General features: G+C 60.3%; 48 protein-coding genes and 4 pseudogenes (2 of these 52 cut by a window edge). 33 read left to right on the top strand and 19 right to left on the bottom strand.

The genetic code is table 11. From position 1 onward, the window contains the following. A protein-coding gene (locus tag ACLH0J_RS13925; protein WP_411392424.1) for an amino acid ABC transporter permease/ATP-binding protein crosses the window boundary here: on the bottom strand, positions 1 to 917 show its 5' portion. Its footprint begins 601 nt before the window's first position; only the first 917 of its 1518 coding nucleotides appear in the window; the start codon lies at positions 915 to 917; its stop codon lies beyond the left edge, outside the window. 240 nt (positions 918 to 1157) lie between these two features. Further along, positions 1158 to 2132 carry a LysR family transcriptional regulator gene (locus ACLH0J_RS13920; protein WP_262050105.1) on the bottom strand — a complete coding sequence of 325 codons (975 nt, stop codon included), beginning with the start codon at positions 2130 to 2132 and terminating at the stop codon, positions 1158 to 1160. A 182-nt stretch (positions 2133 to 2314) separates the two neighbouring features. Here ACLH0J_RS13920 and ACLH0J_RS13915 point away from each other — a divergent pair, with 182 nt between their 5' ends. From ACLH0J_RS13915 to ACLH0J_RS13850, 14 genes and pseudogenes are all read left to right on the top strand, one after another. Next, entirely contained in the window at positions 2315 to 2737 is a 423-nt protein-coding gene (locus ACLH0J_RS13915) for a RidA family protein (protein ID WP_010567220.1), read from the top strand. A gap of 39 nt (positions 2738 to 2776) precedes the next feature. Beyond that, positions 2777 to 3229 carry a type II 3-dehydroquinate dehydratase gene (locus ACLH0J_RS13910; RefSeq protein ID WP_411392423.1) on the top strand — a complete coding sequence of 151 codons (453 nt, stop codon included), beginning with the start codon at positions 2777 to 2779 and terminating at the stop codon, positions 3227 to 3229. 86 nt (positions 3230 to 3315) lie between these two features. Next, a complete protein-coding gene (locus tag ACLH0J_RS13905; RefSeq protein WP_411392422.1) occupies positions 3316 to 4623 on the top strand; it encodes a flavin-containing monooxygenase in 1308 nt (435 codons plus the stop codon). Between the two features lie 203 nt (positions 4624 to 4826). Further along, entirely contained in the window at positions 4827 to 5207 is a 381-nt protein-coding gene (locus ACLH0J_RS13900) for a DUF2946 domain-containing protein (protein ID WP_411392421.1), read from the top strand. A gap of 72 nt (positions 5208 to 5279) precedes the next feature. Next, positions 5280 to 7433, top strand: a complete 2154-nt coding sequence (locus tag ACLH0J_RS13895; RefSeq protein ID WP_411392420.1) for a TonB-dependent receptor — start codon at positions 5280 to 5282, stop codon at positions 7431 to 7433. Continuing rightward, a complete protein-coding gene (locus tag ACLH0J_RS13890) occupies positions 7433 to 8908 on the top strand; it encodes a PepSY domain-containing protein (RefSeq protein WP_411392419.1) in 1476 nt (491 codons plus the stop codon). The genes ACLH0J_RS13895 and ACLH0J_RS13890 overlap by 1 nt, the downstream gene beginning before the upstream one ends. Positions 8909 to 9056: 148 nt before the next feature. Then, positions 9057 to 9207, top strand: a pseudogene (locus ACLH0J_RS13885) (hypothetical protein); the annotation flags it as partial. Positions 9208 to 9363: 156 nt separating this feature from the next. Then, positions 9364 to 10155, top strand: a pseudogene (locus tag ACLH0J_RS13880) (MCP four helix bundle domain-containing protein); the annotation flags it as partial. Next, complete coding sequence (locus tag ACLH0J_RS13875; protein ID WP_411392822.1) at positions 10147 to 11010, top strand: methyl-accepting chemotaxis protein; 864 nt, start codon at positions 10147 to 10149, stop codon at positions 11008 to 11010. The pseudogene ACLH0J_RS13880 and the gene ACLH0J_RS13875, both read left to right, overlap by 9 nt. A 196-nt stretch (positions 11011 to 11206) precedes the next feature. Further along, positions 11207 to 11383 carry a hypothetical protein gene (locus ACLH0J_RS13870; RefSeq protein ID WP_411392418.1) on the top strand — a complete coding sequence of 59 codons (177 nt, stop codon included), beginning with the start codon at positions 11207 to 11209 and terminating at the stop codon, positions 11381 to 11383. A gap of 521 nt (positions 11384 to 11904) precedes the next feature. Next, positions 11905 to 13971: a hypothetical protein gene (locus ACLH0J_RS13865; protein WP_411392417.1), complete on the top strand. Its 2067-nt coding sequence runs from the start codon at positions 11905 to 11907 to the stop codon at positions 13969 to 13971. After that, positions 13968 to 15536: a hypothetical protein gene (locus tag ACLH0J_RS13860; RefSeq protein ID WP_411392416.1), complete on the top strand. Its 1569-nt coding sequence runs from the start codon at positions 13968 to 13970 to the stop codon at positions 15534 to 15536. Before ACLH0J_RS13865 ends, ACLH0J_RS13860 begins: the two co-directional genes overlap by 4 nt. A 140-nt stretch (positions 15537 to 15676) precedes the next feature. After that, positions 15677 to 17512: a patatin-like phospholipase family protein gene (locus ACLH0J_RS13855; RefSeq protein WP_411392415.1), complete on the top strand. Its 1836-nt coding sequence runs from the start codon at positions 15677 to 15679 to the stop codon at positions 17510 to 17512. A 435-nt stretch (positions 17513 to 17947) separates the two neighbouring features. Beyond that, positions 17948 to 18283 (top strand): DUF6124 family protein, encoded by a 336-nt coding sequence (locus tag ACLH0J_RS13850; RefSeq protein WP_411392414.1) that lies wholly within the window; start codon positions 17948 to 17950, stop codon positions 18281 to 18283. An 87-nt stretch (positions 18284 to 18370) separates the two neighbouring features. Here ACLH0J_RS13850 and ACLH0J_RS13845 read toward each other — a convergent pair whose 3' ends face one another. From ACLH0J_RS13845 to ACLH0J_RS13835, 3 genes are read right to left on the bottom strand one after another with little or no spacing between them, the layout of a single operon-like run. Further along, on the bottom strand, positions 18371 to 19738 hold the full coding sequence (locus ACLH0J_RS13845; protein ID WP_411392413.1) for a J domain-containing protein: 1368 nt from the start codon (positions 19736 to 19738) through the stop codon (positions 18371 to 18373). Positions 19739 to 19744: 6 nt separating this feature from the next. After that, positions 19745 to 21436 (bottom strand): Hsp70 family protein, encoded by a 1692-nt coding sequence (locus ACLH0J_RS13840; RefSeq protein ID WP_411392412.1) that lies wholly within the window; start codon positions 21434 to 21436, stop codon positions 19745 to 19747. A 2-nt stretch (positions 21437 to 21438) separates the two neighbouring features. Further along, the gene (locus tag ACLH0J_RS13835; RefSeq protein ID WP_411392411.1) at positions 21439 to 21768 is read right to left on the bottom strand and encodes a hypothetical protein; all 330 of its coding nucleotides are present in this window, start codon (positions 21766 to 21768) and stop codon (positions 21439 to 21441) included. Between the two features lie 106 nt (positions 21769 to 21874). Here ACLH0J_RS13835 and ACLH0J_RS13830 point away from each other — a divergent pair, with 106 nt between their 5' ends. After that, entirely contained in the window at positions 21875 to 22708 is an 834-nt protein-coding gene (locus ACLH0J_RS13830; RefSeq protein ID WP_411392410.1) for an oxidoreductase, read from the top strand. Between the two features lie 26 nt (positions 22709 to 22734). Continuing rightward, the gene (locus ACLH0J_RS13825; protein ID WP_411392409.1) at positions 22735 to 23676 is read left to right on the top strand and encodes an AraC family transcriptional regulator N-terminal domain-containing protein; all 942 of its coding nucleotides are present in this window, start codon (positions 22735 to 22737) and stop codon (positions 23674 to 23676) included. A 136-nt stretch (positions 23677 to 23812) separates the two neighbouring features. Here ACLH0J_RS13825 and ACLH0J_RS13820 read toward each other — a convergent pair whose 3' ends face one another. Further along, the gene (locus ACLH0J_RS13820; protein WP_411392408.1) at positions 23813 to 25126 is read right to left on the bottom strand and encodes an McrC family protein; all 1314 of its coding nucleotides are present in this window, start codon (positions 25124 to 25126) and stop codon (positions 23813 to 23815) included. Continuing rightward, entirely contained in the window at positions 25123 to 27699 is a 2577-nt protein-coding gene (locus tag ACLH0J_RS13815) for an AAA family ATPase (protein ID WP_411392407.1), read from the bottom strand. Before ACLH0J_RS13815 ends, ACLH0J_RS13820 begins: the two co-directional genes overlap by 4 nt. Positions 27700 to 27976: 277 nt before the next feature. Here ACLH0J_RS13815 and ACLH0J_RS13810 point away from each other — a divergent pair, with 277 nt between their 5' ends. Both ACLH0J_RS13810 and ACLH0J_RS13805 read left to right on the top strand, forming a co-directional pair. Continuing rightward, on the top strand, positions 27977 to 28618 hold the full coding sequence (locus tag ACLH0J_RS13810; RefSeq protein ID WP_052964729.1) for a LysE family translocator: 642 nt from the start codon (positions 27977 to 27979) through the stop codon (positions 28616 to 28618). Between the two features lie 634 nt (positions 28619 to 29252). Further along, positions 29253 to 29512: pseudogene (locus ACLH0J_RS13805) on the top strand (IS5/IS1182 family transposase); the annotation flags it as partial. Positions 29513 to 30055: 543 nt separating this feature from the next. Here ACLH0J_RS13805 and ACLH0J_RS13800 read toward each other — a convergent pair. The 6 genes from ACLH0J_RS13800 to ACLH0J_RS13775 all read right to left on the bottom strand — a co-directional run bounded on the left by ACLH0J_RS13800 (position 30056) and on the right by ACLH0J_RS13775 (position 35812). Beyond that, positions 30056 to 31378 carry a purine-cytosine permease family protein gene (locus tag ACLH0J_RS13800; RefSeq protein ID WP_411392406.1) on the bottom strand — a complete coding sequence of 441 codons (1323 nt, stop codon included), beginning with the start codon at positions 31376 to 31378 and terminating at the stop codon, positions 30056 to 30058. Positions 31379 to 31489: 111 nt separating this feature from the next. Further along, positions 31490 to 32464 (bottom strand): biotin-dependent carboxyltransferase family protein, encoded by a 975-nt coding sequence (locus ACLH0J_RS13795; protein WP_411392405.1) that lies wholly within the window; start codon positions 32462 to 32464, stop codon positions 31490 to 31492. Continuing rightward, the gene (locus ACLH0J_RS13790) at positions 32461 to 33333 is read right to left on the bottom strand and encodes a 5-oxoprolinase subunit B family protein (protein WP_411392404.1); all 873 of its coding nucleotides are present in this window, start codon (positions 33331 to 33333) and stop codon (positions 32461 to 32463) included. Before ACLH0J_RS13790 ends, ACLH0J_RS13795 begins: the two co-directional genes overlap by 4 nt. Next, on the bottom strand, positions 33330 to 34703 hold the full coding sequence (locus ACLH0J_RS13785) for an acetyl-CoA carboxylase biotin carboxylase subunit (protein ID WP_411392403.1): 1374 nt from the start codon (positions 34701 to 34703) through the stop codon (positions 33330 to 33332). The genes ACLH0J_RS13790 and ACLH0J_RS13785 overlap by 4 nt, the downstream gene beginning before the upstream one ends. Positions 34704 to 34713: 10 nt before the next feature. Continuing rightward, positions 34714 to 34959, bottom strand: coding sequence for an acetyl-CoA carboxylase (locus tag ACLH0J_RS13780; protein WP_092474930.1), 246 nt, complete (start codon positions 34957 to 34959; stop codon positions 34714 to 34716). Between the two features lie 94 nt (positions 34960 to 35053). Further along, positions 35054 to 35812, bottom strand: coding sequence for a 5-oxoprolinase subunit PxpA (locus ACLH0J_RS13775; RefSeq protein WP_411392402.1), 759 nt, complete (start codon positions 35810 to 35812; stop codon positions 35054 to 35056). Between the two features lie 125 nt (positions 35813 to 35937). On the opposite strand from ACLH0J_RS13775, the gene ACLH0J_RS13770 reads away from it, so the two are divergent. From ACLH0J_RS13770 to ACLH0J_RS13755, 4 genes are all read left to right on the top strand, one after another. Continuing rightward, positions 35938 to 36855: a LysR family transcriptional regulator gene (locus ACLH0J_RS13770; RefSeq protein WP_411392401.1), complete on the top strand. Its 918-nt coding sequence runs from the start codon at positions 35938 to 35940 to the stop codon at positions 36853 to 36855. A gap of 206 nt (positions 36856 to 37061) precedes the next feature. Next, positions 37062 to 39083, top strand: coding sequence for an FIST N-terminal domain-containing protein (locus tag ACLH0J_RS13765; protein WP_411392400.1), 2022 nt, complete (start codon positions 37062 to 37064; stop codon positions 39081 to 39083). A 234-nt stretch (positions 39084 to 39317) separates the two neighbouring features. Continuing rightward, positions 39318 to 40544, top strand: coding sequence for an MFS transporter (locus ACLH0J_RS13760; protein WP_411392399.1), 1227 nt, complete (start codon positions 39318 to 39320; stop codon positions 40542 to 40544). An 81-nt stretch (positions 40545 to 40625) separates the two neighbouring features. Then, complete coding sequence (locus ACLH0J_RS13755) at positions 40626 to 40787, top strand: DUF2986 domain-containing protein (protein ID WP_411392398.1); 162 nt, start codon at positions 40626 to 40628, stop codon at positions 40785 to 40787. A 1-nt stretch (position 40788) separates the two neighbouring features. Here the strand turns inward: ACLH0J_RS13755 and ACLH0J_RS13750 are convergent, their stop codons facing one another. Then, positions 40789 to 42000 carry a YeeE/YedE family protein gene (locus tag ACLH0J_RS13750; protein ID WP_411392397.1) on the bottom strand — a complete coding sequence of 404 codons (1212 nt, stop codon included), beginning with the start codon at positions 41998 to 42000 and terminating at the stop codon, positions 40789 to 40791. A gap of 137 nt (positions 42001 to 42137) precedes the next feature. Here ACLH0J_RS13750 and ACLH0J_RS13745 point away from each other — a divergent pair, with 137 nt between their 5' ends. The 3 genes and pseudogenes from ACLH0J_RS13745 to ACLH0J_RS13735 all read left to right on the top strand — a co-directional run. After that, entirely contained in the window at positions 42138 to 42413 is a 276-nt protein-coding gene (locus tag ACLH0J_RS13745; protein WP_411392396.1) for a metal/formaldehyde-sensitive transcriptional repressor, read from the top strand. Continuing rightward, on the top strand, positions 42410 to 43315 hold the full coding sequence (dmeF, locus tag ACLH0J_RS13740; RefSeq protein ID WP_411392395.1) for a CDF family Co(II)/Ni(II) efflux transporter DmeF: 906 nt from the start codon (positions 42410 to 42412) through the stop codon (positions 43313 to 43315). Before ACLH0J_RS13745 ends, dmeF begins: the two co-directional genes overlap by 4 nt. Next, positions 43300 to 43410 (top strand): annotated as a pseudogene (locus ACLH0J_RS13735) (DUF1289 domain-containing protein); the annotation flags it as partial. The gene dmeF and the pseudogene ACLH0J_RS13735, both read left to right, overlap by 16 nt. A 16-nt stretch (positions 43411 to 43426) precedes the next feature. Here the strand turns inward: ACLH0J_RS13735 and ACLH0J_RS13730 are convergent. Together ACLH0J_RS13730 and ACLH0J_RS13725 are read right to left on the bottom strand one after the other, a co-directional pair. After that, the gene (locus ACLH0J_RS13730) at positions 43427 to 44224 is read right to left on the bottom strand and encodes a DNA/RNA non-specific endonuclease (RefSeq protein WP_411392394.1); all 798 of its coding nucleotides are present in this window, start codon (positions 44222 to 44224) and stop codon (positions 43427 to 43429) included. A 351-nt stretch (positions 44225 to 44575) separates the two neighbouring features. After that, on the bottom strand, positions 44576 to 45472 hold the full coding sequence (locus ACLH0J_RS13725; RefSeq protein WP_411392393.1) for a LysR family transcriptional regulator: 897 nt from the start codon (positions 45470 to 45472) through the stop codon (positions 44576 to 44578). Positions 45473 to 45595: 123 nt separating this feature from the next. Between ACLH0J_RS13725 and ACLH0J_RS13720 the strand changes: the two genes are divergently transcribed. From ACLH0J_RS13720 to ACLH0J_RS13710, 3 genes are all read left to right on the top strand, one after another. After that, positions 45596 to 46261: an RraA family protein gene (locus ACLH0J_RS13720; RefSeq protein ID WP_411392392.1), complete on the top strand. Its 666-nt coding sequence runs from the start codon at positions 45596 to 45598 to the stop codon at positions 46259 to 46261. A gap of 10 nt (positions 46262 to 46271) precedes the next feature. Then, a complete protein-coding gene (locus tag ACLH0J_RS13715) occupies positions 46272 to 47480 on the top strand; it encodes a pyridoxal phosphate-dependent aminotransferase (protein ID WP_411392391.1) in 1209 nt (402 codons plus the stop codon). Positions 47481 to 47576: 96 nt separating this feature from the next. Then, a complete protein-coding gene (locus ACLH0J_RS13710; protein ID WP_411392390.1) occupies positions 47577 to 48854 on the top strand; it encodes a cation:dicarboxylate symporter family transporter in 1278 nt (425 codons plus the stop codon). Between the two features lie 54 nt (positions 48855 to 48908). Here ACLH0J_RS13710 and ACLH0J_RS13705 read toward each other — a convergent pair whose 3' ends face one another. After that, a complete protein-coding gene (locus ACLH0J_RS13705) occupies positions 48909 to 49367 on the bottom strand; it encodes an Hsp20 family protein (protein ID WP_411392389.1) in 459 nt (152 codons plus the stop codon). A gap of 227 nt (positions 49368 to 49594) precedes the next feature. Between ACLH0J_RS13705 and ACLH0J_RS13700 the strand changes: the two genes are divergently transcribed. Genes ACLH0J_RS13700 through ACLH0J_RS13680 form a run of 5 tightly spaced genes read left to right on the top strand, consistent with a single transcriptional unit; the run spans position 49595 to position 55746 of the window. Next, the gene (locus tag ACLH0J_RS13700) at positions 49595 to 50410 is read left to right on the top strand and encodes an ABC transporter permease (RefSeq protein ID WP_411392388.1); all 816 of its coding nucleotides are present in this window, start codon (positions 49595 to 49597) and stop codon (positions 50408 to 50410) included. Continuing rightward, entirely contained in the window at positions 50400 to 51668 is a 1269-nt protein-coding gene (locus tag ACLH0J_RS13695; RefSeq protein WP_411392387.1) for an ABC transporter ATP-binding protein, read from the top strand. The genes ACLH0J_RS13700 and ACLH0J_RS13695 overlap by 11 nt, the downstream gene beginning before the upstream one ends. Next, entirely contained in the window at positions 51665 to 52984 is a 1320-nt protein-coding gene (locus ACLH0J_RS13690) for a polysaccharide pyruvyl transferase family protein (protein ID WP_411392386.1), read from the top strand. Before ACLH0J_RS13695 ends, ACLH0J_RS13690 begins: the two co-directional genes overlap by 4 nt. Next, positions 52977 to 53672: a 2OG-Fe(II) oxygenase family protein gene (locus ACLH0J_RS13685; RefSeq protein ID WP_411392385.1), complete on the top strand. Its 696-nt coding sequence runs from the start codon at positions 52977 to 52979 to the stop codon at positions 53670 to 53672. The genes ACLH0J_RS13690 and ACLH0J_RS13685 overlap by 8 nt, the downstream gene beginning before the upstream one ends. A gap of 13 nt (positions 53673 to 53685) precedes the next feature. Further along, positions 53686 to 55746, top strand: coding sequence for a glycosyltransferase (locus ACLH0J_RS13680; RefSeq protein ID WP_411392384.1), 2061 nt, complete (start codon positions 53686 to 53688; stop codon positions 55744 to 55746). A 32-nt stretch (positions 55747 to 55778) separates the two neighbouring features. Here the strand turns inward: ACLH0J_RS13680 and ACLH0J_RS13675 are convergent, their stop codons facing one another. Then, positions 55779 to 56684, bottom strand: coding sequence for a glycosyltransferase family 2 protein (locus ACLH0J_RS13675; protein WP_411392383.1), 906 nt, complete (start codon positions 56682 to 56684; stop codon positions 55779 to 55781). Continuing rightward, positions 56662 to 56869, bottom strand: the final stretch of a protein-coding gene (locus tag ACLH0J_RS13670) for a glycosyl transferase (RefSeq protein ID WP_411392382.1). Its footprint extends 899 nt past the window's final position; the window shows 208 of its 1107 coding nt (coding positions 900–1107); its start codon lies off the right edge, out of view; its stop codon occupies positions 56662 to 56664. The genes ACLH0J_RS13675 and ACLH0J_RS13670 overlap by 23 nt, the downstream gene beginning before the upstream one ends.

Genomic DNA, 56869 nt, shown 5'->3' with positions numbered 1-56869 from the left:
TCCAGGCCATTGAGCAGGCGGATCAGCGTGGTCTTGCCCGAGCCCGACGGGCCGATCACCGACACCACTTCACCCGGCTGGATCTGCAGGTTGACCGAGCCCAGCACCTCGATGTCGTTATAGGCCTTGTGCAACCGCGAGGCTTGCAGCGCGGCGACGCCGGTGCTGGCCGGACGCTGCAACGCGGTGCGCTGTTGGGTGGCCAGGGCCAGCACCGCCGCATCCGGCACGCGGGACACATTGCGCTGGTTGACGTCGAGAAAGCGCTCCAGGCGTTTGAGCAAAAAGTCGAACACCGTGACGATGAACACATAGAAGAACGCCACCGCCGCCATGGTTTCGATCACCAGGAAGTTCTGCGAATACAGGCGCTGGCCGACCATCAGGATTTCGGTGAGCGAGATCACCGACACCAGCGACGTGAGCTTGACGATGGAGATGTATTCGTTGGCCAGGGACGGCAACGCCACCCGCAGCGCCTGGGGAATCACCACGCGCCATTGGGTGCCGAAAAACCTCAAGCCCAACGCCCGCGCCGCTTCGCCCTGGCCCTTGGGAATCGAGAGCAGGCCGCCGCGATGGATTTCGGCGACATAGGCCGTTTCGCAGATCACCAGCGCCAGCAGGCCGGACCAGAACGGGTCGGCCAGCACCGCCGAGGTGCCGGGCAATGCTTGGGGCAGGTTGTAGATGAAGATCAGCAGCACCAGCAGCGGCAGGCTGCGGAACAACCAGATATAGCCACGGGCGGGCACGCTGAGCACCGCGTGTTTGGATTGCTTGGCCAGGGCCAGCAGAAAGCCCAGGCCGATGCTCAACACCCAGGTCAGGGTACTGAGCTTGATCACCGTCCACGTCGCGCGCCAGAACTCGGCGTCGCCCAGCAAACCAAACATGTAATTCCAGTCAAATGTCATCGTCGCCGTGCCCTGCAAAAATAAAGAAGTTGATCTGCGTCAATGGATTCAGAGTCGTGGCGGGAGGTACTTGGGGTCAATTCGTAAAAGCCGGCCCACTGGGTAGGCTGAACCTATGCAGTGCCCTGCGCCCTCTTAAAACCACCACCAATCCATGTGGGAGGAGGCTTGCTCCCTCCCACATTGAAAAGGTGCACGCCTGAATTCACCGTGTCGCGCACGCCACCTTTTGGTGCAAATTCAGCTCACACCCGTGAGCACCCGCACCGCATGGGGGTCAAAAAAGCTCGGCGGCGCCATGCCGGGGATGTATTGGTCGGACACGAACATGCGGCAGCGCTCGGCAAATGCCGACACCACACGCGACAACTGCGTGTTGCTCGCCGTCGCGTAGCCCAGGCGCATCGGCCGATGGGCACCGGCCAGGCGCAGGCGGATCACCCGTTTGCCGTCCTGGGACATGTTCGATTTGGGCCGCGCATTGGCAAAGGAATAGCCGATGCCATTGCCCACCATCGCGCGCACCGTTTCGAGGTTGGTGGAGCGCATGATGATGTTCGGCGTGGTGCCCGCCTGGATGAACAGGCTGAGGAAATAGTCGCGGCTCCACGGCGTGTCGAGCAGCACCACCGGGTACGCCTCGAGGTCCTGCATGCTCACCGCCGGCAAGCTCGCCAGCGGGTGATATTCGCCGACCATCACGTAGGGCGGCAGTTGCGCCAGGGGTTGGAAGTCGATATCCGGGCTGGTCACCAGGTCGTAGGTCAGGGCGATATCCAGTTCGCCGCTGCGCAGTTTTTCCAGCAATTCCTCGTGGTTGCCTTCGGCCTGGGTCAACCGCACGCCGGGGAATGCGCGGCCAAAACCAAACACCAGCTCGGGGGTGATCATCGGCGCCAGCGACTCCAGACACCCGACCCGCAACGGCCCGCGCACGGTGTTCAAGGACTCCGAGGCGATGGTGTAGAGGTTGCTCACCTGCTCCAGAATCTGCTTGGCCTCCTGCATCACCAAGCGCCCCACGGCGGTCAGGGAAATGCCCTGGGCGTGGTGGCGGATAAACAGCTGGATACCCAGTTCGGCTTCCATATGGGTGATGGCTGCCGAGATCGACGGTGATGACACATGAATGCGTTCCGCCGCCGCGCTGATGCTGCCGGCCTCGCCGGACGCGACAAAATATTCCAATTGGCGCTGAGTAATACGACTGAGCATTACGCCTTCACCTCAACAATGACTGTACGGGCAGCGTTGCAGGGTTCGTGCCGGGTCATGGACGAACCGATGATGGGCACCGGCTTCGGTTTTTCCTAAGCACTACCCCGCGCAAAAGCTGGTTTCGCCAGACACAACACGGTGTGAAGCTCAATCCATCCCGCTTCCCACGAGTTGTCGTTATGCCTACCCACACCCGCATCCGCATGTTCAACACCAAACAGACCTACCCCAACCAGGCGCTGGACAACGATCTGTGCCAGGCCGTGCGCGCCGGCAACACCATTTATGTACGCGGCCAGATCGGCACCGATTTCGACGGCAACCTGGTCGGCCTCGGCGACCCACGCGCCCAGGCTGAGCAGGCGATGAAGAACGTCAAGCAACTGCTCGAAGAAGCCGGCTCGGATCTGTCGCACATCGTCAAGACCACCACCTACCTGATCGACCCGCGCTACCGCGAACCGGTGTACCAGGAAGTCGGCAAATGGCTCAAAGGCGTGTTCCCGATTTCCACCGGGCTGGTGATTTCCGGGCTGGGGCAACCGGAGTGGTTGATGGAGATCGATGTGATCGCCGTGGTGCCGGACGACTGGACCGTATGACGGCGGTGTTTGCCGTCGCCGAATAACCTGGAGCCCTTCATGACCCACCGCGTGTACTTTCTCAATGGCCCCAACGCCAACCTCTATGGGCTGGACACACACGGCACCTACGGCAGCGAAAGCTTCGCCAGCATCGAAGCCCGCTGCCAGCGCCACGCCGCCGAACTGGGTCTGCGCCTGGACTTTCGCCAGAGCAACCACGAAGGCGTGCTGGTGGACTGGATTCAAGAGGCGCGCCTGAACGGCGATGCCATCGTGATCAACGCCGCCGGGCTCAGCTACAGCTCGGTGCCGATCCTCGACGCGCTGCTGGCGTTCGAGGGGCCGATCATCGAAGCGCACATGAGCAATATCTGGCAGCGCGAAAGCTTCCGGCATCACTCCTACGTGTCCAAGGCCGCCACCGGGGTGATCGCAGGGTTGGGGGCGCTGGGCTACGAACTGGCACTGACCGCAGTGGCGGGTTTGTTTGCCGCAAAAAAGCCCTGCTGACCACCACAAGCAGGCCCACCCCAAGAGATTTGGTTTTACCTCAACACTGCGTTCGAAAACGCCTAACTAATGTGCAGGAACCGCCCATGTCAGTAGAAACCATCAACACCCTGGTCGTCGGCGCGGGCCAGGCCGGCGTCGCCATGAGCGAGCACCTGTCCCTGATGGGCGTGCCGCATATCGTGCTGGAGCGTCACCGCATCGCCGAGCGCTGGCGGTCGGAGCGCTGGGACTCGCTGGTCGCCAACGGCCCGGCCTGGCACGACCGCTTCCCCGGCCTGAAATTCGAGGGCATTTCCCCCGAAGCCTTCCCGCCCAAGGAGCGCATGGCCGACTACTTCGAAGCCTACGCCGACAAGGTCCAGGCACCGATACGCACCGGCGTGGAAGTGCAACACGTCGAACGCCACGTTGGCCGTCCCGGCTTCAAGGTCACCACCTCGGCGGGTATCTTCGAAGCCGCGAATGTGGTGGCCGCCACCGGCCCGTTCCAGCGCCCGTCGATCCCGAACATCGTTCCCGAAACCGCGCCGCTGCACCAACTGCACTCCTGCGCCTACAAGAACCCCGGCCAACTGCCCGAAGGCGCGGTATTGGTGGTCGGCGCCGGCGCCTCTGGCTCGCAAATCGCCGAAGAACTGCAAAAGGCCGGTAAAACCGTGTACCTCTCGGTGGGCGAACACTACCGCCCTCCCCGCGCCTACCGTGGCCGCGACTACTGCTGGTGGCTCGGCGCCCTGGGCCTGTGGGACGAAGTCAAAATCCAGCCGAAGAAAAAACACGTGGCGTTTGCGGTAAGTGGTTATGAAGGCGGCAAAACCGTCGACTTCCGCCGCCTGGCGCATCAAGGGATCAACCTGGTGGGCGTCACCCAGGACTGGAAAGAAGGCGTGATGACCTTCCAACCGGGCCTGGCCGAAAACGTGGCCGAAGGCGACCGCGCCTACTTCGACGTGCTCCGCGACGCCGACGCCTACATCGAATCGAACGGCCTGCCCTTCCCCCTGGAACCCGAAGCCTGGGAACTGCTGCCCGACCCCGAATGCCTGACCAACCCGATCCTCAGCCTCGACCTGGCCGCCGCCGGCGTGACCACGATTGTGTGGGCCACCGGCTTCAAGCTCGATTTCAGTTGGTTGAAGGTCGATGCGTTCGACGAAAAAGGCGAGCCGTTCCACAAACGCGGGATCTCGGCGCAGAGCGGCATCTACTTCTTGGGCCTGCCCAATCTGGTAAACCGTGCCTCGTCGTTTATCTACGGGGTGTGGCACGACGCGAAATACGTGGCCGATCACATCGTGCTGCAGAACGAGTACCGGGCCTACCAGAACGAACATGACCTGATCGCGCAGTTCAATCCGTCGAGCCTCGACAACCCTACCTCCATTGCCTGAGCCCAGGCGCCCGACCTCGCCCATGAGGTCGGGCGTTTTCCTGCAGAGCGGGCGAAACGGCGGACCGCACACCCAGCGCCCGACACTCGCACAAGGCGACGTCAGCAGACACAGACTCACGTGCTGCTGTTCAGATTTATCTGAGCCTGTAGAATCCACACCGCTTCTCTCGTCTCCTTGCCATCTGAGCATGACCAATGAACATGGCCAGCCATGAAAAATCGCTGATTGCCTGGGTGCTGTATTTCAGCGTCCTGCTCAGCTCATTGATGTGCGCCATGAATCACAGCCAGATGGCGGGCTTGAGCCTCAGCGGTTTGGATGGGCAGTTCTGCTCGGTGGGCGCCCAAGGAAAAGCGACTATCGACTCCGACACCTCAGAGTCGATGGTATTGCCCGGCGTTGATTGCTCGATCGCCAGCCTATTCAGCGCAACCCTGCTCGCCGTCTTCTTCAGCTTATTCCTGCGCCTGATAGGGCATCCTCAGAAACACCTGGCCGAACGGGTCGCCTCCCGATCACCCCGCCATCGCTGGCCCTTAAGTAACCCCCGCGCCTCCCCCGTTTTTCTTCCCGCGCTCTGATAACGCACCAGAAGGCTGCCATCCCAACGGCGGCCGGCCTGGGCTCATCTATTTTTAGCCAGGAAGACTGATATGTTTCGCTTGACCACTTTGGCGCTGCTCGTTGGCAGCGCAACCTGCGCGTGGGCGCAGGACGACGCCCTGACCCTGCCCACCAGCGTCGTGAATGCCACGGCCGAAGAACCCAACGAGGCCACTGCCCTCGACCTTGATAAAACCATCGAAAGCGGATCGCGCCTGAACCTCAGTGCCCGGGAAAACCCGGCCTCCGTCAGCGTGGCCGACCGCAAGACCATGGAACGCATCGGCGCGCGCAACTTCCAGGACGCCGCCAACGCCCTGCCCGGCGTGAACGCGTCCGCACCGCCCGGCTGGGGTGGCTATGTGGCGTATCGCGGTTTCAACGGTGCGCAGATCAGCCAGCTGTTCAACGGCATCAACCTGCAATATGGCGGCGCGGCGCGCCCGGTCGGTGCCTGGATCTACGACCGTGTCGAATTGCTGGGCGGGCCCTCATCCTTTCTCAACGGGAGCGGTGCTGTCGGTGGCAGCCTCAACGTCATCACCAAACTGGCCCGCCGTGATGAGGACAGCTTTGAAGGCCGGGTCAGCTACGGGCGCTACGACACGTGGGAAACGGCGGTCGGGTTCAACAAGGCACTCAATAGTGGCGATGGACCGCGTCATTACGCGCGGCTCGATTACAGCCGGACCCAGACCAACGGCTACATCGACCGGCAAGAGAACGGCGCCGGCAACCTGGCCTTCTCGTTGCTCAGCGACATCAACGACCAGTTGTCCCACACCCTGGCCATCGAATACCTGGAAGAAAAGGAAGACAGCCCATACTGGGGCACGCCCGTGCTGCGGCCCCTGACCGGAGCGCTGCATATCGACAAACACAACCGCTTCAATAACTACAACGTCGAAGACGGTCGCTACGAGCAACGTACCCGCTGGCTGCGGTCGATCACCGACTACCGTTTCAACGACACGACCCAACTGCGCAACACGTTCTATCACTACAACGGCCAGCGCGATTACCGCAACCTCGAGGTCTACAGCTACAACGCCGACAACAGCGCCGTCGCCCGCTCCGGCGGTTATCGCCAGCGCCACAACCAAGAGGTCAACGGTGATCGCGTCGAGCTGACCCATCAAAGCCAACTGTTTGGTCTGGCCAGTGACTGGGCATTCGGGGTGGACTACAACACCAATCAGCAAACCAACTACCCCCTGTCCAAAGGTGCCTTCGATTCGGTCAATCCGAATGGTTTCGAGCCCGATCATTTCCTCGATATTCCCGGCATGAATGCGCCGTTCAGCAAAGGCCGCACCACGACCACCGACACATCGTCGGCCTTCATCGAGAACCGCACCCACCTGACCGAACAGCTCTCGCTGGTCAGCGCAATGCGCTATGACCACATCGACTTTGACGTCGTCGATCATGTGGCCAGGACTCAGCTCGACAGACGCTGGGACGCCATCACCGGTCGCCTGGGCCTGGTCTACGACCTGACCGCCAACGTCAGCCTGTACACCCAGTACAGCACCTCGGCCGAACCACCAGGAGGCACCCTCACCAGTGCATCGATCAGCCAGGTCGCAGACTTCGACTTGAGCACCGGACGCCAGGTAGAAGTGGGCAGCAAATTCGACTTCCTCGACGGTCGCGGCTCGGCGACCGCAGCGGCCTACCGCATCGTGCGCAAGAACATCTCGGTGCCCTCCTCGACGCTGCCCAACACCACCGAACAGGCGGGCCAGCAGACGTCCACCGGTATCGAGTTGGCCGCCTCGTTCAAGGTCACGCCCAGATTGCTCGCGTCCGGCAACTTCAGTTGGGTGAACGCCGAATACGACGAGTTCAACGAAACCATCAGTGGCGTGGTGTATTCGCGCAAGGGCAAGCAACCGGTGAACATCCCCGACCGCGTGGCCAACCTTTGGCTGACCTATGACCTGGCCCCGGGGTGGCAGGTCGGCGCTGACGCCCGCTATGTCTCGTCGGTCTATGCCAACACCGCCAATACCCTGTGGGTTCCCTCCTACACCCTCTATGGATTGTCGATGACCCATGACCTGGACAAGCACGTGCAGCTCAGCGCACGCCTGCGTAACCTGACCGACGAGGTCTATGCCCGCTTCATCCATCAGACCAACACGCAGTACTACGTGGGTGAACCGCGCAGCCTGGAAGTCGCTGTGCAGTGGCGCTACTGATGGGCCTCAAGCGTCAGCTGTACCTGTGGCACCGCTGGCTGGGCATCGTCGCCTGTCTGTTCATGGCGCTTTGGATTGTCTCGGGGGTGGTCATGCTGTACGTCGGCTACCCCAAGCTGACGCCCGCCGAGCGCCTGGCCCATCTGCCGGCGCTGCCGGCAGACTGCTGCGCCGAATTGCCGACCCAGTGGGCGCAGCAGCCCTTGAAGGCGCTGCGCCTGACCAGCCTGGGCGGGCGACCGTTCTACCTGCTGGAGCTGGCCGACGGTCGACGCATCACCCTCGATGCAGGCAGCGGTGCGCCGCTGGTCGACGCCGATGCAACCTGGGCCTTGGCCAATGCCAGGCAATATGCCGGTGATGTGCCGCTGGAGTACAAAGAGTCGCTGGACGAGGACACCTGGACCCACTCCCGGGCCCTGGACGGCGACCGTCCCCTGCACCGCGTGCAGGTGGGCGATGCGGCCGGTACGTGGTTGTACCTGTCCGGGCGAACGGGCGAAGTGATGCGCGATGCAACGGCCCAAGAACGGACCTGGAACTGGGTCGGCGCCTGGCTGCACTGGCTCTATCCGTTGCGTGGCGGCCTGGGCTTCGACAATGGCTGGCGCACGCTGGTGATCGCGCTGTCCTTGGGCGGCACGGTGATGGCGATATTGGGCATGATCGTGGGCGTGCTTCGCCTGCGCTTGCGCAAGCGCTACCGCAGCGGCTCGTGCAGCCCCTACCCCGCTGGCTGGCTGCGTTGGCACCATATCGGTGGATTGCTGTTCGGCGCCGTTCTGGTGCTATGGGTGTTCAGCGGGCTGATGTCGATGCGCCCCTGGGGCTTGAACGAAAGCCAATCGCGCCTGACCCCAAAGGCACTGCAACAGGGGCCGCTACGAGCCGCAGACATCGCTCAGCCTGTGGCTTCGGCGCTGGCCGGGCTGCGCCAGGAAGCCGGCTTCATCCCGGTCGACGTGCAATGGCGACGCCTGGCCGACAGCACCTACCTGGTGGCGCGCAACGCTGCCGGTGACAGCCGCCTCCTCGAAGCCGGTGCGCCGCCTGAAGCGGCCTTTGCCCCTGAGCGACTGCTGGCGGCGGCACGCGCCATGGCGCCGGAGGTTCCCCTGCAAGTCGACTCGCAGACGCACTATGACTTCTACTACTTCGCTCGCGACGCACAGAGTATGTATGGCTTCCAGACCCGCCCCCTGCCGGTGCTGCGCCTGCGCTTCGCCGACCCGGCCAGCACCTGGATCTACATGGACCCGGCCAGTGGCGAAGTGATCGCCAGCCTTGACCACGCGCAACGCACGGGCCGTTGGCTGTTCAACTGGCTGCACAGCTGGGATTGGCAAGCCCTTCTGGAACGACCCGCACTGCGCGAAGCCTTGATCATCGCCTTCAGCCTCGGCGGTCTGGTGATTTCACTGAGCGGGATTGTGCTGGGCTGGCGGCGATTACGGCGATCTAGGCCACGCCGTTGAAGGCCGGCGTATCGACTGTTCGCTCAACGATTGGGCGCCAGGGCCGGACCGATATTCGTATTGCTCCATTGCCTGCAGTTGCATCAGAATCCGCCGGCTTGTGCGCTTGAGTGGGCGTCTCTAAGGTGGCCCGGTCGCTGACAACTCAGTGATCGGGTTTAGTAGCGCGATTGATCACTACCTCAACCCCAGCGCTGCCTCCCCTGCCCACCTCGACAACGCTGTTCAGCGTTGCAGACGACGCCAGCAGTGAGATGCTGATCGCCAATAGCTACGAAACCTTTTCCTCAGTTAACGCGTTTTAGCAAGAGGCGCTGCCTTAAGACGCACGCTTCTTCAGCACCGATAGACGGTCCTTCAGTTCCCCCCAAGCGCGCCGATAGGCGTTGTACAGACGGTTTTACCTCTGCAGAGTGTCCAGATTCTTGCCACTTTTCGATTAACTCAATCAGGGCATGAATATGACGTGGCTACACGATGCAAAATTGTCGACCAAGTTGATTACCGCCTTTGGGCTTTGTGCACTCATTACCCTCGGCGTTGGCCTGTTAGGTATTCGTGGCATTGCCCAATTATCGGACAGCTTGAAGTCGGTCTTTTCTAATAATCTCGTTTCCGTGTCCAAAGCCACCGAAGCCCAAAGCAAGGCCATTGCTCAGCAAAAAGATGTTTACGCGCTGATCATCGCCAGCACCACTGACGCCTCACAACAAACCAAAGAACAGCTGATGCAAAGCATGGCTGCAAACCTTGCGGACAGTGAAAAAGCGTTTTCGATCTATCGAAAAACGCCCCTGGCCGATGACGAGCGTGCAGCCGGCGACAAGATGGAACGTGACTGGCCGATTTATCAAGCCCACGTGCAGCAGGTCCTTTCGGCACTGAAAGCGAGTGACATTGAATCGGCTCGCACTCTTGCATCAGGCGAACTTCAGCAAAGCTATCGCACGGTCATGGATGAACTGACCACCATCGTTGAATCGAACAACCGCCAGATCGAGGAAAGCGCCCGTGATGCCGGCGAGCAGGAGCACCTTGCGACCATCACGCTTTATACGGGTATTGCCCTGGCCTTTATTGCCGCCATGGGTTTGGGACTGTTCATTAGCAAGTTGATCAGCCGGCCTATCGCCGTGGCAGTGGCAAGTGCGAAGTTAATTGCAAAAGGCGATTTGACCCAGAACATCAGCAGTGTTGCACGGGATGAAACCGGCCAATTACTGCACGCACTTGGCGAGATGCAGGACAGTCTGAAAGACACCATTCACCAAATTGCCGATGCTTCTAATCAACTGGCAGCGGCGGCAGAAGAATTAAATACCGTGACTGACAACAGTAGCCGTGGCCTGCTGCGTCAAAACGATGAAATTCAACAAGCGGCAACGGCCGTGACCGAGATGACCTCCGCCGTCGAAGAAGTGGCACGTAATGCAATCTCCACGTCCGAGGCGTCCAAAACCGCGAGTGTGCAGGCCAGCACCGGACTGGGACAGGCGCGGAATGCCGTCACCGCCGTCAACAGTGCGACGACCGAAATCCAGTCCTCGACCACAGTGGTCGTCGATCTGGCGGTGCAGGTCAGGGACATCGGCAAGGTGTTGGATGTCATCCGCGGTATCGCCGAGCAGACCAACCTGCTGGCCCTGAACGCGGCCATTGAAGCGGCACGTGCCGGAGAACAGGGCCGGGGCTTTGCCGTCGTCGCGGATGAGGTCCGGGCACTCGCCGCGAGAACCCAATCCTCTACGGGTGAAATCGAGAGCATGATCGGTGCCGTGCAATCCCGAGCGGACCTGGCCGTGGTGGCCATGAGGAAGAGCGAATCGTTGGTCAACAACACCCAATCGCTCGCGCAGGCGACCGGCGACGCGCTCGAATTGATCGCCGAGGGCATAGCGCAAATCAACGACCGCAACCTGGTGATTGCCAGTGCCTGTGAGGAACAAGCTCACGTGGCGCGCGAGGTCGATCGAAACCTGGTCAACATTCAGGACCTCTCCACACAAACCGCCGCCGGCGCGCATCAGACGAATGCGTCCACACAGGACCTCGCTCGACTGGCTACCTCCTTCAACGATCTGGTCGGGCGCTTTCGGTTGTAGGTCTGTCAGCGTACGTATAGGTTGTTGCAGAACGAACACAGGCCTCACAGCACGCTTTAGCGCCTTGCTCCATTGCCTACAGTTGCGTCAAAATCCGCCGGCTTTGTGTGTTTGCCCGGTCTACTAACCTGCGTACAGCCACCACCCTTTCGTTTAGTAGCGAAGCGGTGTTGGCCCTAAAACAGGTACAACACCCATGTTCAAAGTCACACCGAACGGTCCCGACCTGAAGCTCGACCAAGCCGCCCATCGCGCGATTGATCATTACCTCAACCCCAGCGCTGCCCCCCATTCAGAGCGCTACCATTTCGCCATCATCGTGTCCAATGTCCGATTCTGCGCTGAAAAACAGAGCTTGCCGAACAGCCGCTAAGGGCCGAGGCCGTCTAAAAACATTTTCGAACGCGACAGGTATCGCGCATCTGCGCGAAATCCACAAAGAGCGCGCCTCCCCACCCACTCCATTGCGCCACCTTCAGCGCTTGCCTGAATACCTTCCGTCGTCCGGCTGAGGGTGCAACTGGACGGCGCTAACGCCTCAGCTAACCTCACTCTCCAGATTCAAGCGTCGCATGAGACACGCAGACAATCTGTGGCTCCCAGCGACACGGGTCACATGGATGGGAGGTGTTGGGTGCGGACGTTAACCGCCCGCTCAGCACCGTTACGCTGCATTGCGTTTGAATAACTGCCCTCGAACTCTTGGGCTTTTTTTGTTGAACGTTGGCTTTGGCGCTCATGCTTTCTGGTCGTCGTGCCGTGCCGCGTGCCGGTATGTTCGAGGTGTGGAGCCGTCATGAAGCCGCTTTATCGAAAACCATAAGGGTAGCGTTGACGCCCAGGAGTTGGGGCAGGAAGCGCTCACTGGGCGGTAGATCAACAAGGATAGAAACGATGACCCTGCAGCGACTCGTGCCCGTAATACCTCCCCCCTCCGTTCGACGGCTTCGGGTATATGCGTTTGATCCTCAGTCTTCAGTCGAACTCAACACCGCGATAATCAACGACACCGTCATCGAGATTCCCTGGGAAACGCGTTGGGAAGATCAGTTGGAGCCAGGGCCCACCAACGATTATCTCGAGGTGGTCGATTACGATCCCAGCTCAAACCTGTTTTACCCACCTGTCGATCTCAATGCGCCGTTTCTCCTGGCTCAAGACGGATTACCCCCGTCTGAAGGTAATCCCCAGTTTCATCAGCAGATGGTGTTCGCGGTAGCGATGCGCACCATCCGCAATTTCGAGCGGGCATTGGGGCGCGTTGTCTTGTGGGCCGGTGACAGGAATGCGCCGAAACACTCGCCTGATCGCAACTTCACCCGGCGGTTGAGGATTTACCCTCACGGCCTTCGCGAGAAAAACGCGTACTACAGCCCTGCCAAGCGGGCACTTTTGTTCGGATACTTCAAGCATGTGGAAGGCGATACTGCCTTCAGCAGTTGGGTGTTCACTTGCCTCTCCCAAGACATCGTTGCCCATGAAACCACCCACGCGATTCTTCATGGGCTGCAGCAGCGCTCGATCGAAGCCTCCAATTACGACTCCCTGGCCTTTCATGAGGCCTTCGCCGATATCATTGCCCTGCTCCAGCACTTCAGCCTGAAAAACGTGGTTCGGCACCAACTGGCATTGAGCAAAGGTTCGTTACGCGAGCCGGGGCTGTTGAACGGTCTTGCGCTGCAGTTTGGCCATGCCACCGGACGCCAAGGCGCGTTGCGCTACGCCCTGCAATATCTGGAGCCCTCCAGCGCATCGGCCGGTGCCCAGGCACAAGGTGACGAAAGCGCTGTACCGAAAAAACTCTCTGAAACGTTTGAAGCGCACGCGCGTGGCGGCTTTCTCGTCGCCGCGATCTTCGATGCCTTTGTGACTATCTATGAAAGCAGGACCGCCGACCTGTTCCGGCTTGCCCGCGCAGGTGGCGCGTCCCATCAGGATTTCCTGTCTGCCGAACTCGTTGACCGGCTGGCCTCCGAGGCCGGGAAAGCCGCGGACCAAGTGCTGCGCATGTGCGTGCGAGGACTGGACTACATCCCACCGGTCGACCTGCACTTTGGCGAGTACCTGCGGGCGATCATCACCGCCGATACCGATCTGGTGGGCAACGATCCAAAGCGTTACCGCATTGCGTTCGTCGAAGCGTTCAGAAAGCGTGGGATCACGGTCCCCGGATGCATTTCAATGGCCCCTGACAGCCTACTGTGGGATGAGCCGGATCTGACTCAAACCCCCGAATTTGGTGATACCGGCGAGAGCGCCGAAGAGGGACTCAGCAACGTTTTTTCCTACCTCCTGGCTAACCTCGAACTGTCTGTCTCACTGGAGCCGTGGAATCCCTCCAACACGCATGAAACTTCCGGCGGCGGGCGCCGTAACCTTCGAGAAGCCTCCGTCGGCGTCATCCAACGGAATCAGGCACTCATTTACAACTGGTTCAAACAGGAGAGTCCATACGACGAGGGTTGGGAAAAGCTGGTGGGTATGCGCCTGATTGCCTTCGATGACCCGCGTCGCAAGGCCCCGGTCCCCCACATTCCGACGTTGTGGACCGGCAAGCCGACTGCAACGGGTGAACGTTCAACGGTGCCGACGTTCGAGGTGCATTCCGCACGCATTGCTCGGCGGGCAGGCCCTGAGGGCCAGGAAACCCATCAACTCATCATTCAGATGACCCAGAAACGCCGTGGCTACGACGATCCTGCCGATCAGGAGAAGGCCGATGCGGGTGATCCAGCCGTGCTCGCCCGGGACCCCGATTTCTGGTTCCGTGGGGGCGCGACCCTTCATATCGACCTACGCGATGGCAAGCTGACTCGCATCATCAGAAAAAACGTGTGCGACGACAAGCGCCTGGCCGCCCAACGCGACTTCCGTATCGGCAAAATCTCGGGACAACCGGTGGGTTCAGGGGTGAATGCCAATCTGGAGCCATTTGCCTTCCTGCACAGGAGCCTCGAATGACTCGCCCAAAGAAGGCCGGCCCACTCAACGGCAAGCCCCAAATAATCGTACGCATGTACCGCGCATTGAGTGCCCAGGGTGGCGCCTATGCCGGTTATCTGGGTGACTGCTTCCTCATCCGCGTGCTCGACGGCGATCACGCGCCCGCACATATTCTGATCGACTTCGGCATTCTGACCGGCAGCGCGCAGGCCGAAACGCGCATGCGCCAGATCGCCGCCGATATCGTCAGGACAACCGGCGGCGCGCTCGACGATGCCGGCAACGTCACGCAAAAAGGCTCTCTGGACTTGCTGGTCATTACCCATGAGCACTGGGACCACATCTCTGGTTTTTCCCAGGCACAGGACCTCATGTTCGACGGCCTCGTCATCCACAAACTCTGGATGGCCTGGACCGAGGACGACAACGATGCGACGGCCAATCAGCTACGACGTGAGCGTGACAAACGCAGCGTGGCATTGGCGGCATTGTCCGAGACCATTCAGCAGGCGGTGGCCAGCCCAACCCCGTCGCCGTTTGCTGCCGATCGCCAGGTTGCCTTGGCAGGCCTGGACGCATTTCTGGGGCCACTCGTGGCCAACGCCGGCGGGGCAACCGCTGCCGGTCTCGGCGCTGCCGCGAGTAAAACCCGGCGGCTCAAGGGCCGCGACATCATGCAGGCGCTCAAAGCGCAGGCGCAGCAAACAGTGTTTCTGTCTCCCGGTCAGGTGGTCCAGGCGCCGGGAACCTTGCAGACCTTTGTCCTTGGCCCACCGCGCAGTCTGGACCGGTTGAAAAAGGACACGCCCTCCTCGGGGCCGAACAAAGAAACGTACCTGGACAACAGAGCGCTGGAGGATCTGCTGTTTCGGCTGGTCGATGATGAGGCATTCGACGCCGCCGACGACCTTCCCTTTTCAAGCCGATTTCAACGCATCAAACCGGACGATGTACACGCCGCGCCCAACGTACAAAAGGCTGTGGATGTCGGCACCGACTCGGGGGTGCTGCAGTGGCTGAATGAACGCTATTACCTCGAGGAATCCCGTGATGGACGCGATCAGTCCAGACGCACAATCGACGCGGATTGGCTCGGTGCAGCCGGACCGCTTGCCCTGAAACTCGACTCCGACACCAACAACACAAGCCTGGTGCTGGCCTTCGAACTCCCCGACGGTACCTTCATGTTGTTTCCCGGCGACGCGCAGGTCGGCAATTGGTTGTCCTGGCACGATCAGACCTACAAGGACGGCACTCGGGAAATGTCGGCCACGCAGATTCTCGGCCAGGTGCGTTTCTACAAGGTTGCGCACCACGGCAGCCATAACGCCACGCTAAAGAAACAAGGCCTTGAACTCATGACTCATCCCCTTCTGGTGGCGGCGATTTCGACGGACGAGGCCTTCGGCAAACAGCAGGGCATCAAGGGTTGGCGAATGCCGGACCCGAATGTGCAAGAGGCCATCCTGGCCGCCACCCAAGGGCGAACGTTTCGCAATGACGACGCACTCAATGCCAATTACTCGCCGTTCAATAACGCCCTGAACGCCACGAATCTCTACCTCGAATACACCGTTCTCTAATCCGGCGCCGCGCGGCAGCCGTTCTATTGATGTAAACGCGATGAACGCACTGAACCCCCAATGGGCGGCGAAGATGACCGATCACCGGAAGATCTGTATCGCTGGCGTTGAACTCGGCGTTCTCTGACAGGAGATAAACCATGGCCCTATGTCCATTTGCGGAACAACGCCCTATCAGCGGTACCAGCGGCAGCTACACGGGGGGTGTTTTCAAGATCGTTCATCACACCACCGAAGGCGGGAGTGCCGAAGGTGCCTTCACCGCCTTCAAGGACAATCGCTCGGATCCGCACTTTACGGTCGACGCCACCACGATCTATCAACATATCGATACCGATACAGCGGCGCGCTCACTGCGCAATGCACCGGACGGTGTGCAGACCAATCGCGACCGCGCGCTGCAGATTGAAGTGGTCGGCTTTGCCGGCAAAGCCAAAAACAAAGCGACCCTGAAAAACCTGGCGCGCCTGTGCCGCTGGCTTGAGCAGACCCATGACGTGCCATTGGCCTGGCCAGCCGGGCTGCCCAAGCCCCCCAAGGATGGCAAAGACCCGGGCGGTCATTTGCGCAGTACGGAAAGCTGGGCCAAAGGCGGGCACTTCGGACATTGCCACGTGCCCGAAAACACGCACTGGGACCCCGCCTACACGAAACTTGAAGTCGATTACCTGATGGCAGCGAAGTTCGATGCCGCAGGCAACTTGACCAATGCCCAGGACCCTGGCGTGCTCGCCCTGGACAATCAGCCGATGGCCCTCGACGGCGACACGGCGTTCGAGATCATCACGGATCATGCCGATGTCGGCGAGAGGGCGGCAATTAACGTCACGCCCGTCAATGAGGTCATCAGCGAACAGGCGGAATCTGCCACTCGCGCCACCGAGCCGGGCGTAGGGCTGTGTCTGTCCGGCGGAGGCTATCGTGCCATGCTCTTTCACGTGGGCAGCCTGTGGCGCCTGTATGAGGCTGGCCAGCTCTTTGCAGTCAAACGCATCTCGAGCGTATCCGGAGGCTCGATCACGAGCGCGGTGCTTGCCCTTGCCTGGAAGCATCTGCCCTTCGACGGCGCGCGCGGCCCCTTTGAAGTCCGTGTTGTCGATCCCATACGCGAGCTTGCACGGCACACGCTCGATGCCGACGCGATCATCGGTGGCCTTCTGCTTCCGGGCAGTATCGGTGACCGGGTTGCCGCGGCCTACGACAAGTACCTGTTCAGCGGCGCGAGCTTGCGCGACCTGCCGGATGAACCGCGTTTCATCATCAATGCCACCAATGTGCAATCCGGCGCGCTGTGGCGCTTTTCCAAACCCTACATGGGTGACTATCGCGTCGGGCGCATCGAGAACCCTGACTTTTCCATCGCACGGGCGGTCGCGGCGTCTTCAGCGTTTCCTCCCGTGCTCTCCCCCCTGACTGTCGAACTGCATCCCGCCGCCTTCAAACCGAAATCCGGCGACGACTTACAACGCCCGCCCTTCACTTCGCAAGTGGTACTCGCGGACGGCGGCGTTTACGACAACCTGGGGTTGGAGACCGTCTGGAAACGCTACCAGACCGTACTGGTCAGCGACGCTGGCGCCAAAATCAAACCCGAGGAGGAGCCTAAGCACGACTGGGCTCGCCATGCCTATCGCGTCCTTGATCTGATCGACAATCAAGTGCGCAGCCTTCGTAAACGAGCGCTCATTGCAAGTTATCAAGCCAACCCCACTGACGCTGGCAAGCGGATGGGCACCTATTGGGGCATCGGCACCGACTACGCGCTTTATGCCAATCGCGCCCTCACCCTCAGTTGCGCGCCAGACCGCATTCAGGAACTGGCCACCGTCGCTACACGCTTGAAGCGAATGGATGATGAGCTGCAAGAGCGCTTGATCAATTGGGGTTATGCCGTAACGGACGCGGCATTACGCACCCACCTCGATCCCACGCTCAGTAAACCCGCTGCGCTTCCCTACCCCGAGAGCGGGGTTTGATCACGCGTGTTTCGACCGTCAGTAACCTCTGATTGAGCAGCGGGCGCTTTCGGCTGTAGGTCTGTCAGCGTCCGGACGTCGCTGGACCGTTATCGGTTGCTGCAGAACGAACACCGGGCCCACAGCACGCTTTGGCGCCTTGCTCCCTTGCCTGCAGTTGCATCAGAATCCGCCGGCTTGTGCGCTTGAGTGGGCGTCTCTAAGGTGGCCCGGTCGCTGACAACTCAGTGATCGGGTTTAGTAGCCCGAGTGACAACATAAAGTGCATGAACCTCATCGATCAGATGTTCTTGTGTGTACTTGATGGTGGCTGTGCGCAGGGCGCCCTCGGGCGCGCCGGCTTTGTGTGTTTCCCCGGTCTACTAACCTGCGTACAGCCGCCGCCCTTTCGTTTAGTAGCGAAGCGGTGTTGGCCCTAAAACAGGTACAACACACATGTTCAAAGTCACGCCTAACCCTCCGAACGGTCCCGACCTGAGGCTCGACCAGGCCGTCCATCGCGCGATTGATCATTACCTCAACCCCAGCGCTGAACCACCCCTGCCCCCTTCGACAACGCTGTTCAGCGTTGCAGACGACGCCAGCAGTGAAATGCTGACCGCCAATAGCTACGAAACCTTTTCCTCAGTTAACGCCTTGTTGCTGGACCTGTCGGATCAACTGACGGGGAAACAACGGGACGTGGCGCTGGCGATTCACCAATTGAGTGAGTTGGGGGTGTTGTTGGTGGATAAGTTGATGACGCGGGAGGGGGCTGTAGCGGGTAGCTGAGTTTTCAGTGCTTTCAGCGGGTAGATCGCCGAGTTGTCGTCGTCGTTTTACGACGACTCGGCGATTCGCCAACGTCGGGTTCATCTCCTAAAGACCAGGTCTCATACGCGCATAAGCGATAACACCCGACACCAGGATGGCAATGACAACCAGCATGCTTTCGCGCTGCAACACCTGCGAAATCAGCCTCCCCACCTTGTGCCTGATCGTTTGTAATGCCCGAGCCCAGATCGAGACCTTCCCGCCGCAGAGCGCCATATTCGTGAAATAAAGCGTGCCCAGAAACACCACCACCGGACTGACCCACTGCATCCATGGCACATGACCGGACCACAAACTTGACAGGGCTGCGGGCACGGCACTGGGGAGTAGGTGGCGGAGTATCAGGAGCCCGGCGCCTTGCCGATACCAACCGCGCGGGAGTATCCCACGGCTGAGCTGCACATCCAGCGCCCCCACCGACACCGCCACCCGGGACCAGATCTGGTAGGCCTTCATCCCCAACCAAATCACTACCGGTATGAACAGCGGCGTGACAAACAGGCCGGCCAGCCCATCCCTTTTTGCAGGGTCGGCAAACAGCGAAGGCATCAGCACGACCGACAACGCGAGCCACAGGAAAAGGTACACCCCTCGAAAGCTTTCGGGCGGCAACCAGTCCCGCCAGTTGTCCAGGGGTTTTAACCCGAGACGTTGAGGCAACTCGGGGTACTGGTCGTCGATGGATTGCGCAATCTGCGCAAACCGTTGCCAGTCGAGGCTGGTGAAGTCATCGGCCAATCCACGACGGCGGCTGTCACTCATGGGTTTGAGCAGCAAGGCAGCGGCCTGCCCGTGAATTTTTTCGGCGTCGAATCTGGCCAGGTCTCTGCGCAGGGATTCTTCCATGACCTGCATTTCGCATCGCCGGGTCAGGCGCTCCCAGCGCCAGTAATCGCAGGGTAAATCACCCTGGGCTTCGTCCCACCCCATGGCCTGGCAGACGCGATCGAAAAAGGCCGGCGACCATTGCGCAGCCGATTCGAGCCAATCCAATACGCTCTGCTCAAACTGCTCGCGCTGCTCGAAAGGCAGTAGCCAGTCGCTGGCAAGCCAGTGGCGCAAAGCGTCCATGACCTGACGCTCTTTACCCTCGGCCAACCACTGCTTCATTTGCTCCAGGGACGGTTCTGGAGGGCTGACGGCGAGCGGAGTGTCGACACGCTCCAAGGGGCTGACCAGTGGCGAGTGATCCGCGGTGGGTGCGCTGACGGCTAACGGGGCATCAACCACCTCCTCATCAACCTGCGCGCGCCAGCGAGCCTCGGCCAGCGCGGTTTCATAGGCTTCACGCAGGCGCTGAAACGCATCGGGATTTTCGTCCGGGCGGTGATTTTTCAACAGCCGCGCATAGGCGCGCTTGATGCTGCGTTCGTCCGCGTCCGGGGTAAGGTCGAGCAATTGCCAGTGGCTCATGGCGGCTTAAACCTCCCGTTCGAAATGAGCAAGGCGCTGAGTGATCTCGCTGTGGGCGGCGCGTATCCGGTGTTCGTCCTGGGTGTCGAGCATCTGCTGGAAATAGTTCGCCAGCCCGGCGATATGCTCCCGGCCATCACCGAGGCTTTCCTGGTACAAACGGTCCAGCCGAGCCAACAGCAAGGTATTGATCTGCTGATCGCGGGGGTGCACCTTCAGCGCTTCGAGGGCGGCCAGCCGCCGGGCGATTTCTTCTGGAGGGAGGACGCCAGGGTTGTTCTCGATCACTAGCCGGCGGGTTTCGCCGTTGATGGGTAAGTGCACCTGAGCTTCGAGCAAGCCGTTGTTGTCGTAGGTGAAGCGCACATCCAGGCTGACTTCACCGGCCTTGCGCGGCGGCACCGGGATTTCCAGCTCACCCAGGAAAATGTTGTTACTCACCATCCGGCTTTCGCCCTGATAGATCCCCAGAGTGACCACTTTCTGGTTGTCACTGAGGGTGGACACGGTACGGGAACGGCTGACCGGCACCACGGTGTTGCGCTCGATGATCGGCAAGTAATGACCGCTTTGGAAACCGCCACCTTGTCGTACCGCCGTCTCGATACCCAAGGTGTAGGGGCAGACATCGGTAAGCACCACTTCTTCAAGGGAGGCATGGCGAGCCTGAAGTGCCGCCTGAATGGCCGCCCCTTGCGCGACCACTTCGTCCGGGTTGAGCTGCATCGCCGGGATTCGCCCGAACAGGGACGCCACCAGCTTGCGCACCAGCGGCATGCGTGTCGTGCCGCCCACCAGCAGTATTTCGTTCAGGTCCGCGACCTTGATCCGGGCGTCACGCATCGCGCGTTCGATCGGCGCGCGCAAGCGGTCCAGCAAGGGGCGAACGATGTCTGCAAGCTCGCCTTGAGTCAGTTCAAGGCTCCACTCACGCGTTTGCTCGCGAAGGCTAAAACGTGCGGTCTGCGCCTGCCCCAAGGCATGCCGAACCCGTTGCGCTTCACGCCGCAACCGCTGTGCCATGGCAGGCTGAGTGGTGTCGGGCAGGTCGGCGGCGCCGATTTTAGCGATGAAATGCTCCACGAGCAGGTCATCGAAGTCTTCACCGCCGAGAAAGTTGTCTCCCGCACTGGCGCGCACTTCCATGACGCCCTCGAACAGTTCCAGAATCGACACGTCAAAGGTGCCACCGCCGAGATCGAACACCAGAAAGGTCGCTTCATTTCGCTGCTGAAGGCCGTAGGCCAAGGCTGCGGCGGTCGGTTCGTTGATCAGTTTTTCAATTTTCAGCCCCGCCAGTTCGCCAGCAATGCGTGTCGCCTTGCGCTGAGCATCGCTGAAGTACGCCGGCACGCTGATCACCGCTTCGTGAACAGGCTCGCCCAAGGCGCGTTCGGCGTCGGCCTTGAGACTACGCAGCAGCATCCCCGAGAGTTCTTCGGCGCGGTAGGCGCGTGCGCCGAGCAGCGTTTCACGGGCGCTGCCCATGTAGCGTTTGAACAGCGACGCGGTGAGGTGCGGGTGGGTGTGCAAGCGCTCGCGGGCGATATCCCCGACGACCAGTTGGCCATCGTCGTCGAGGCCAACGACGCTAGGCGTGAGCAGGTTACCCAGGGCATTGGGGAGTATCCGGGCACGTTCGCCGTCCCAGGCCGCCACGAGGCTGTTGGTGGTGCCCAGGTCGATACCAATGATCACAATCACTTTTCCTTAAATGACGCGGCCGGGCAGTGGAGCACTTGGGTCGCAGGGTCAGTCATCACAGTCGTACCGGCGGTACGCAAATCCACGGTTTGGGTTATCGGCAGAACTGGCGGTAGCTTTAACCCGGCGCGGAGAGAAATGGGGACGGAGAAATGGGGACGGATCTGTTTTCTGGGTTCTACGGGCGCGAACTTTTCTACCGTGGAAACCGAAGCCGACTTTTTCAACACAATCGACCCGAAGCCGACGTTAGAGCAGCGTAAATAAATCCGTCCCCTTTCGTCCTTTTGGTCTCGTTTCTTGCCACCGGATTTCAGGTTGCTCACCGAGCACTCCGATAGCATCAGGCAATACTAAAATCCAATCCGGCATAGTCCCCTACCTCTCTGCGCCCTAGCATGGCCTCACCTTATGTCTTCAGGAGTGCGTCCCATGGGTGCAGAAAAAACCATTTTTATCACCGGTGTCAGTAGCGGCTTTGGCCAGGCCCTGGCTAAGGAAGCTCTCGCCCAGGGCCATCGAGTGATCGGCACTGTTCGCAGTGAATCCTCTCTGGCAACCTTCCAGGCGCTCTCGCCTGAGCGGGCCCATGGTGTGGTGCTGGACGTTACCCACTTTGATGCCATCGACGCCGTGGTCGCCGTTGTTGAGGACCAGTATGGACCGGTGGATGTGCTGGTTAACAACGCAGGTTATGGCCACGAGGGGATTTTCGAGGAGTCGCCGTTAGCGCAAATGCGCCGCCAGTTCGACGTCAATGTATTCGGCGCGGTGGCGATGGCCAAGGCGTTTGTGCAGTATTTTCGCCAGCGGCGGGCGGGGCATATCCTCAATATCACGTCCATGGGCGGCTATATCACCATGCCGGGCATTGCTTATTACTGCGCCAGCAAATTTGCGCTGGAGGGCATCTCTGACACGTTGAGCAAGGAGCTTGCACCCTTCAATATTTTTGTCACGGCCGTGGCGCCGGGGTCGTTCCGAACGGACTGGGCAGGCCGTTCGATGCAACGTACGCCGCGCAGCATCAGTGACTACGATGCGACTTTCGACCCGGTGCGAAAAGCCCGTGAGGAAAAAAGCGGCCATCAACTGGGCGATCCGCAGAAAGCCGCACGCGCGATGCTGACGATTATCGCCAGCCCCAACCCGCCGGCTCACCTGCTGTTGGGCAGCGATGCCGTGGCGCTGGTGCGTGACAAACTGCAGCGGACGGCGGAGAGTATTGAGCAATGGGAGGCGCTTAGCTGTTCTACCGATGGCTGAGCATAAAAGTGGAGAACGTGCAGTCGATGCCGAAACCCAAGGACCCGAGCACAGCGCGTATGGTGCAGTTGATGGGCCAGCTTGCACCGCTGGAGGGTTACAACCTGAGTCCGCTGGATGATGTGCGTTTTCTGCGTTCCAACCGGCCGCTGACGCGCACGCCGGTTTTGTATGAACCGGGCATCGTCATTCTCTGTCAGGGGCAGAAACGCGGCTATCTGGGTGATGAAGTTTACGTCTATGACGCCCAGCATTATCTGGTGGTGTCGGTGCCAGTGCCTTTTACAATGGAGACCGACGCTAGCGAGGCGCAGCCAATGCTGGCGGTGTACCTGCGTCTGGATTTCGCGCTGGCCGGCGAGCTGATTCAGCAGGTCGATGAGGTATGGAACATCAGCGTGGCTCAGCCTATGGGCATGTACGCCTCACCCATGGATGAACCGCTACGTCAGTCGACCCTGCATTTTCTGGAAGTCATGGGCGACCGCACCGACGCACAAATCCTCGGCCCGGCGATGCTGCGTGAACTCTACTACCGCGTCCTTACCGGCGAACAAGGCGGCACCCTGCGCGCGGCCATCGCCCAGCAGGGTCAGTTCGGCAAGGTGACGCGTGCCATTCACAAAATCCACCGCTGTTACCACGAGCATCTGGATGTAGAAGCCCTGGCCCAGGAAGCGCAGATGAGCGTGCCTAACTTTCATCTGCATTTTCGCAAGGTGACCGATTCCTCGCCTATGCAGTACCTCAAGTCGACGCGGTTGCATCAAGCGCGATTACTGATGCTGCGTAACGACCTGACAGCGGCCAAATCGGCATTTCTGGTGGGCTATGAAAGTGCTTCGCAATTTAGCCGCGACTTCAAGCGCCTCTTCGGCCGCACACCCATAGCGGAAGTGGCGTGGATGAAACAGACTTATGCGTTGCCGGCACCGACAATCCCGTCGCCCTTCGTGTCATCACACTGAGCTTCAATCAATCCTGTCTTGCCCGGCGCCAGTAGGCTTGGGAACGCCGTGCTGTTTCAGTCTGCGGAGAAAGGGGACGGATCTGTTTTCTGGGTTCTAAATGTCGGCTTCTGGCCCCCCCAGAGTGTCTACTTAATCAGGGTCGATTCAATCGCGTTACGCTGGGCGTTTGTTGCAACTCCAGCCCTTCCAAGGGTAAGCCTATCTTCGCACCGTCTACGAGTTCGCCGGCGGCCAAGTCGAAGGGCAATACCCATAAACGCAAATCTTTAGTGAAGGCGAAGGGCTCCAAGGCCTCGGCAAAGCGATCGTGCTTCGGGTAAATCAGCACCATGTCTCCTATACCTTCCAAGTAGCGTTGGCCGTAGGCGAACATCTGGTAGAAGTCGCTTTGTTTCAGGCCATACTTATCGTCCGGGTCTGCGCCGTCGAGCAGCTTCCACTTTGCGTCCAGAATCCAAGTGCTGGCTGCATGCTTGAGCAAGAAGTCCGGCCTGAGTTGAAATAGAGGTTTGCCTTGATGTTTGCATAGCGAATATCTGGATGGCTGAGCCGATAGCGTGACGGCTGAGGGTAAATTTCGACGCAGCATCGCCTCGACGTAGCGTTCGAATAGCTTCTCCATGGGGAACAGCAGGCTGATACCGTGCCAGTCACCACTCACAGCCAGTGGCGACTGTTCACCCAGGATCAGTTCGCACCAGGGTTTTATCGGCTGGTAGTGCGCCATCAGCCGGTCGGTGCGCCACCGTTTGAGGTCCTGGCTGATACTGCGGCTGGGAGTCACTTCATGCAGTAGGTGACGCAACTCATGGGCCAGTCGCCAATTGTCAGGATCTCGCGTGAATTCGCACACCCGTTCCAGAGCCTTACGCAGCAGACGGTTCTCCGGACCGTCAGGTTGGAAAACGTCGTAGCGAATTTGGAACAGGTGTTCACGCCCGGGCGGTTGGCGCATCTGCGCCACCACATTGAGCTGCCCACGCAGGAACTGCTGCTGTTCTTCGATGTTGCGATAGTCGAAGCGCATGCCGCGTTTGACAAGATGATCCAGCGCCTGAAGGAAGTGACGCATTAACCATTCAGGTAAAGGTGTGTCGAATAGTTCAAGACTCGCCGTGCTTGCCTGGCGTACAGGCAAGTCCAACGCAACCTGAATCATTTTCTGCAAAAGCGCCCGGCTTTCTTTCAAGCAATCGTTTTGGTGCCTATGCTTGGGAAGGATTTCCAGCCTTGTGCCGCAAGGCGTTTCAACAATGCCGACGTAATTGTCCAGCTTCAGCGACCGCTGGCCGTTGCGTTGAACCAGCGGCGCACCATTTGTCTTAAAGGAGGCGCTCAGTTCACATAGCCAGTCGAATGCACTGATGGATACCTGCGCACGGTCCAGTGTGGACCTTATAGGTTCGGTGGTAAGTAGCGCGTGCTCACGAACCGTTACGCTGCTCACAGGTTGACCGCGTCCAGCTCGGACGCGGGTATGGTCTGTTCGTGCACAGCAGCGATCAAACTCCGATACGCAGACGTTCGATTGAACGCCTGCTGATTGATTCGCCAAGGCATGTTATGGGTGGAAACGGGTACTTTGTCGCCGAACAACACACTGAAGTCTGCCTTTGACTGGTAAACGAAGTGGTCTGCACGGTCCACTTTACGGTGATCATTGAGGACCCATTGAATACGCTGCCAATCCTCAAAGAAATACTCCTGCAACAGCGGCAGTACCTGATTGCGGAAAATCGAGGCCAGACGCTCCATGGTCGGTTCTAGTATCAAGGGCATGAAGTAGGCGTGGCCGAGGCAATGGTCACGATCGAGAAGCACCTCAATCCGCTCGTTCATCACAGAAAGCAGGTCCGCGATGTTGATACCACTTACCGTTACGTTGCGCAGTAGAGCTGGTTGGGGGGGCATCTCCTTAAAGCTGAACCGTCGCCGCAGTGCGATATCCAGCCCTGCCAACGAACGGTCGGCGGTGTTCATGGTGCCGATCAGGTACACATTGGATGGCACGCTGAATTGAGCCTTGGAGTAGGGTAGCTGCACATGCAAAGCCTCCTCGGCACCGGCGCGCTTCGAGGGCTCCAGCAGAGTGATCAGTTCACCAAAGATCCGGGAAATATTGCCACGGTTGATTTCATCGATTATCAGCACATGAGGTTGATGTGCGGTCGCCGCAGTCGCAGTTAAAGGAGCTGCTTCGAGGACAATACCTGCTTCCTGCAGTGCCTGTTGCAACGCAGGCCATTTGATACGAGCCAAGGGATAGACCGTTTTCTGGGTCAGGCTGGTATCACCATTCAGGGCGAGAATATCGAAGTTAATGTGCTTGGCCAGCCAGCGCACCGGTAATACGTGTACGAAGTCCTCGCGCAGATGAGGCTCCTGGTGTTCATCGAGGCGGTACTCACCGGTTACCACACCCACGCCGCAAATGGACGTCTTGCTCTTGAGGCACAACAAAATATCGCCCGGCAGGATTTCGTTGCCGAACATATTCAAAGAGCTTTGATCGTTGGTGCCGAGTTTGTGAGCGGGGTCGGCCAGATTGGCGTTACGAATATCTCCGACTTTATTCCAGCCGATTCGCGCTTCACCGTGTTCAAAGCAGTAGTTTCGCGTCTCGCTTGGTCCCGCGTCATCAATGGATATTTTCCACACCCGTGCATGCTCGCGGACACCCACCTTGTGTTCATAGGCTTTGTCGCGGACGGCATCCTCGCACAGCTTGCGAAAGATGCCGGGCTCAACGTCATAGCGAATGCCACCGGCCGCTTGATCGTCACCTTCGACCGGCAACGCGCGTATACCCTCCACAAAGTCTTCGTAGCTGAAGCTTTGGTGAAAGGTCACGAAGCGAACTCTTTCCTCGTTGGAGAATTCATCGAAACGCGCCTTCAGTTTCGCTCGATCACCTACTGCGCCACGAAGGAAATCCGGATCGAGAATTTCCAGAGTTGCTTCGATGGTGGCGTAGGTTTTGCCAGTACCAGGTGGGCCGAACAAGATCTGGTTCAGAGGTGTGGGCATGGTTACATTGAGCTCTTCTGTGAAGGGGGGTCGGGGTTCTGTAGCAGCGTCGTCCAATTCATAGGCTTCGCAGAACGCTTCAAGGTCGCGAAGATTTTTGAACGTAACCAAAAGAGCTTCAGATCCTTGCACAAGCGGTGGTGCACAGGTGGCCAAGCCGGAGTGGCGGGTACGTTCGCGGGGATAAGGCTCTGTAGAAAAGGGCGTAACTACTTGCTGCCAAGCCCCTGGTGAGACGAATGCGCAAAGCTCTTTCTTCTCCCGCACCAATGCTAACGGCCTACCATTGCCCAAGGTAAAGCCCGCTATTTTTTGAGTCGTGTTGATCGCTTCAAACCGGTCAGGCTGGCTGTTGAGAAAGCCCAACGCTTGTTCAGGCAGACTTTGCTCATGTAGCCAGCGCTGCGCCTTATCCCAGAGGCGATCGGAGTAGGCAAACAGGCTCTCATCGTTACGATTGGCTATCAACTGCTGGTGTAGAGCTGCAAGGTTTTCCTTGTAGCTGGCCTTCTCACCAAGAGCGGCACGTAGGTCTCTTGCGGCGAAGATGCCAAGGATTTGGGGACGCTCTCGGTCTTGGTAAAGGAAGGCGATTTTCCATTTGAACACCGGTCCGAGATCGACCGTCTCGATTACATCCAGATCACCCTCGCGGGCGGCGTTTGCTACGGTGACAATCAACCCGCGCACGAGAGCAAAAGCTTCGTGCGCACTGTCGCCGTATTTGTTCAGCCAAGCATGGTCTTTGGTAAAGCTATGGTGCGGGCTGCGCTTTTCCTCTTTGTCCAAGCGTGAGAACACACCAAACTTGAAAGATGAACCACCCCAGATCGAGCCCAAAGATTCGGTGTGCTTTTCCAGCCAGCGGCAGAAGTAGTCATCTGTGCCTGCCTGGCTGTATTGATTCAGCGTCATGGTTGGCAAGGATTCGAGCGGCCAGCGCTCAAGGAATGCGGTCCAGATCTTTTCGCGCTCCGCAATGGGTTCATGCATTCAACCATTTCCTTTTGGTGAGAGACTTTGTGCTTCAACACATAACTTGAACCTGCTGAAAAAACAACAACGCCGTTGACTACCCTCTTTGTCCAGCAATTTTAAGTGGTTAATGGTTGCTTCCGAGGTAATAGAGAAGGCCCGCTTGGGGTCGGTTGCTGTCGGTGGGCACGGAACGCTTTCAATCCAATTACCGTCTGGGAAACCGAGCACCACTTAACTCGTTGCCCCGTTCGTTCCTGTAACATGCCAGGCCCCACCACCACGAGCTTTGAAAATGGATTCTCACTCGATTCTGACGTTTACATTGGTCGCCGCGATTGCCATTGCCAGCCCAGGGCCTGCGACCTTGATGGCGATCAACAATAGCCTGGCCCATGGGCAGCGCAGCGCCATATGGTCATCGCTCGGCAACGCCAGTGGCCTGTTCTGCCTGTCGTCCGCTGCCATGCTGGGGCTGGGGGCGCTGCTTGCCAGTTCCGAATGGCTGTTCAACGCGGTGAAGTTCATCGGTGCCGGTTATTTGTTCTATCTGGGCATCAGACAATTGTTCAAAAAGGGCCCGATGCTCCCGGACGGGATTCAGGACGACTTGAAGGAAAGCCGGCCGACTCGTTCCAAACTGTACAAAGCGGCCTTCCTGACGGCGGTGACCAACCCCAAGGCGACGATGTTTTTCACCGCGTTGTTCCCGCAGTTCATCGATCAGAGTGCGGCATTGCTACCGCAATTTCTGATCCTCACCTCGATCTTCATGGCATTGTCGGTGTCGTCCCTGAGCCTCTATGCCGCGCTCGCCTCGCGGGCCAAGGGTGTGCTAACCCGGCCTGCGCTATCCCGTTGGGTCAGCCGGGTGGTGGGGTCGACATTTATCGGTTTTGGTGCTGCTATCCTGACCATGCGGCGGCAGGCGGCGTAGGGGCGTCGGGCTTGTAACTCCGGTAACAGGGGAAGGCTGATAAGGCGAGAATGGTACGTCTTGAGCCGAGTCGAAGATGGCGCAATTCAAGCCGTGGCCACGTCACTAAATGCCCTGAATGAAAAAAGCCCGCGCCACTGATGCCCAACTCACCGCATGGCGTTGATGGATCGTCAATACAACGTGTGCGCACTTAACCCCGAATGCTGGAATGCCCCGATTAAAAAATGATTCGATTCGATCGGATCTTTTCGCCGAAAGTCCCACTGCTTGAGGGGTGGAAGGCGGTGATCCGTATTCGATCAGCTTTTCTCCCGATGGAGTAGACGTGTTCGAGATGGCGCCTAACACGCCCGAGAGAGAACACTGGACTCTCAACGAGGGTGTCGTTTGCGTCATACCGAAGGACTATCCAAAGGAATGCAGCCAGGTAAAGGTGGTTGACAATGAGTACTGGTTTGTTGATCCCAAAAGCGGGAAAGTCAATGCGCACTTGAAGCTCAAGCCATGATTTGCGGTGCATTCCGGGGTGGTGAAGTCCAGTCAGGCTAATGCGGAGTGGGTCCTGAGCCAGCACAGAAAAAAGGGGGACTGATTTATTTAATTGAAAATAGATCCGTCCCCGTTTTGCTCGAAATCGCAATGTACGCCGAGCACGGAGCGGTGAGTCCGGCGCTGGGAAGATGAAGCCCTATTGGAAGAAATGCGGCTTCGGCTGAGCAAAGCACCGGAGATGATGCGAGTGCGAGAACGGACGGTTGAGCATCCTTTCGGGACGCTCGAACAATGGCCGGGGTGCGTGCGGAGATAAGCTTGAATGTGCTCGCCTACAATTTTAAACGGGTTATGAAAATCATCGGTGCCAACGGTTTGATGAAAGCGTTGACGACCTGAAAAGCCTGATTTTGGCCCATCCCAGAGGCTGGAAAAACAGCATTGACGTGCTCCAGGACGCTACCGATGCAATCCATGGCATCGACCGAGGGATAGCCCCGTCAACGAACGTCGAGGATCGAGGAATCCCAAGCCCATGAGCGTTTTTACACACTCTGGGCCGAAAGCAGACCGAGAAAGCTCAATTCAGTCGGGATTACGTGCGCCTGTTCGGCTTGCCGCCGGCAAAGGACACCGCACGAATCATGGGAGCGGATAGGGCTCCAAATCATTGACTGGTAGCTGATGCCTGCTCAAGCCCTGCAGTTCTGGCTTGCTACGAAACATCAAGATCTTTGGATGCGTATCAACATAGCGACGTATTTCCAGTGGCGTAGTCAGCGGGGTGTACCCATAGATCTCGTCCAGCACGCCTAGGGTCTCGATGCTGGGATGTCCTTTCCAGAAGCTTTTACTCAGGTCTCAGCAAATGCGCAATGAGCGTCCCATTACCCGCTCTACCTTGTTAGAGCAGGCGGGTACGGGATGAGTGACTGCAAAACGCTACTCTGCCAACTGTAACCGCAACCGGCTTCGATGGGATAAGCCTGCTTGCAAGGCAAATGCAACTATCACGGTAGAGGGCGCGGAAAAGCTGCTCAGGCCGCCGCCGGAAAACATCAACGCAAGACCCAATGCAGTGGCGCCAAACCAGGCCGTCAGGCCCACCGGGTTAAACGCGACCACCCGTTCGAGCGCTGCCACGTCACTGCGTCCGTAGACAATCTGCGCCAAGGCCACACCCACCCAGGCCACCACGAAAATCCCCTGATAGGCCAACGCCTTGAGGATGTAGGCAAACACGTCCGCGAGCATCAAGCCGTAGACGATCACCCCCACCGCCACTGCCCACATCAGGTACGAACCGCGAAGGCCAAATCGACCAAAGAACGCCTGCATGTTCAGGGTCGCCAAGTAATAGTTGGCGGTGTTGATCCGGGTTTGCGTGGCCCAGACAAACAACAATCCCCACAGGCCCATCAACTGCAAAATCGCCATCACCACCGAGACTTCGTTCAGCGCGCCTTCGTGGGGAATGCTGCTGACCAGGTAAATGCCCGCCGCGCCGTTGAGCAGAAACGTCACCGCGTAGAACGGCATGCCGAAGTTCCAGCAACCGTGGTACTCGGCGTCTTCAGGCTTGCCGAAACGCGCATAGTCGAAGGTGAACAGCATCAACACCCAGACGCCCATGTAGGCGACAAAACAGTCCCACCAGCCGAATGCAGCAGGCGTTGCCGGGCCGAAATCCAGCCATTGCGGCTGGTAGCCATATCGGCTGATCGATAGCCCCACCGCCACCAGCAAACCACCGAGGTACACCGGCAGCAGCACGCCGTTGAGCTTGTCCAGCCAGTGCTGCACGCTGCCCAGGATCATCGGCACGCTGTAGAGCACCACCGCCAATGCCGCCAGCGGATAGACCAGTTCCGGGTACAGGTGATTGAGCGCGACGGCGATCACCGAACCTTCGAACACCGCGTAATAGATCGCGGTCGAAAAGAAGATCAACGTCGCCAGGCACGCCCCGGTACTGCCGAACAACAGCCGTGAAAACAACGCCACCGACAAACCGCTGCGAATCGCAAAGCGGCTGAGCACGCTGTTGACCAGTCCATAACAAATCACCGACAGGACCATGCCGATCAGCGCATTGCGTGCACCGAACGACAACGCCAATGAAGCCCCCACCACGATGTAAAACATCGCACTGCACACCGCCCACCAGGCCATGGTCAGGGACAGTCGACCCATGCGCGCTTCGGTGGGAACAGGGTGATGCGCCGGATCTTGCCCGGTTTGACTCGATTGCGATAAAGCAGCCATATGCGTGAACTCCAAAACCAGTCAAAGGTTGAAGCGCGGGCAGCCGTCACCGCACCGAAGTGCGGCGTTGGCGTACCGTTTGGCATGGCCCGCGCTAGACGGCGGGCAGAATCAGGAAGGGAACAGCTTGCTCAGGCAACTGAGTTTTTTCTTATAGGAACGTCGCGCGTCCAGCGCCTCTTCGAGGGTTACCGCGACAAAGCGGGCCTTCTGGTTGGGTTGCATCTGGCCGATCAAATCGAGGTCGGCGCTGATCACCGTGCCAATCATCGCGTAGCCGCCACCGGACACCGCATCCCGGTGCAGCACGATGGGTTCGAGCCCGGCGGGCACCTGGATCGAGCCGATCGGGTAGCAACTGTCGACGATGTTCGACGGATCGGAACCGGCGCCGAACGGCTGCTCCCGGGGCTGAAAGCTCAGCGCGCTGCCGCCCTTGAAGCGATAGCCGATGCGGTCGGCTTCCGAACCGACTGTCCATGGCTCGGCGAAAAAACACGCTGCCGCCGATTCGGTCAAGCGGTGGTAGTACAGACCGGGCACCACCCGCAGGGTGATTTCGCCACCCAAGGATTGCCGTAACGCCATGGGCAAACTGGCCCCGGCGTGACTCTTGCCACTGGCGATGCCCACCGGTAATTCGTCGCCGGCCATCAGGCGTCGCCCCTGAAAACCTCCGAGCGCGCCCAGCGCATAGGTGGAGCGACTGCCGAGCACCACCGGCACATCAATGCCGCCGGCCACCGCCACATAAGTGCGGGCACCCGCCTTGGGAAAGTCAAAGCGCAGCACTTGCCCGGCCTTCACGGTGAACGCCGTGTCGTGGTGCATTTCCACGCCATCGACCCGTGGCGTCATGTGCGCGCCGCTGACCGCCACCAATGCATCCTGCTGAAATTCCAACTCAGGCCCGAGCAGCGTGCATTCCAGCGCCGCCGAACCCGCCGAGTTGCCAACCAATTGATTGGCCGCGCTCAAGGCGTATTGATCAAGCGCGCCGGACGGTGGAATGCCCAAGTGGTAATACCCTTCGCGGCCCAGGTCTTGTACTGAAGTGGCGAGGCCGGGTTTGAGGACCTTGATCATGCCAACACCTCCTGCAACGACTTGGGATAGCCAACGGGATCGGCCAGGAACGCGTCCAGCGAAAACTCCACCGGCCGAATCCGCAGATCAAAGCGACCGGCTTCCACTTCGGCCACCGCGTGGTCGTAGGCTTCACGGTCCATCGGTTTGAACTGCACGATGTCGCCCGGGCGGAAAAACACCATGTGTTCTTTCAGGTACGCAAGGTTCTGTTGCGGGTCGTAGATCGGCGCGGGCGTGACGCCAAACATCTGATAACCGCCGGCACCACGCACTGAGTAAATGCAACCAAAGCAACCGCCGTGACCCAGGGTCAATTTCGGTGTGTCGGTGCGCGGGCGCAGGTACTTGGGCACCTGCAACTGACGCTCGCGCTCGACCATCTGGAACATGAACGGCAGCCCGGCAACAAAGCCGACCATCGAGACAAACCACGGCGCGCCACTGTGGGCCGCGATGAACGCATCGACGTCGGCCAGACCGTTGATCCGTGCGGCGTATTCCAGGTCCGTGGCGCTCGGGTCTTGATGGCGGTCGCGAAAACGCATCAGGGTTTCGTGGGTCCAGGGATCCTTGTAGAGCACCGGAATCTCGATAATCCGCGTCTGTAACGTCCGCTCGGCAACGGCGCCGGCCTCGGCGATTTTTACCGCGTCGAGCAAGGTGTAAGGGGCGATGCGATCCGGGTCGAAACGAATCTGGAATGACGCGTTAGCCAGGCAGATATCGAGCACGCCATCCAGCGCCAGGCGTTCCACGGCGCGGGTGACGGCCAGGCCTTTGAAGAACGCGTCCAGGGACATGCTGTCGCTGACTTCGGCAAACAAATGCTCATCGGCGCCAAAACTGTAGCGGATGGGAGTACTCATGCTTCACCTCCGCTGCGGCGCTCGGCCAGCCAGGTTTCCAGGGTGCCTGTGTGAAAGTCGGCGCTGTGCAGCCAAGGTTGTTCCAGCAATTCACCGTGCAGTGCCAAGGTGTTGGCCATGCCGGTGAGTGTGGTGTGCGCCACCGCCATTCGCGCTCGGGCCAGGGCTTCGGCGCGATCCGCACCGTGAACAATCAGTTTGGCCAGCAGCGAGTCATAGTACGGCGGCACGCGGTAGCCTTGATAGAGATGCGTATCAACGCGAATGCCCTCGCCGTTCGGCCAGATCAGTTCCTCGACCAGGCCTGGACTCGGGAAGAACTCGCGCGTCGGGTCTTCAGCGTTCAGGCGCATTTGCAGGGCCGCGCCGTTGAGGCGGATGTCGCTTTGCTTGAAGCCCAGCGGCTCGCCGCCTGCGATGCGCAACATGGCCTGGACCAGGTCGATGCCCGTGATCAGTTCGCTGACCGGGTGCTCCACCTGAATCCGCGTGTTCATCTCGATAAAGAAGAACTCACCGGTAGCCTCGTCATACAGGTATTCCAGGGTGCCGGCGCCCTTGTAGCCCAGGGATTCGGTGAGGCGCACGGCGCTGGCGCACAGCGTTTCCCGTTGCTGCTGGCTGAGGACTGGCGACGGCGCTTCTTCGAAGATTTTCTGCCGGCGCCGTTGCAGCGAACACTCGCGCTCAAACAAATGCACGGCGTGCTGGCCGTCGCCCAGCACCTGCACTTCAATATGCCGGGCACGGCTGATAAACCGCTCCAGGTACACCGCGCCATTGCCAAACGCCGCTTGGGCTTCGCGCTGGGAACGGGGGAATTCGGCGCTCAGTTGCTCGACGTTTTCCGCCAGCCGAATACCGCGCCCGCCGCCACCGGCCGACGCTTTGATCAACAGCGGGAAGCCAACGGATTGGGCCGCCTCGAGCGCCGACTCAACGTCGAACAGTTCGCCCGGCGAACCCGGCACCACCGGCACGCCAGCGGCTTGCGCCGTGCGCCGCGCCTCGGCTTTATCGCCCATGCGCCGGATCGTCTGCGCGCTGGGGCCGACGAAAATGGCGCCGGCCGCCACCACGGCTTCGGCGAAATCGGCGTTCTCCGACAGAAAGCCGTAACCGGGATGCACGGCGTTGGCGCCCGTGGTGTTCAAGGCGCCGAGCAACGCTTCGACGTTCAGGTAACTTTTGTCGGCACGGGCCGGGCCGAGAATGTGCACCTCATCGGCCATGCGCGCAGCCTGGGAATCGACGTCCGCCTCGCTGCACGCGGCAACGGTGGGAATGCCCAGTTCCTTGGCCGCGCGGATAATCCGCACGGCGATCTCGCCACGGTTGGCGATCAGCAATTTACGAATGGCGTGGGTCATGATCGCGCCCTCACTCGTCGTCGAGTGTTGCAACGACTTGACCCGGCTCCACCGGATCACCGTCTTCTACCAAAAAAGCACTGAGACGACCGGCCGTACCGGCGGTCAGTTCGGAGAACTGCTTCATGACCTCGATCAAGCCAATCACCGTGTCGGCGCTGACCTGCGCGCCGACTTCGACGAAGTTCGCCGATTCCGGGCTAGCTTTGCGATAGAAAGTCCCCGGCAACGGGGTGATTACAGTGTGTTCGGCCATGTCTGTTCCTCTTGGAATAGTTGTAGAAAGGCAGGCAAAAAGTGAATCGGTGGGCAAACCCTGGCATCTGTGTGCCAAGTGTTTTCGTTGGGTCTCAGCGCGGTGCTCGGACCTCTATGCCCGCGCCATCCAGGGCATGACGTGTGGCTTCGACCAACGCCAGGGCTCCCGGCGTGTCGCTGTGCAAACAGATGGAGTCGAATTCAATCGCCAGGTCTTCGCCCTCAATGGTGCGCACCACGCCTTGTTGGCAAGCACGCAGCACGCGCTCGGCGACGTGGGCCGGGTCGTAAGCGCGCACGTTGCGGGTGAAGACGATGGAGCCGCTGAGGTCGTATTCGCGGTCGGCGTAGAACTCGCGGATCACCGGTTGGCCGAGTTCCTTGGCAACCCGCCAGATCACCGAACCGGGCATGCAATACAGCAGCAACGCCGGTTCCAGACGTTGGAGGTTCTCTATCAGCAAACGGGCGGCCTCTTCGTCTCGGGCCAGGTGCATGTAGAGCGCGCCGTGGGGTTTGATGTGTTGCAGGGCCACGCCCTGAACCCGGGCGATTTCACGCAAGGCGCCCAACTGATAGAGCATGTCGTCGACCAGTTCCTGGGCCGGTGCATTGATGTGCCGACGACCAAAACCCACCAGGTCGCGAAACCCCGGATGCGCGCCGATGGCCACGCCCAGGCACTTGGCCTGCTCGACGGTGCGACGCATGGTGCCGGGGTCGCCGGCATGAAAACCGGTGGCGATGTTGGCCGAACTGATAAAGCCCATCAGCTCATTGTCGACGCCATCGCCGATGGTCCAGGGGCCAAAGCCTTCGCCCATGTCCGAGTTGAAATCTACTGCCTGCATGACGCGTGCTCCCGACGCTTGTGACTTCATGCAGGCCACGTTAGATTCCTGTTAACCCCTTGGGAAGATCTATTATCAGAGGGGTTATCTTCTGAAAAACAGATACCTCGTCACCCGGAGTGCTCATGTCCCTGACCTTGCGCCAAGTTCGTTATTTCGTCGCCACCGCCGAGATCGGGCAAATCTCTCAAGCCGCGATTCATTTGAATATTTCCCAGTCGGCGGTGACCACGGCGATCAAGGAACTGGAAAGCATCCTCGGCACGCTGTTGTTCCAGCGTTCGGCCCAGGGCATGAGCCTGACCGACGCCGGGCGGCACTTTTTGAATCGGGCCTACGTGATCTTGCGCAGCGTCGATGACGCGTTGAACAGCCCGTTGCCGGACATCCGCGCCAGTGGTGTATTGCGCTTGGCGGCGAGCTACACGGTGATCGGTTACTTCCTGCCGCACCACCTGCAACGGCTTGAACACTGGCATCCGGACGTGGCCATCGAGGTCCACGAACAGGAACGGACGGCCATCGAGCAGGGTCTGCTGGAAGGTCGATTCGACATGGCCGTGGTGCTCACCGCGAACCTCACCCACCCGGACATCGTCTCGGAGATTCTTTTCAACTCCGAGCGCCGGTTGTGGCTGCCCAGCCACCATCCGTTGTGCCAACGCTCGGCGGTCAGCCTCGCCGACGTCGCGAAAGAACCCTACATCCTGCTGACCGTCGACGAAGCCGAACAAAGCGCCATGCGTTACTGGGAACATGCGCATCAGCAGCCAAACGTGCGGGTACGCACCAGTTCAGTCGAAGCGGTGCGCAGCATGGTCGCCAATGGCAGCGGCGTGGCAATCCTCTCGGACTTGGTACACCGCCCCTGGTCGCTGGAAGGAAAACGCATCGAAACCCTGACAGTCACCGACAAGGTGACGCCGATGAGTGTTGGACTGGCGTGGCATCGCGAGCGCGAATTCAGCCCGGCGATGCAGGCGTTTCGTAACTATTTCCACGACGCATTTCTGGCGCCGCAACAGCTGTCTGCGCGACGCTGAAAACAGCGAAAACCATGCCCTCCTTTTGTGGCTTTGCGATGGGAGCTTTGGACCATTTCAGGTCACGGGCGACGCGCCTGATAGTGGTCAACACGCGCCTGAATGCGTCCATCCGTCGCCCCCCCTCCAGCCCCCACTCAACCTGCCGATAACCCTACTAACCGCATGCCTACATCCTGCGTTCCCCTCAGATTGAGCCGACCGACATGAACCCACTCTCCCTTCTAAAAAAAGCCCGGGCCGATCGTCAAGGCACCGCCACGCTCACCTGCACGGCCAATGAACTGGACCCCGCATTAGCCAACCTGCGCATCACCCCTACCCTGATCACCGGTTTCATCTCCCCTCACCTGGACATCGATCAGGTCGCCGCCAAGCTCAAACGTCGCTTCCCCCAAACCACCATCAGCCTGTGCACCACCTCGGGCGAGTTGTGCAACGCAGCCAATTCGCTGTACTGCACCACCGGCGAGCGCTGGGATCGGGTAGTGCTGCAGTTGTTCGATGACAGCCTGATTGCCTCGGCCGAAGTGGTGATGGTGCCATTGGAGTGCGAGGACATTCGCGGCGGCGGCAAGCGTTTGGGAATGCAGGAACGGATTGCCAAGTTGGTGAGTAATATCAAGCGGTTACAAGTGCGCACGCCGATCGATCACCGCGATACGTTGGCCTATGTGGTGTTCGATGGGTTGTCGGCGTCAGAGTCGTTTTTTATGGAGTCGCTGTATGAGTCGGGGCGTTTCCCCTGTTTGTTTGTGGGCGGGTCGGCCGGCGGTAAGTTGGATTTCCAGAAGACGCTGATTCACGATGGCCAGCGCAGTTATCAGAACCATGCGCAGATCGTGTTCCTGAAGACGGCGGCTCATGTGCGATTTGGCGTGTTCAAGAGCCAGAACTTCAAACCGGCGGATTTGACCTTCAGCGTGCTCACCGCCTCGGTGGAGGACCGCACGATTGACCAGGTGATCGACAGCAGCGGCAATATCAAGAGCATGGTGCAGGCGCTGTGCGACGCCTTCAATTGCGCGCCCCAGGCCCTGGAGGCGAAGCTGGCGGACTACTCGTTTGCGATTCGGGTGGGCAGCGAGTTGTTTGTGCGCTCCATCGCGCGCATCGACCATCAGCAGCAGATCGTGCAGCTGTTTTGCGACGTGGCGCCCGGCGAGGAGTTGGTGATGGTGCGGCGCACGCCCTTGCGTGACGCCACGCGTCTGGACTATGAACAGTTCTTGCGCGGCAAGGGCGGCCAGCCGGTGGCGGGTATTCTGAACGACTGCATTTTGCGCCGGCTCAACAACGCGGGCGAATTGGGCGGCATGGCCGGCACGTTTGGGGATGTGCCGCTGGCGGGGTTCTCGACCTTCGGTGAGATTCTGGGGTTGAACCTGAACCAGACGCTGACCGCGATTTTCTTCTTCCGGGTGGCCAAGGGCGCCAGTTTCAGCGACGAGTATGTGGACAATTTCATCGCCCACTACGGCGAGTTCAAGGCGTTTTTCCTGCGACGCCAGGTGAAGAAACTGGCGGGGCTGAACCATGTGGTGGTCAAGCAGATCACCGCGTTCAAGAACAACGATTTCACCGGTGCGCTGAACACCCGTGGGCTGGACAGCAGCATCCTGCCGGTGTTTGAAGGCCTCTCGGACTTGGGCCAGGTGCTGGCCCAGGCCCAGCACCTGCAGGCGGACATCGCGGCACAGATCAAGCATTACTCCGGTGAGTTGCACGCGTCGATGGACGAACTGGTGGGCACCATCGACCAGCAGAACAGCGTGTCTGCCCAGGCCGGGGCCACGGTGGAGGGGCTGTCCAGCCAGGCGGATGTCGCAGTGGAGGGCGCGCGCACGCTGGCGGGCTCGAGTTTGCGTATCCAGTCGATTGTGCAGGTGATCCAGCAGATCGCCGGGCAGACCAACCTGCTGGCGCTCAACGCCGCCATCGAAGCGGCCCGCGCCGGCGACCTGGGCCGGGGCTTTGCGGTGGTGGCCGACGAAGTGCGCAAACTGGCGGAAATCACGCGTAAGAATGCCGCGGAAATCGGCGTGGACATCGACCTGTTGTCCAGCGAGATCCAGCGCGTGGCCCAGCAGATTGAAGACCAGTCCAGCGGCGTCGGCGCACTGCGCGAAATGCTCGATGCACTGGAAGCGTCAAGCCGGGCGACCGAGGGCACGGCGCAACGGACGAAGACCATTGCGGATACGTTGACGGGGTTGACCCATACGTAGGGTTACAGGGGCGGGGTGAGCCGACTGAACAGGTCGCTCATCCCGATCACTCGCGACGCCGGCCCACGCTTAAAAGCGCGCATTCAAGGAAATGCTGCGCCGCTCACATCAATCGCACTGATGATGACTATCGAACCGCTCGCCTATTGGGTCGCCAAGACCGATTCCTATAATCGCTCCCCACTTCGTCCCCCCGCCTGGTTTCAGGCGGCACCCCTCTTGGAACCCAACGCCATGTCCAGCGCGCTCCAGGCCCCTCACGGCCGTCCCGAACATAATCAACAGAGTGTCAAACAGCAGTGGCTGGCGATTCTGTCGGTCGCCGTGGGGGCTTTCGCCCTGGTGACCAGCGAGTTTCTGCCGGTGGGCGTGCTCAACGACGTCGCCAGCGACCTTGGCATCAGTGCCGGCCATGCCGGTCTGATGGTGACCCTGCCGGGGATCATGGCCGCCCTCGCCGCGCCTTTTCTGTCGGTGAGCATTGGGGGCATGGACCGGCGCTATCTGCTGATCAGCCTGACGCTGATCATGATCATCGCCAACTCGGTGGTGGCCTTCGCCAGCGATTTCAGCCTGTTGCTGTTCGGGCGCGTGTTGCTGGGCATCAGCATCGGCGGTTTCTGGGCCACGGCCATCGCCCTCAGCGGACGCCTGGCGCCCAAGGGCGTGGGCGTCGCGCAGGCCACGTCGATCATCATGGTCGGTGTAACGCTGGCCACCGTGCTCGGCGTGCCCGTCGGCACCTGGCTCAGCGGCCTGATGGGCTGGCGCATGACGTTCCTGGTCACCGCGCTGCTGGGTGTGCCGGTGTTGCTGGCGCAGGTCTTTCTGTTGCCGCGACTCATGCCGGACAAGGCGATTCGCATCAGTGACCTGCCGGCCTTGTTTATCAATCCGCAAGCGCGGGTTGGTTTGATCGCAGTGTTGCTGATCGGCCTGGCGCACTTTGCCGCCTACACCTATGTCGCGCCCTTCTTCAAATACAGCTCCGGCTTCGATGGGCCGACGATTGGCTCGCTGTTGCTGCTCTTTGGCGTGGCCGGGGTATTCGGCAATATCTTTGCCGGTTTCGCCGCCAACCGCAGCGTGCGGCACACCTTGTTGCTGGTGGCGCTGATGATCGGCACCAGCACCGCACTGTTCCCTTACTTCGCCACCGGCATGACCGGCGCCGCGATGCTGATCGGGCTGTGGGGCTTCGCCTTCGGCGCCTTCCCGGCCTGCGCCAGTATCTGGATGTTTGTGGTGGCACCCAAGGACGTCGAGCGTGGCATGCCGCTGTTCGTCGCCCTGTTCCAGGTGATTATTGCCTTGGGTTCGTTCTTTGGCGGGCGCATCGTCGACCAGTTGGGCAGCGCGGTGCTGCTGAGCCTGGCCACGGCCCTGGTGGGCTGCGGGTTTGTCACGGTGCTGGTGCTGGGGCGCAACATCAGCAACCGCTTGGCGGCAGCGCCTTGCTAGACCGGCGCAGGAGCGACTTGGACGATGATCGCGGTTTTTAAGCTGGTATCATCCGCGCCTGTACACGTCAGGTAAAACCCCATGAATCGCCAGAAAAAACTCCAGCAGTTGTTCAAAGCCAAAGCCAAGAAGGCCAGCGCCAAATTGGCGCCGAAAAGTAAGGATAAGTACATCAGCAAAGCGGAGCGGGAAAAGCTCGCGGCTGAGGCCGCTCAAGACCCCAGCCTGTCCCCGGAAAGCTGACTCAGCAACCGCTCAACGCCACCTGCGGGCGCTCCCAGGCGAAGAAAAACGGCCGCAACCGCACGCCCACGCCGTTGCCGATAAACGCAGCCACCAGCCACACCCAGCCATGCAGGCTGCCGGAGGCGATGCCGCTGAAGTACGCGCCGATGTTGCAGCCGTATGCCAGGCGCGAGCCATAGCCCAGCAGCAGGCCGCCGATCACCGCCGCCACCAGCGAGCGCGTCGGGATCTTCAAGCTGGGGGCGAAGCGTCCGGCCAGGCCTGCGGCCAACAGCGCACCCAGGACGATGCCGATGTCCATCACGCTGGTGATGTCTTCCCACACCGGTGCGGCCAGGGCCTTGGCATTGCCCGGCATTTGCCAGAACGCCCAACTGGCCACATCCACACCCAACCCGCTGGCCACCTTGGCCCCCCACAGCGCGAACGCCGAGGTGATGCCCCACGGCCGCCCGGCCAGGGCCAGGGTCGCGTAATTGAGCAGTGCCAGGCCAATCGCGCCCCACACCAACGGCCACGGCCCGCGCAGGAAGCGGCGCAGCCCCTGATGCTCGCTGGTCACGCCGGCTTCAAGCTGGCCATGACGGCGCTTTTCCAGGCGCACGGTCACCACCGCGATCAGCGCGAACACCGCCAGGTTCAGGATCAATGCCGGCACCACACCGAAGCTTTTGACGATGGACACCGCCGGGAACGCCGGCAGCGCAAACCACCAGTCCACGTGATGGGTGGCGATCAGCGAGCCGCAGATAAAGAACAACAGGGTCACCAGCATGCGTGCATTGCCGCCGCCCACGGTGAACAGCGTGCCCGACGCACAACCGCCGCCCAACTGCATGCCGATCCCGAAGATAAACGCGCCGAACACTACCGACACCCCCGCCGGTGCCACCAGCCCGACCACCGGCTGGCCGAACAGGCTGCCCGCCCCCAGCGCCGGGAAAAACAGCAGCACCGCCAGCGCCAGCATCACCATCTGCGCGCGCAAGCCGGCGCCACGCCGGTCATTGATGAACACGCGCCAGGCCGAGGTGAAGCCGAAGGCGGCGTGGTAGAGGGTCAGGCCCAGCGCGGCGCCGACCGCCAGTAACAACACCTGGCGCGAGCCGACGCTGTTCTGCAGGAACAGGCCGCCCAGCACCAGCAGGATAAAGGCCACCAGCGGCGCGACGGGCGTGCGCGCGGGGGTGATAGGGACAGAGGTGCTCATGGGGTATCTCGGTTCGTTTGAATGGGGTTGATTGCAAGGGGGCGAGTATAAACCCGAGCGCGGCCTTCATCGGCAGCATTGTATAGGGGTGGGGGGTATGCCATGATTCGCCCCTTCATAGGTAGGGGGGGTATCCAATGGGCCATATCGCAGCCAACAAAGACAGCCTGATCAAACGGGTAAAACGCATCGCCGGGCAGCTCCAGGCGGTGGAAAAAGCCCTGGAGACGGACGCCGACTGCGCCAAGACCCTGCACCTGGTGGCCGCTACCCGCGGCGCCATCAACGGCTTGATGGAAGAAATCATCGAAGAGCACGCCAGGGCGCATGTGGCAGCCCCCTCCCTCAGCGACGAAGCGCGCAACCAGGGCGTGGAAGAGTTACTGGAAGCCATTCGCCGGTACTCCAAATGAGCCGCCTCAATCGTCACGCACATGAGCACGTGTTCCTCGGCGCCTCCCACGAAGAAAACGCCCGGCGCACCCTGTGGGTGGTGCTGCTGACGCTGGTGATGATGGTGGCGGAAATCGCCGCCGGCTACCTCACCGGCTCCATGGCCCTGCTGGCCGACGGTTTCCACATGGCCACCCACGCCGGCGCCTTGGGCATCGCCGCGGCGGCCTACGCCTATGCCAAGCGCCATGCGCGCAGCCCGCGCTTCAGCTTTGGCACCGGCAAGGTCGGCGACCTGGGCGGCTTCGCCTCGGCGCTGATCCTGGCGCTGGTGTCCCTGGGCATTGCGGTCGAGTCGGTGATGCGCCTGCTCGAGCCCGCCGAGGTGCAGTTCGGTACGGCGACGCTGATTGCCATCGTCGGCCTGGTGGTGAATATCGTCAGCGCGCTGTTGCTGGGCCACGGCCATCGTCATAGCCACGATCACGAGCATCATCACCCTGGCCACGACAACAACCTGCGATCGGCCTACGTGCATGTGCTCGCCGATGCGCTGACCTCCGTGCTCGCCATCGCCGCGTTGCTGGCCGGCCGCTACCTGGGCTGGGTGTGGCTGGACCCGGTGATGGGTATCGTCGGCGCCATCGTGATCGCACGCTGGGCCTGGAGCTTGATGAAGGTGACCGCCGGCGTGCTGCTGGACCAGACCGACGAACACGTCGCCGCCGAGATCCGCGAGCTGGTCGAACAAGCCGGCGATGCCAGGATCACCGACTTGCATGTGTGGCGCGTGGGCCCCGAGGCACACGCGGCGATTGTGAGCGTGATCGGCCAGGCGACCACGGATGCCGACGGCATTCGCGAGCGCCTCAAGCCCGTCCATGAAGTGAGCCACCTCACCGTCGAGTTCCGTGCGGCGTAACCGCCCCCCAATGGAAACGCATGAAACGCCCCGAGAAGATGGCCGCCGTGCAGCGCGCGACGCTGCGCTTGAAGGCGTTGAAAAAAGGCAAGTAAGGCGCTCAGCCGTTGATTACCTGCGCCCCACCGACCCCGACACCGGAAGATTGCCCAGCAACTTGAGCCCGGTGCTCTTGACGAAGGTGTCGTAGTCCATTGGTTTCTGGATGCGGGTTTCGGCGTTGGGCAGCACATACGCCCAGGCGCGCTGGGACGACGCGTCGTACACCAGCTTGAACAGACGCGTCGGCACCCAGACGCGGTTGTCGCCGATGGTGCTGTAGCCCGCATCGAACAGCGGCCCGGTGAACACATACACATCGCCGCCGGCACGCTGGGCAAACTTGCGCACGTCCGCCTCGACCTTGCTCCAGATCTTGCGGTTATTGGTGGGGTCCTGCGGCACCATGTTCGACAGCGCGAAGGATTGGGCCATGGCATGGGCGTTCGGCGCATCGGCGGCCGGGGCCTGGTGGCCACGGTCCATGGCTGGATGCTGGCTGCGGTAGTCGCTCAACTCCGCGCGGCCGGCCTTGGGGATGCGTGGGTCAGGGTAGAACTGATTGGTGCGCTCCTCGCCTTTGGCGTCCTTCAACTGCGCGGCGTTCAGGCGTTCGACCACCACCAGCGGGGTCTTGCTGGTTTGCGAATAGAGCACGGCAAAGGTGTCGGAGCACAGGGCCAGGGGTTTCATCGTCGCCGGCACGGTGGCGGTGTTGATGGTTTTTTGCGCGGGAAAGAGCTCAGCGCAGCCGTCGAACGAGGCACGTTGCTGCGCAAAGGTGTAAGGGTTTGCCAGGCTGCGGGCGTCGACGGTGGTGCAGAGCAAAACAAGGGCTGACAGCCCGACGGCAATGTTGCGTAGGTACATGCGTTAGATCTTATGGTGAGGGTAAACGGACGAGCGCGAATGATCGCACGGGGCGTATGGACCCTGATAAGTCTGTTTGGTGCCGCGAGACTCACCGACAAGGTTGAACCTCTCCTACACGCAAGGGCTCAGAAACCTACATCCCTGGGAAATCCTATGACCCAGACAGCCTTAGTCGTCGGCGCCAGCGGCATCGTTGGCAGCGCCATCACTCAGTCATTGCTCGACCACGCATGGCGTGTCGTCGCGTAGCACGACCTCAGCCTGTTAGAGAACTACGGCACGAGCATCACTGGCGGCCGTTTTTCTTCCAGTGGCTGGCCACGCCCGGCAGCGCTTGCGCGCAAGGCACTAGAACAACAAGCGCGAGAAATTGCAGCACGCTTGCGCCATCCGTGCCACGTCCTGGTTCAAGCCGAATTGGCGGTCCTCCCGGTGCAACGTCACATACTGGATACTCGGTAATTCCGGCTGCGTGACCAATGCACGCAACGTGCCCTGCTCGATCAAGTGGGACAGGCACACCTTGGGCAAATAACTCACGCCAATCCCAGACAAGGCCAACCCCACCTGCACCAACAGGTTGTGGCTCGTGAGCGTGCGCGGCATCTGCACGTTGTGCGCGGCCAGCCAACGTTCGTAGATCAAGCCGGTGCCCGACTGCGAGCCCTGGGTCAGCACGGTGTAGTTGGCCAGCGTTTCCAGGCTGACCGGGTCGGCGTCCGGAATCAGCCCGGGCGAGCAGATCCAGGCGTTTTCCACGCGCTGCAACGCAGTGCTGAGAAAGCGCGGATCGTTGTAGACATCCGGCACGATGATCAAGTCCAGTTGGTCGCTTTCCAGCTTGCGCAATAGTTCGCTGCTCAGCTCCACCGAGGGTTCGATCTGCACCTTGGGATAGGCCTGGCGCAGCGCGTCCACCAACGCCGGCAGCCAGGTCAGCGCGGTCAATTCAGTGACGCCGAGGCGAAAGCGCCGCACCAGCACTTCGCGGGCGCTGACCCGTTCGATCAATTGGTCGCGGCTTTTGAGCAGATCACGGGCGTAATCGAGCAATTCACCGCCCTTTTCCGTCAAGCGCGCGTTGCGTTTGCTGCGGTCGAAGATCGCCACGTCGAACGTCTCTTCCAGCTCCTGGATGCGCTTGGAGATGGCCGACTGAGACATGTTCAGCTTGTTGGCTGCTGCTTCGAAGCTGCCCAGCTCGGCGATCCAGTACAGCGCGTCGATTTGCTTGAAGGTGATCATGGCGAAACACTCATGACAAAAAGCGATGCTAACACATCATAAAATATCGCTAAAATTCTTGATTCGTCACTCCTAAGATCCAGCCATAGCCGCATCGCTATCCGACGACTCTGGAGATTCGACATGTCCTTGCCCGGTTCACGCATCCTTCCCAACGCCCCCATGGCCCCGGCCGAACTGGTCGAGGCGTTTGCCCACGTGGTCACCCCGCATATCAGCGACAACCTCGGCCGTCACATCGGCGCCCGTGGCCTGACGCGCTACAACCGCAGCGGTAAGCTGGTGGGCACGGCGATCACCGTGAAAACCCGCCCCGGCGACAACCTGCTGATCTACAAGGCCATGAGCCTGATGCAGCCCGGCCATGTGCTGGTGGTGGACGGCCAGGGCGACACCAACAATGCGGTGATCGGCGAACTGGTCAAGCTCTACGCCCAGCAACGCGGCTGCGTGGGGTTTGTGATCGACGGTGCGATTCGCGACGTTGCCAGTTTCGAGAACACGCCCTGCTATGCCCGCGCCGTGGTGCACACCGGCCCATACAAAACCGGCCCCGGCGAAGTGAACGTACCGGTGTCCATCGGCGGCATGTTGATCAACCCCGGCGACCTGCTGGTGGGCGACGAGGACGGCCTGGTGGCGTTCTCCCAGGCCGACGCTGCCGAAGTGCTGCGCCGCGCCGCGCAACATGCCGAGCATGAAGAAGTGGTGAAGGCCGAAATCGCCAGCGGCGCGGTACGCCAAAGCTGGATCGACAAGGTATTGAACAACGCCGGTCTGGCAGGATAAGGAAACAGCGATGAGCACAGCATTTTTGTCGGACCGCGTCCTGGGCATCGCGCCCTCCCCCAGCATCGCCGCCAACGCCTTGGTGACCGAGTTGCGTGCCCAGGGCCGCGACATCGTCAACTTCACCGTGGGCGAGCCGGACTTCGACACCCCGGCGCATATTCTCGACGCGGCCAGCCTGGCCATGCGCAACGGCGACACCCACTACACCCCCACCACCGGCACCCTCGCCCTACGCCAGGCCATCTGCCTCAAACTGCAGCGCGACAACGATTTGGCGTATGGCCTGGACGAAGTCGTCGCGGGCTGCGGCGGCAAGCACATCATCTATCACGCCTTGGCTGCCACCTTGAATCGCGGCGATGAGGTCATCGTGCATACGCCATATTGGGTGTCCTATCCGGACATCGCGCGGCTCAACGATGCCACGCCGGTGATCATTCCCGGCGATGAAAGCCTGGGCTTCAAGCTATCGCCCGCCGCCCTCGAACAGGCGATCACCCCCCGTACCAAATGGGTGATCCTCAACAGCCCGAACAACCCCAGCGGTGCTGTATACAACGAAGCCGAACTGTTGGCGTTGGCGCAGGTGTTGCGTCGCCATCCCCATGTACTGATCATGGCCGACGAAATCTACGAACACTTCGTCTACGGCACTGCCCGGCACGTGCCGCTGACACGCCTGGCCCCCGACCTCAAGTCGCGCACGCTGATCATCAACGGCGCCTCCAAGGGCTATGCGATGACCGGCTGGCGCCTGGGTTTCGGCGCGGGGCCGGCGTGGTTGATCGCCGCCATCGCCAAGCTGCTGTCGCAAACCACCACCTGCCCCAGCTCATTGAGCCAGGCGGCGGCGGTGGCCGCATTTGCCGGAGAGCAGGCGCCCATCGCCTCGATGCACGAGCAATACCAACAACGCCGCGCACTGATGCTGGAGCGACTGGCGCGGATTCCCGGCCTGAGCTTCACGCCACCGGACGGTGCGTTCTATGTGTTCGCCAATGTGAGCAGGCTGATGGGCAAGTTCACTCCCCAAGGTGATCGCCTGGAAAGCGACACCCAACTGGTGGACTACCTGCTGCGCGACTACGGCCTGGCCACAGTCAGCGGCGCGGCGTATGGCATGTCGCCCTATGTGCGTCTGTCGTTCGCCAGTTCGCTGGATGTGATTGAAGAAGGTTGCCGTCGACTCAAAGACGCATGCCACGACGTGCGCTGACGACCTCCCGCGACACCCGGCGGCCAATGGAAGGTCGCCTTTTTGACTGCCTAGAACAACAACTTAAAAATCATTGATCGCAAATGAGGCACTCCCATGCACACGCCACGTATCGCGCTGGTCTGGCAAATCATGATCGGCTTGCTGGCCGGCATCGCCATTGGCGCCCTGCTGCACCGCTTTCCCGAATCCCGGCCATGGCTGGTGGACAATATCCTGCAACCGGCGGGCGATATTTTTATCAAGCTGATGAAGATGATCGTGGTGCCCATCGTGTTTTCGTGCATGGTGGTGGGCATTGCCGGGCACGGGGACGGCAAAACCCTGGGCCGTATCGGGGTCAAATCCCTGAGCTATTTCTTTTGCATCACCACCCTGGCGATCATCATCGGCCTGCTCATGGGCAACCTGCTCAAGCCTGGCGCCGGGACGCAGCTGTCCAGCCTGCACGCGGCCAATATCACCCTGCCCACCAGCAGCGCCGCCGGCCATAGCCTGGGGCAGATCATCGTCGGCATCATCCCCGACAACGTGGTCAGCGCAATGGCCCAGGGCAGCCTGTTGTCGGTGCTGTTCTTTGCGGTGATGTTCGGCCTGGGCGTGGCGCGTTTGCCCGACGAACGCAAGGACCCGGTCATCGCCCTGCTGCGCGGCGTATCCGACGGGATGTTCAAGGTCACGTCGATGATCATGGCCTACTCGCCCATCGGTGTATTCGGCATGATCGCCGTGACCGTGGCCAACTTCGGCTTCAGCTCGCTGCTGCCACTGGCCAAGCTGATCATGGTCAGCTACATCGCCATCGCGTTCTTTGTACTGGTGGTGCTCAACCTGGTGGCGCGCCTGTGCGGGATCAACCTGTTTGCCTTGATGCGCCATATCAAGGATGAACTGGTGCTGGCGTTCTCCACTGCCAGTTCGGCAGCGGTGATGCCGCAACTGATGAAAAAACTGGAAACCTACGGTGTACCGCCTTCGCTGGTGAGCTTCGTGGTGCCGGTGGGCTACTCGTTCAACCTCGACGGCGCCTCACTGTTCCTCGGCATCGGCACGTTGTTTATTGCCCAGTTGTATGGCATCGACCTGAGCCTGGCCGACCAGGCGCTGTTGGTGGTCACCATGGTGCTCACCTCCAAAGGCGCCGCCGGCGTACCGGGATTCATGTTCGTGATTCTGTCGGCGACCCTGGCCAGTGCCGGTTTGCCGTTGGAGGGCATCGCGTTTATCGCCGGGGTGTATCGGTTGATGGAAATGCCCACCACCGCGCTGAACGTCTTGGGCAACGCCTTGGCGCCGCTGGTGATTGCCAAGTGGGAGGGCCGAAACGCGCCGGCTGCCGAGCGGATGAACGCCCGCAAGATGCGTGTGCAATAACGCCTGCGCCAACGAATAAAGGCGCTCCGAAGAGCGCCTTTATTCATCACGGCATTACTGCTCGCTGATGGTTTTCACATCCGCCTTGGCCGCACCGCCAATCGTAATGCGCTTAGGCTTGGCTTCCTCCGGCACCACCCGGAGCAGATCGATGCTCAGCAACCCATTGGCGAGCTGCGCGCCCTGCACTTCGATGTGGTCAACCAGGCGGAACGACAAGCGAAACGCACGCTGGGCGATGCCCTGGTGCAGGTAAGTGATGCCCTCATCATGCTCGCGCTTGCCGCCGGCGACGGTCAACACGCCCTTCTCCACCTGAATCTCCAGGTCGTCCTCCACCAGGCCGGCCGCTGCGATCACGATCCGATAATGATCATCACCGTGCTTTTCGACGTTATGAGGTGGATAGGTGGTACCGGCCTCGCTGCGAAGCGCCGATTCGAAAAGGTCGTTGAAACGGTCAAAGCCCACCGAATGACGGAACAGTGGGGCAAGGGAAAGAGTCGTAGCCATTGCAAAATCTCCTGAGTTTTCTCCAAGTGATTTGATACGCGACCCGCATTCGGCATCGCGTAAAGCCTAGGTAGGTTCGGGGGGAGAAATTTCAAGCGTCGAATACCAAAAATTTTTATCGGACGCGGCGATTGCCTGAAGACCGGTTGGCGTGACGGACAAAATAGCTAAACGGCTATTCCTGACTAGACTCATGAGCGCATTGCACTGGTTATGGGAATCGTTGGATGAGTGACGCAAATACGCGGACCGGAGTGTTTTCCAGCCCGTGGCGACATAAGGAGCTGTTGGTTTCCATGATCCAGCGGGAGGTGGTTGGTCGGTATCGCGGCTCCGTCATGGGGCTTTTGTGGTCGTTGCTCAATCCGTTGCTCATGCTGCTGGTTTATACCTTCGTGTTCAGCACGATGCTCAAGCTGCGCTGGCCTCAGGGCAGCGGCTCGAAATCCGAATTCGCCCTGTTGGTATTTGCCGGCCTGCTGACCTTCAATGTGTTTGCCGAATGTGTGGCCCGAGCACCCGGCCTGATTCTCGCCAACACTAACTATGTCAAGAAAGTCATGTTCCCTCTGGAGATCCTGCCATGGGTGGTGTTGGGCGCCGTGTTGTTCCATACCTTGGCCAGCCTGGCGATCTGGCTGGTCTTCCACCTGGTGTTTTTCGGCTTGCCCCCTTTGACCGGCCTGTTACTGCCCTTGGTCCTATTGCCACTGGTGCTCTTCACCCTGGGGATCTGCTGGGTATTGGCATCGCTGGGCGTTTACCTGCGTGATGTCGGCCAGATCGTCGGCGTACTGACCACCGCGTTGATGTTCGTCTCCGCGATCTTTTATCCGACCAGCGCCTTTCCCGCGGCCTACCAAGGCCTGCTTCGCCTTAATCCGCTCACGCTCGTGGTCGAGCAGACCCGTGACGTGCTGTTCTGGGGCGTAATACCGGACCCTTTCACATGGGCCTGCGGCCTGCTCGTTGCCAGCGGCGTCGCCTGGCTGGGGTTCACCTGGTTCCAGAAGACCCGCCGAGGATTCGCCGATGTGCTCTGACATCGCGGTACAAACGACTCATCTGAGTAAGCACTATCACCTCTATGCGACACCGAGAGCCCGCCTATGGCAAATGCTGTATCGCGGCAAAAAGCAGTTTTACAGCGAGTTCCGTGCACTCCAGGACGTCTCCCTGGAACTGCACAAAGGTGAAACGGTCGGCATCATCGGCCGCAACGGCAGCGGCAAATCAACGCTGCTGCAACTGATCTGCGGCACGCTGAGTGCCACCTCCGGCAGCATTCAAAGCCAGGGGCGCATCGCGGCGTTGCTGGAGTTGGGTTCGGGCTTCGATCACGCGTTCACCGGACGCGAAAACGTCTACATGAACGGCGCCGTACTGGGACTCAGCCGTGCGCAGATCGACGCGCGTTTTGCCGAGATCACTGATTTTGCCAATATTGGCGACTTTATCGATCAACCGACCAAGACCTACTCGAGCGGCATGCTGGTGCGGCTGGCCTTCGCGGTGGCGGTGTGCGTGGAGCCGGACATCCTGATCGTCGATGAGGCCCTCGCCGTGGGCGACGCGTCCTTTCAGTTCAAATGCCTCAGCCGCCTTGAGGCACTGACACGACGAGGTACTACGCTGCTGTTCGTGTCCCATGACATGAGCATGGTCAAACGTTTTTGCAATCGGGTCATTTACCTGCGGGAAGGCCAGGTGCGCGCCAGCGGTACTGCCGAAGCGATGGCCGAGCTTTACCTGCTGGACATGCGTGACGAGCAGCGCCGCCAGGCAAGTGGCGGTAAGGTAACGGTCGTCCCCAAGGCTTTTCTTGCCAAACGGGGCGGTATCGCCTTTGGCACCGATGAGGGCCATATCGTGGCGGCTTGCTTTACCAGTACCGAGGGCCTGTATTCGAGTTTTGTGTACGGCGAGCCCATCGAGTTGCGTATTGAAACCCAGGTTCGCGACACCATCGAGCTGCCGAGCGTCAGTGTGACCATCCAGGAAGCGCGCCTGCTGGTGATTGGCGGGGCCAATCTGCCGCTGCAAGTGGAGGCGACTCAGGACGGCTGGCGCAAGGCGACGATCACCGTCAACTTCCCCGCCAACCTCGCCCCAGGCAAGTACCACATCACGCTGAAACTGATGAACGGCCACCACGAAGAAACCGCACATCTGATTGAAAAGCAGGTCGCGTTACTGGCGTTCGACACCTTGCCTGGCAATAAGGAGTTCCTCGGTTTCGTCGATCTGGGCATACACGCCGCGCCTCCACACCCAACGATGACAACCAGGGAACAACCATGAGCCGAGCATGGCAGGTCGGGATCTTCGGAACCTTCGATGTCGCCAACTATGGCGACTTGCTGTTTCCCATCATCGCTGAGGCGGAATTGACCAGGCGCCTGGGCACGCTGACCCTTCACCGGTTTTCTTATCACGGGAAAACCGCAGATGAATGGCCTTACGCAGTCACGTCACTGACCCGGCTACCGGAAATCGCCGGGCAACTGGATGGGGTATTGATCGGCGGCGGTTTCATCATCCGTTTCGACAAGACGGTCGCCAGAGACTATTACCCCCCCGACGCCTCCATTCATCACCCCACCGGTTACTGGCTGACACCCGCCCTGATCGCCTTGCAACACGGCATCCCACTGATCTGGAATGCACCGGGCATGCACGGCAATGACATCCCGCACTGGGCGGCGCCCCTGGTAAAACTGGCCCTGGAACACAGCCCCCACATCAGGGTGCGTGACGCGCTGTCGAAAACGGCCCTGGCCGAGTTGACGGACACCGCGCGTATCGAGGTACTCCCCGATACAGCTTTCGGCCTGCCCCGGCTGATCAACCCGCAATCGCCTTCGGCCGCTTTTCTCGCGCTCTGCGCCAGCGCCGGGCTGAACAAACCCTATCTGGTCGTGCACACGATCCGGGGGCTGGAGAGTTTTCTGCACCTGTGGAGTAGCCATGGCGAGCAATTCGAAGACTTGCAACTGCTACTGCTGCCCATCGGCCCGGTACTCGGTGATCACGCATCGGTCCTGGGCGACGGTCTGCAGCGTTCGCGGAGTTTGCCGTTCTGGCCGGAGCCCCTGCTCCTGGCCGAACTGCTTGCCCAGGCCGAAGGGGTGATCGGGCACAGCTACCATTTGGCGATCAGCGCATTGGCTTTCGGCGTACCGATCTTCTCCTCTGCCGACCTGAGTTCCGGCAAGTACACCGCGCTGCCCAGCCACGGGCGAATATTCCCGTTGCACAAGGATCAAGTTATTGATCCGCACTGGTTTCGCGCGCAACTGGGGCGCCAGCCTGTTTCCACGGTGACCGCCCACGCCATGGAGCAGCTCGACGAGCACTGGGACCAGGTGGCGGCACTGATCCGTGAAGGTCGCAGGCCCACTCAGCCAGCGCTCAACCGGTATTGGCAAACGTTGCCCGACGTTCTGGAAAAACTGCACATCCAGATCCAACAGAGCGTCGACATGCAAAGCGAATGCCTACAGAAACAACGCGAGCTGGAAGCGCTGTATCAGTCCAACTCTTTCAAGCTGACGGCGCCGTTGCGCCACCTGCGTCGTACCCTGAAGAACTGGCTGGGAGCCATTGGACATGATTGACCTGAAAAAACTGAGCGTTCATCGCTTGCACAACGCGCCTTATTCCTGGGCACAGATCAACGGGCTCTATACCCCCGAAGATGCCAGGGCGCTGGCCGAAACCTACCCACACGATCATTTCAAGACGGTTAGCGGCTACGGCGGAGAAAAGGACTACGAATACGAGGCAAGGCAATTGATCGCCATGGACAGTCACCAAACGGTCAACCCGCAGGCCCTGAGTCGGCAATGGCTGGCATTGGCACAATGTCTCTGCTCGATGCCCTATCGCCAGGCCATTTCGGCGCTGACCGGGCTGGACCTGACCCAAGTGCCCATGGAGGCCAACCTCTTCCATTACGGCCCGGGGGCCAACCTGGGCCCTCATCCTGACCTGCCTGACAAACTGGTCACGCACATTCTGTATTTCAATCAAACCTGGGACCCCGCCGACGGTGGCTGCCTGCAGATCCTGGGTTCCGCCGATCCCACCCACATCGTGGCCGAGGTGGTGCCCATCGTCGGAAACTCCGCTGTTCTGGTACGCGCAAATAACTCCTGGCATGCCGTCTCGCGGGTTGTTCAAGGCTGCCGCTCTTCGCGGCGCAGCGTTACGGTCACGTTCTATCGCCCAGGCTCCAGCAGTTCGATGTGGCCCGCGGATGACCAGACACCGCTTCACCCTTACGACCAACAGAAAAACCAATGAGGATCTCCCTCCCATGCTGACCCATCAGCGTCCGTCTCGCTGGAACCGCTGGCGTGCGGCGTATCATCGGCTGCCGTTGCCGGCCAGCGTGAAAAAGCTCCTCGCCACCGTTTATCGTCGAGTCCTGCTCAGGGCTGTGCATGCGTTACGGGGTGGCGGCCGCAGCCGTGCGCGAACCTTCGTCAGCCCTTCGTGTGTACCGCAGCAACGGCACGCGGGGCTGCCCGACTACATCATCTGGGGGGCCATCGATTGGGATTTTCGCCACCAGCGCCCTCAACAACTGGCGCAAGCGCTAAGCGCCACTGGACGCAGAGTGATCTATGTAGGCTCGTCATCGATAGAGGCACCCCATTGCGGCTTTGAATCAGCGCCGCTGGACGAAGAGAACCGCCTGTTCCAGGTCCGCCTGTTCGCTCGCGACACGCGGCCTATCTATTCCGGCGCTCCCGACAGTGCAAGGGTTGAGCAGCTACGCCGCAGTATGGGAGAGGTGCTCCTGTGGGCCCAGTGCGAGCGGGTAATTTCACTGGTGCAGCATCCGTTCTGGTACGACATCGCCCGCGTATTACCCAATAGCCGGTTGATCTACGATTGCATGGACGATCATCAAGGGTTTGGCGACAACGCGCCGGACCTTCTGCAGCTTGAACAGCGGCTGGTCCGCGACGCCGACGCCAGGGTGTTCACCTCCGACTGGCTGGCTCAGCGCTGGTCCGCACAACCCAATGAAACCCGCGCGCTCATCCGCAACGCCGCCGATTTCACCCGGTTCTCCAGCCGGCCGGCCTCGGTCTACCGGGATCGTTTGCAACGCTCGGTGATTGGTTACTACGGCGCCATCGCCAGTTGGTTCGACCACACCCTCGTGGCCAGTATCGCCGAAGCGTTCCCCCAGCATTTAGTGCTGCTGATCGGCGCCGATACGGTGGGCACCCGTGCGCAATTGCGCGGCTACTCGAACGTCGAGTTCACCGGCGAAGTGCCCTATGCCACCTTGCCTTATTACCTGCATGGCTTTGATGTCTGCATCGTGCCGTTTCACATCACCAGGCTGACGCTCGCCACCAACCCGGTCAAAGTCTATGAATACCTTAGCGCCGGAAAACCCGTGGTCTCGGTAGACCTGCCGGAGATGCAGCAATTTGGCGCACTGGTGCAAGTCGCCCGCGATAAACCCGCTTTCATTGCCGCCATCGCCCACGCAATGGCGCCCTCCACGGCCGAACAGATCGCTCAGCGACAAGCGTTCGCGGCCCGAGAAAGCTGGACACAACGTGCCGAGGCACTCACGGCTCTGGCCGAAAGCCACGACCACGACCCACGAATCAGCGTCATCGTCGTGACCTACAACAACCTGGCGCTGACACGTGCATGCCTGGACAGCCTGGATAACGACCGTGAAGGCCCCGCGCTGGAAATCATTGTGGTAGACAATGCGTCCATCGACGGCACCCCTGAATTTCTCACCCAATGGGCGGCCCGCAGCGGACAGACGATTGTGCTCAACCTCGAAAACCGCGGGTTTGCGGCGGCGAATAACCAGGGGCTGGCGATCGCAAACGGGGCTTACCTGGTGCTGCTCAATAACGACACGCAGGTGACTGCCGGCTGGGCAAGTACATTGCAGCGGCATTTGCAGCGTAACCCCGAGCTTGGCCTGATCGGACCGATCACCAATAACATCGGCAACCAGGCCAGGATCGACATCCGCTACACCCACCTCGCAGACATGCCGCAGGCGGCTCGACGCTTTACCTGCCGGCACGTTGGCGAGTTGCTTCGGCTGCCGACCCTGGCGTTCTTCTGTGTGATGATGCCGCGCAGCACCTATATGCGAATCGGTCCGCTCGACGAGGTGTACGGACTGGGATTCTTTGAAGACGACGACTACTGCCGGCGTATCGAGCAAGCCGGCCTGACGAACGCATGCGCCCGCGATGTATTCATCCATCACCATCTGTCGGCGTCGTTCGATCAAATGCACCAGGGCGAGCGCCAGGCTCTGTTTGAGAGAAATAAAGCGATCTATGAAGCCAAGTGGGGGCCATGGGTGCCCCATGAATATGATTAAGGCGATGACACACGCACTGACCCGGTCCGGGTTTATGCGCTACGCCCGCGCCGCAGCCCCCATTTGAACGCGTGGTAGGTTGAAACCAGGCAGAAGCGCAACCAGACGCCCAGAATCACCCAGCCCCACAGCCATTTTGGATATTGCGCCCTGAAGAACTTTTGGTAGAACCGCACCATGCCACGATGCTTGTGCCATTCGACAAAGAACGGCCTATCCCGGCTACAGGTGCCGCGCCAGTGCATGACGCGCGCCTGAGGCACGAAGAGCACACGCCACTGTTGCAGCTTGAAGCGCATGCACCAATCCAGATCCTCGCAATGCAGGAAATAGCCTTCATCCCAAAGGCCCACCGGTTTGAGCGTCTCACGCTTGACCAGCATGCAAGCGCCGGAAATGGCTTCCACCGCAACCGGCGCGGTGGGCAATGGTTCGCGATGCAATAAGAAATCAGAACACAGAGAAGGGAATAACCAGTCCAGGCGCGATAGGCCAAACGCCCGTACGAACGCCCTCCTGGGCGTAGGAAATACGCGGCGCCCGCCCGGCTGTTCAGAGCCATCGGGATTGCATAGAAAGCCACCCACCATTCCCGTCGCGGGATCACTGTGCAGCGCGTCCATCATGTACCGCAATGAGCATGGCATCAGCACACAATCAGGGTTAAGGAACAACAATGCTCCGGCATCGGAAACACCCGCGCCGGTATTACACGCCGAGGCAAACCCCATATTCCGGGTATTTCTGACGATGCTCAAACGCCCGCTGGCAAGGAACGCATCCAGGAATGCCAGGCTCCCGTCGCTCGACGCGTTGTCCACGACAATCACCCGCAACGCGCCTTCCCTGAGCGCGGACGCCACGCACTCGCCGATCAGCTTGCCGGCGTTGTAGTTAACGACGATCACATCGCAATTATGGGTGAAGCTTGGCGGCATCAAAGCGAGCATCCCATGAGTGTTGCAGTGCGAATGCACGGGCCTCATCCGCATCACGCCCACACTGCAAGGCCGCTTTGGCCAACACGGTGATATCGCTGAGGGAATGACTGATAAAAATTCCGGGCAAGCCTGAACGACAGTGCATCTCGCCGAAGTCAGTCGAGATCACCGGCAAGGCCAGG

The organism is Pseudomonas sp. MPB23, from assembly GCF_046605395.1.
GTDB lineage: Bacteria > Pseudomonadota > Gammaproteobacteria > Pseudomonadales > Pseudomonadaceae > Aquipseudomonas.
Note: the sequence above shows the minus strand (reverse complement) of the source record. Positions and strands in the feature narration are given on the sequence as shown.

What these genes read in the sequence shown, in the direction of transcription:
- ACLH0J_RS13775 (WP_411392402.1), bottom strand. Translation starts at nt 35,812, where the DNA reads ATGCAGGCAGTAGATTTCAACTCGGACATGGGCGAAGGCTTTGGCCCC.
- ACLH0J_RS13860 (WP_411392416.1), top strand. Translation starts at nt 13,968, where the DNA reads ATGACTCGCCCAAAGAAGGCCGGCCCACTCAACGGCAAGCCCCAAATA.
- ACLH0J_RS13785 (WP_411392403.1), bottom strand. Translation starts at nt 34,703, where the DNA reads ATGACCCACGCCATTCGTAAATTGCTGATCGCCAACCGTGGCGAGATC.
- ACLH0J_RS13850 (WP_411392414.1), top strand. Translation starts at nt 17,948, where the DNA reads ATGTTCAAAGTCACGCCTAACCCTCCGAACGGTCCCGACCTGAGGCTC.
- ACLH0J_RS13745 (WP_411392396.1), top strand. Translation starts at nt 42,138, where the DNA reads ATGGGCCATATCGCAGCCAACAAAGACAGCCTGATCAAACGGGTAAAA.
- ACLH0J_RS13725 (WP_411392393.1), bottom strand. Translation starts at nt 45,472, where the DNA reads ATGATCACCTTCAAGCAAATCGACGCGCTGTACTGGATCGCCGAGCTG.
- ACLH0J_RS13770 (WP_411392401.1), top strand. Translation starts at nt 35,938, where the DNA reads ATGTCCCTGACCTTGCGCCAAGTTCGTTATTTCGTCGCCACCGCCGAG.
- ACLH0J_RS13830 (WP_411392410.1), top strand. Translation starts at nt 21,875, where the DNA reads ATGGGTGCAGAAAAAACCATTTTTATCACCGGTGTCAGTAGCGGCTTT.
- ACLH0J_RS13755 (WP_411392398.1), top strand. Translation starts at nt 40,626, where the DNA reads ATGAATCGCCAGAAAAAACTCCAGCAGTTGTTCAAAGCCAAAGCCAAG.
- ACLH0J_RS13710 (WP_411392390.1), top strand. Translation starts at nt 47,577, where the DNA reads ATGCACACGCCACGTATCGCGCTGGTCTGGCAAATCATGATCGGCTTG.
- ACLH0J_RS13780 (WP_092474930.1), bottom strand. Translation starts at nt 34,959, where the DNA reads ATGGCCGAACACACTGTAATCACCCCGTTGCCGGGGACTTTCTATCGC.
- ACLH0J_RS13870 (WP_411392418.1), top strand. Translation starts at nt 11,207, where the DNA reads ATGTTCAAAGTCACACCGAACGGTCCCGACCTGAAGCTCGACCAAGCC.
- ACLH0J_RS13795 (WP_411392405.1), bottom strand. Translation starts at nt 32,464, where the DNA reads ATGATCAAGGTCCTCAAACCCGGCCTCGCCACTTCAGTACAAGACCTG.
- ACLH0J_RS13790 (WP_411392404.1), bottom strand. Translation starts at nt 33,333, where the DNA reads ATGAGTACTCCCATCCGCTACAGTTTTGGCGCCGATGAGCATTTGTTT.
- ACLH0J_RS13865 (WP_411392417.1), top strand. Translation starts at nt 11,905, where the DNA reads ATGACCCTGCAGCGACTCGTGCCCGTAATACCTCCCCCCTCCGTTCGA.
- ACLH0J_RS13800 (WP_411392406.1), bottom strand. Translation starts at nt 31,378, where the DNA reads ATGGCTGCTTTATCGCAATCGAGTCAAACCGGGCAAGATCCGGCGCAT.
- ACLH0J_RS13750 (WP_411392397.1), bottom strand. Translation starts at nt 42,000, where the DNA reads ATGAGCACCTCTGTCCCTATCACCCCCGCGCGCACGCCCGTCGCGCCG.
- dmeF (WP_411392395.1), top strand. Translation starts at nt 42,410, where the DNA reads ATGAGCCGCCTCAATCGTCACGCACATGAGCACGTGTTCCTCGGCGCC.
- ACLH0J_RS13895 (WP_411392420.1), top strand. Translation starts at nt 5,280, where the DNA reads ATGTTTCGCTTGACCACTTTGGCGCTGCTCGTTGGCAGCGCAACCTGC.
- ACLH0J_RS13705 (WP_411392389.1), bottom strand. Translation starts at nt 49,367, where the DNA reads ATGGCTACGACTCTTTCCCTTGCCCCACTGTTCCGTCATTCGGTGGGC.
- ACLH0J_RS13730 (WP_411392394.1), bottom strand. Translation starts at nt 44,224, where the DNA reads ATGTACCTACGCAACATTGCCGTCGGGCTGTCAGCCCTTGTTTTGCTC.
- ACLH0J_RS13720 (WP_411392392.1), top strand. Translation starts at nt 45,596, where the DNA reads ATGTCCTTGCCCGGTTCACGCATCCTTCCCAACGCCCCCATGGCCCCG.
- ACLH0J_RS13855 (WP_411392415.1), top strand. Translation starts at nt 15,677, where the DNA reads ATGGCCCTATGTCCATTTGCGGAACAACGCCCTATCAGCGGTACCAGC.
- ACLH0J_RS13695 (WP_411392387.1), top strand. Translation starts at nt 50,400, where the DNA reads ATGTGCTCTGACATCGCGGTACAAACGACTCATCTGAGTAAGCACTAT.
- ACLH0J_RS13915 (WP_010567220.1), top strand. Translation starts at nt 2,315, where the DNA reads ATGCCTACCCACACCCGCATCCGCATGTTCAACACCAAACAGACCTAC.
- ACLH0J_RS13900 (WP_411392421.1), top strand. Translation starts at nt 4,827, where the DNA reads ATGGCCAGCCATGAAAAATCGCTGATTGCCTGGGTGCTGTATTTCAGC.
- ACLH0J_RS13765 (WP_411392400.1), top strand. Translation starts at nt 37,062, where the DNA reads ATGAACCCACTCTCCCTTCTAAAAAAAGCCCGGGCCGATCGTCAAGGC.
- ACLH0J_RS13875 (WP_411392822.1), top strand. Translation starts at nt 10,147, where the DNA reads ATGCAGGACAGTCTGAAAGACACCATTCACCAAATTGCCGATGCTTCT.
- ACLH0J_RS13910 (WP_411392423.1), top strand. Translation starts at nt 2,777, where the DNA reads ATGACCCACCGCGTGTACTTTCTCAATGGCCCCAACGCCAACCTCTAT.
- ACLH0J_RS13680 (WP_411392384.1), top strand. Translation starts at nt 53,686, where the DNA reads ATGCTGACCCATCAGCGTCCGTCTCGCTGGAACCGCTGGCGTGCGGCG.
- ACLH0J_RS13920 (WP_262050105.1), bottom strand. Translation starts at nt 2,132, where the DNA reads ATGCTCAGTCGTATTACTCAGCGCCAATTGGAATATTTTGTCGCGTCC.
- ACLH0J_RS13715 (WP_411392391.1), top strand. Translation starts at nt 46,272, where the DNA reads ATGAGCACAGCATTTTTGTCGGACCGCGTCCTGGGCATCGCGCCCTCC.
- ACLH0J_RS13815 (WP_411392407.1), bottom strand. Translation starts at nt 27,699, where the DNA reads ATGCATGAACCCATTGCGGAGCGCGAAAAGATCTGGACCGCATTCCTT.
- ACLH0J_RS13685 (WP_411392385.1), top strand. Translation starts at nt 52,977, where the DNA reads ATGATTGACCTGAAAAAACTGAGCGTTCATCGCTTGCACAACGCGCCT.
- ACLH0J_RS13700 (WP_411392388.1), top strand. Translation starts at nt 49,595, where the DNA reads ATGAGTGACGCAAATACGCGGACCGGAGTGTTTTCCAGCCCGTGGCGA.
- ACLH0J_RS13690 (WP_411392386.1), top strand. Translation starts at nt 51,665, where the DNA reads ATGAGCCGAGCATGGCAGGTCGGGATCTTCGGAACCTTCGATGTCGCC.
- ACLH0J_RS13675 (WP_411392383.1), bottom strand. Translation starts at nt 56,684, where the DNA reads ATGCCGCCAAGCTTCACCCATAATTGCGATGTGATCGTCGTTAACTAC.
- ACLH0J_RS13810 (WP_052964729.1), top strand. Translation starts at nt 27,977, where the DNA reads ATGGATTCTCACTCGATTCTGACGTTTACATTGGTCGCCGCGATTGCC.
- ACLH0J_RS13760 (WP_411392399.1), top strand. Translation starts at nt 39,318, where the DNA reads ATGTCCAGCGCGCTCCAGGCCCCTCACGGCCGTCCCGAACATAATCAA.
- ACLH0J_RS13845 (WP_411392413.1), bottom strand. Translation starts at nt 19,738, where the DNA reads ATGAGCCACTGGCAATTGCTCGACCTTACCCCGGACGCGGACGAACGC.
- ACLH0J_RS13890 (WP_411392419.1), top strand. Translation starts at nt 7,433, where the DNA reads ATGGGCCTCAAGCGTCAGCTGTACCTGTGGCACCGCTGGCTGGGCATC.
- ACLH0J_RS13825 (WP_411392409.1), top strand. Translation starts at nt 22,735, where the DNA reads ATGCCGAAACCCAAGGACCCGAGCACAGCGCGTATGGTGCAGTTGATG.
- ACLH0J_RS13905 (WP_411392422.1), top strand. Translation starts at nt 3,316, where the DNA reads ATGTCAGTAGAAACCATCAACACCCTGGTCGTCGGCGCGGGCCAGGCC.